Genomic DNA, 57,671 nt, shown 5'->3' with positions numbered 1-57,671 from the left:
TTATTAAACTTTAAATCTGCAAATTATGTAAATAACTTTATTCACTTTACATTGTCGCTGAGAATAATGAGAAGAAGTATCAATTTATATTTCGTATAAATTAAAATTATGTTAAATTTAATAATGAGTGCATCTTTCAGTTTCACTAGGAGTGGTTTTTGTGACCGAACAACAACAGTTAACTGAAATACAAATAATAGCTACTTCTTGTATCGACAGATGGGGTGAAGATTCTAAAACCCAAAACTTTAGTGGGAAGTTAGGAAGGTTTGTAAATCAATTAGGGCCTAATAAAGAATTAGGAAGAGTCTTTTTGGACATCGTAAAATACTATAATTATTATTCAAGAGAGCGTTTAGATCAATTAATGGGTGAATTTTACAATGTTATTGTAAACGAGTTAAAACTAGATGAGAATTTTACGATTTACTCGAGAATTGAAGATGACTCTAAAATTGACAGCTCAAATTTTTTTTTAGAAGAATTTAAGATACTAAACAACATTTCTAACCATTTTAGTTATGACATTGAAAAGCTTGATATTGAAGATTTTGATAATATCCAAAATGTAATTTTTATAGATGATATTATTGGTTCAGGTAAAACGGTAGAGACTTTCTTCAAAAAAAACAAAAAAAAACTTTTAAAAGTAAATTGCTATATTTTTTGTATTGAATTGCTTGAGGAAGGAAAAAGTCATCTAGAAAAATTTTTCAAGGAAAATGACTTTGAGTGTGAAATGATTTGTCATAATTTGCACAAAAAGGCTTTTAGCGAAAACCATATTTTTCAGGAAAACTTTAAAGAAAATGAAATGTTGTTACGAGACTTTGAAAGAGATTTATGGAGGAAAAAATCCAAAAATATACTCGGATTTGAAAATAGCCAAGCGATTGTTTCCTTTTTTAGGAATACTCCTAATAACACCTTGAGTTCATTTTGGTTTGAAAATAAAAAGTGGAGAGGTTTATTCCCGAGAGACGACAGAAAACCCGCTTTCAAAAAAGTAAAAAAGAATGCTGTTAAGTATAATGTTAAGAAGATGGAGAATTCAGTAGATGGGTGAAATTGAGTTTAAAGAACTGCTACTTCTAGTATACTTAAACGAATATCGAGATACATATTTGCTCTCAGAAATTAAAGAGCTCGGTAATTTTTCTACTGATCAAATGAAGAAGACATTAGATGATTTAATCAGTAAGGATATGTTAAGCAGCAATACTGGTAGATTGGCTTTGACTAACAGAGCTGAATTATATTTAAAAGATAAAAACTTGTTAAACGTATCTATAACAGACTTGTTCCAACAAGACACAGTAACATTGAAATTTATTGAAAAACCTTTATCTTTTGATGATATTTATATACCTAAAGATTTTAAATTGTAAATGTTTTATGTTTTCTAGAATTGAATAGCGAGTCGCTATTCGTGATGTAAAGTTACTATGTAGCTGTATCAGTACTAATTTTGAAGAGCGAAAATTAGTACTGAACCAACAAAGAAGAGCGCTTTGTCGGTTCACCATAACAAAATCCCTGAGGTCAAGGATTTCGTGATGGTGATCAGTTAAATTAAATAATCCAGTAGAAAACATACGGAGAAAATAATGAATATTGATACTCTCAAGAAAATGATGGAAAATGAACAATTAAGTGAGGATTACATTAATTTATGTGTTACCTATGCGAGGAGTCTTGAAGATAAGGGTTTACCTATAATTTTTGATTCAATCCATTTGGCAAAACTTATTGGTATTGGAACTAAAGAATTATATTCATATTATGAATTAGCACAGACATTATACAGCACTGCTGTTATTCCTAAAAAAACAGGTGGTAGTAGAAAATTAAACGCACCATCAGAAAATTTAAAGTATATCCAAAAGTGGATTGTTGAAAACGTGTTGTATAGATTAGATACTTCTAAAGTCGCTACAGGTTTTGTACCTCAAAAATCAATTGTTGATAATGCAAAGCCCCATGTAGGCAAGGAATGTGTAATCAATCTAGACCTTAAAGATTTCTTTCCGAGTATTAAATATGTTTGGATTTATAACTTATTTATAAGTTTAGGGTACACTAGACATCTTTCTATGCTCTTTACGGGAATATGTACACTTAATAATGAATTACCTCAAGGGGCACCTTCTAGTCCTTATTTATCTAATCTTATTTGTGAAAAATTAGACTCAAGACTATCAAGCTTAGCAGAAAATATGGGTGCAAGTTACACCAGGTATGCTGATGATTTAACTTTTTCTGGGGACAAAGAAATCACAAAATATATAAAATTAATTAAACGTGTAATTAAAGAAGAAAAATTTGAATTAAATGAAAAAAAGGTAAGAGTACGGTTTAGTTATCATCAGCAGATGGTAACAGGGTTAATTGTTAATGAAAAATTAAGTGTTCCGCAAAAAACAAAAAAGTATTTAAGGCAGCAAATTTATTACGCTAAGAAATACGGTGTAAGTAGTAGTTTACAGAAACAAGGAGTTACTAAATCTAATTACAACGGACACTTATTTGGTTTAGCCTACTTTATTAAAATGGTAGAACCTGACTGTGGAACAAAATTTATCGAGGAATTAAAACAAATAGATTGGGAAACTTAGGATATACAAAACATGAATTATCTATGTAAAGGAGACTCTTAATGAGTCTCCTATTTATATTGAAGTGAGTAATGAATATTATTTTAGCTCACACGGACCCAATAAAATCCGTATTTTATATCTTCTTTTAACTTAAGCGTCAGATAATCCACACCTATTTTAGAGATAGGGATTATCATATTATCCACCTATCATGTTGAATTCGACAGTAATTCGGAAGATTGCTTGACTAAGAACCAATTGATCAAGGGCACTTCCTTTTCTCATTTCTATATTAGGAAGCTCTTAAAAAAAGTCAATAAGTATTGATGAGGATTGAAGCATTTTTTTATGGAGTTTCTACAAAACTATAAGTTACAGCACTTGCATTTGCTCTTTCTGATTACTTTCTGCCAATCACAAACGACTTAATGAATCTCTCACTTTTATTATTATCAAAGTCCAATCTGCCATCCCCTAAGTAAGCCTCTAGCTTGTTTTATTTCATTCCCCCGTCATTTAACCCATTTTCTTAACCAATCATACTTTTTTAGGCTCACTATTTTGTTCCTTTGATATAAGGCAACACCAACAATTTAGCGCATTAATTAGATAAGGATTTATTTTAAATAAGGCTTGGCTTATGATTGGAGTTTACATTTCTTACTGCGTCTTAATAGTTTCATAAACCCTCATTTAACATTCGGACCCCACCCGAATGTTTTTTTTATAAAAAATTATCCATAGGGTGTCCCTTTCACTCCCATCTCCCTATATAAAGGGTGAAACCAAAACGAAATAGGAGTGATTGTAATGAATGGATGGAGAAAGTTGGAGACAGGTATGTTGGATAAGGAGACGTTTCATCACCCGGAGGATCTTCGGTTGTATGTGTTGATTCTGTTGAATGCGACGTATCAAGGCGGGGTTCAGGTTGGTGGTGTGGTGCTTGGAGAGAGGCAGTATGTGCGTTCGCTCCGGAAGCTGCGGGAGGATCTGTGGTTCTATAATGGGAAGAAGATTGATGAGTATTCGCATTCGCGGATTCAGCGTTCGATTAAGCGGTTGGAGAAGGATGGGTGGTTGAAGGCGGAGAAGTATGAGCATGGGTATGTGTTTACGCTGAGACCGACGAAGGATTTCGCCTGTGGGGAGTATTTGAGTTGGATGGGGATGTCTAAGAAGGAAGAGGAACGTGAGGAGTCCGGTGGTGACCAGCCTGATGATGGGGCTGGTTCCGGAGGGTCTTCGTGCGGCGAAAAGGATGTGAAACAGGTACGGAGAGAACCTGCAAACAGACGTAAGAACTTAGAGAAAGAAGAGAAGGAGAACACCACCAACCTTAACGGCACTAAGGAAGAAGAGAGGCTGCAGGCGCTGATCGGGCATTTCATTGGCAGGAGGGAGAGAGGACTGATCTTGACGCCGATGGATTATGTGGCGATGGAGCGGATCAGCTTGAGCGAGTTGTCGACGGAGGAGCTGATTGTGTTCATGGATGAGGAGTTTGACAGACAGCAGAGTATCAATCCGAAGCTAACGATCAACAGTCCGAAGTATTTGGAGAAGGCCCTTGAGGCGTACGTTTCTCCTCGGGAATCCATGCAGCACATCGATGACCTGTTGGATGGACTTGAGGAGATTGTGACGGAGGCATGACGTTCCATGAGTTCAAGGAGCTTATGAAGGTGATCCAGGGAGCGTATCCTCAACGGCTGCTCACTCATGATCGGGCGAAGCTGTGGTTTCAGCACCTGGAGAACTGTGATTATCACGTGGTGAAGAAGCGGGTTGAAGCCCATATCAAGGTGAGTCCGCACATGCCGACGATCTCTGAGCTGTATGAACCGCCGGTGGAGGAAACGACGATACTAGAAACCATGGAGGCATGGGAAAAAGAAGGAGCGAAACGAATTGAGAATGAACGACGAAATGAATGGACACGACCTGCACCACCCTGGGGCTGAGGAGCAGCTGCTTCGGGAGTTGCATGAAGCGGAGAGCATGATCATTGGAGCGGTTCTTCTGGATGCGGATGTGTTGGATACACTGACCTTGGAGGAGAAGCATTTCACTCTGGTGAAGAACCGGTTGATTTTTAAAGCGATGAAGGGGCTTCAGAAGAAGAGGCTCGAGATTAATCTGGTGATGCTGTTGGAGGAGCTCGGTGATGACATTGAGAATGTGGGCGGGGTCCAGTTTCTCCTGGCGCTTGCCAACTACTGCCCGACGACGGTGAATATCGAGCAGTATGAACAGATCGTCCTGAAGTATTACGAACTGAGCCTTATCAAGAACTCGGCCCATCATTTCCTGAACGCTTACACCCCGGAATCCGCACAGGGCCTCTACAAAGCACTCATCGACATGCACACGAACACCATCACCGACGAAGAAACGAAGGATGAGATCATCATGGATCTCTATGAATCTCTTTACATGGAGAGGGACGGACTTCCCGGTGTCTCGACGGGATTCGAGAGCCTGAATGCGCTGACGGGAGGGTGGAAGGAAGGGGAGCTTATCATCCTTGCTGCAAGACCCTCTATGGGGAAGACGGCCTTTGCCATCCAGCTTGCGTGGGAGTGTATGAGGGAGAAAGGGGTGAGCATGGTGTTTTCCTTGGAGATGAGTTCGAGGCAGATCATGCAGCGACTTCTTTCAAGTATCACGGATATTAACATGATGAAATGGCAGAATCCGTATAAGTATTTGACGAAGGACGAGATGCCGAGGATGCATGGGGCGATGAACGCCGTGTACAAAGCGAAGCTCGAACTCTCGCAGAATGGGATGATCACCCTGCCGGAGATCAGACAGCGGATTATGAATCTGAAGCGGGAGTATCCGACGGAACCGTTTCTTGTGGTGATTGATTACCTGCAGCTGATCACGGTGAAAGAGCGGTTTGACCGGCATGATCTGGCGATTGGGCATATTACGAAGCAGCTGAAGGGGATGGCGAAGGAGTGGTTGGGGGATTGATTGGGAGGGAGAGGGTTAGTGGGGGGAGTTGGGTGAGATGTTTGGGCTGATTGGTTTCTGGTAGATGAGAAAAGGAAGCATGAAAATCGTCCCTATGCCCCACTTGTACCCTTGATTATTTTACTGAATTTTCTAAATAAAACATGTGGATTATACGATTTATGGTATAATAGAATGACAATCAAACGAAAGCGATCTGAGCTATGTTATTAAATGCAGCTACAAACAGTCCCGTTGATTATTATTTTCGAGAAGTGGGAAAAGAAGAGGTAAAGGATAATAGGTACCTTCCTGATTATGGTTGGGAATTTAATTGGCTTTATCCTATATCGCATGATTTTAAGGTTTTCGGATTAGTTACTGACCATAATCCAGATATTGTAGGGGGTCTTATTGCCTTGAAAGAAAACCCAGATGAAGACTTCCTTTGTGTAGATGTAGATATTATTGAATCTTCACCACAAAATAAGAAGTTTATAAAAGGGGTACTTAACCAAGAGCGCTCATATATAAATGTTGGAAGAGTTCTCATAGCGTTTGCTTGTTGGTACAGTATTGAAAAAGGGTATGACGGGTATGTTGGTCTCACATCTAAAAGCAGCAAATATCCCTTTTATGAGAGTCTGGGAGCTCGACTGACATTTGGGCAGCATTTCATGTTTGATGACATTGCAGCTGAAAGGCTTGTAAAAATATACTTTCCGGGAGGTGTAGTATGGTGGCAGGAACCAAGTTGAAATCAAGATATTTTAAAAAAATTCCAGGAGGGCATACTATAACCAGGAGTGATAAAATGCATAAAGATATCGAGAAATTTGATCATGATTTTCCTGATGGGGTATTTGCATTCCCAGCACCCGCCGAATCCCCGAAAGTGAAAATAAGGGCATTGGACAAATACTGCAAAGAACACGGTGTTCAACCAAAAGATTTAACAGATGAAGAAATGCGACAGTTCCTTGTTTAATAGCTAAATAGGGACGTATCTCACTTTGCCAAAGGTGGGATACGTCCCTTTTTCCATGTTGTGTTTTACGGATTAGGTAAAGATGAGCTTCACTCCAACATCTCCTTTATTTCTTCTTCTGAAAGAATCGGATTAGTCGTCCAGTATATTTCAATAAATGTTATAATTATCTAAATAATAAAAATTTTTTAGCTGCATGCATAGAGGAAGGTGATTGTGTGGACTACCTCCGTCACCAATGGGAGCCATACTTGTCATACGGGCAGGCATTCGAGTTTAGGAAGAATAAAGTGGTCTATCATCAAGGGCAGGCGGGTCGGGGAATCTATTATTTGAAGAAGGGTGAAATAAAGATAACGCTCTTGTCCGACAAAGGGGATGAGCGTATTATCAACATGGTTCCCCCCGGGATGTTGTTTGGGGAGCACGGGATTCATGGGGAGCCATATTTGACAAGCGGGGTAACGAACTGCCCATCAACGATTTACTATTTTTCCAACGATGCGATTGATGCAATTTGCAAGGATCATCCAGGGGCAGCTGCCATCTATACAGATTCATTAATTTACAAATTCAGGACCCTAGCTGAAATCATCGCTCACCTGGATAGTCCCATTGAGCAGCAGATGGCATTCTATTTACTGAAGCTTATTCAGGAAAACGGAAATGCCTCGATGAACCAGACGGCATTTTCAAAATACATTGGCACGTCCCGAATTACCGTGAACAAAATCATTCAGAAATGGAAACAGAAGGGGTACATCGAGCTTCAAAAACGAAAAATCGTCGTAAAAGAATTTCCTGAAATCAGGACGATTGCCAATCACCCCCAGGAAGATTAACCAACCAGGTTTCTAAGGAAATCTGGTTTTTTTATGTAGTATTTTCGCTTGTCTACCTCAATGATCCCTGCTTCCTGCCATTGTTTTAGTACTTTATAGACGGTGATTCTAGTCAGGCCTGTACAGCAGGCGAGATCTTGCTGTGAGATTGGAATCTCATAATTTTTGAATTCATCACAGATATTGTGGAGTAAAGCAGCAAGCTTTTGCTCTGATGTAAGCGCATTCATATTTATGCGATCTAAGAGGATTTTCATTTTATGGATGACGCTTTTGGAAAAGAGTTTGAAGAGTTCCGGGTGGGCAATCATAAGTTTTCGAAATTCGTCTGCTGAGAAATGATAGACGACTGAATTCTTTACTGCAATCGCGGTTGTGAAATGGGTGTTCTGGTCAAGTGACTGGACTCCTAATAGCTGGTTGGGTATGACGATGTTGAGCATATTTTCTTTGCCAGCGGCTGTTACGGTAACAATCCGGACCAGGCCTTTATGTAAATAATAAAATCCTTCTCCGAGATTTCCCTGCTGGTAAATGCATTCTTTTTTTCTGAAAAATTGACGTGTCCCGTATTTTAAATAACCCTCCCAATGAAAAATTTCTTCGTAAACTGTGGCCATACCATTACCTCCCCAAAAGTGAAGATGATTTCTAAGATAAGCATAGGGGAAACAACATTGAATTTCTATAAAAATTTGGATGATTTTGATTTTTCAAAAACTATTTCAAGAAAAACGTTAAATAGGCTACAGTTAGGATGGAAAATTAATATTAAAATCATTATGAATTTTCAAATAATATTTTCAGGAGGGTGAATATGGGAATTAGGACTGGAGCTCAATATATCGAAGCGGTTAAAGCACGCAAACCTGAAGTTTGGCTTTCAGGTAAAAAGGTTGAGAATTTGTTTGAGGAACCGGTTTTCAAGCAGCCGATACATGAAATCGCCAAGCTGTTTGACATGCAGCATGATCCTGAATTTCAGGATAAGATCACTCATGTATGCGAGGAAACGGGAGAGCGGGTGAATAATTCCTTCCTTGTGCCGAAAAGCTACGATGACTTAGTGAGGCGTCGCAACGTTTTCGAAGCATATGCCAGGGCAACCTTTGGATTGATGGGAAGAACTCCGGATTTCTTGAACGTCGTGGTAACGTCCATGTACTACAATTCTTGGTTCTTTGAAAAATACAACAAAAACTGGGCAGATAATGTCCGCAACTATTATAAATACCTCCGTGATAACGACATATTCCTGACTCATGCCATTATCAACCCGCAAAATGACCGCAGTAAAAATTCACATGAACAGAAGGATACTTATACCCATCTTGGTGCAGTGAAGGAAACTCCGGATGGCCTGGTTGTCAGGGGAGCAAAAATGCTGGCGACGCTCGCACCAGTGACAGATGAGGTGATCATTTACTCATTCCCTGGATTTGCCCCAGGTGATGAAAAGTATGCACTGGCTTTTGCGATTCCGATTGATACCCCGGGGCTGCGTATAATCTGCCGCGAGCCGATGCAGGATGGAACACGTTCGTTCTTTGATCATCCCCTCGCTTCACGGTTCGAAGAGATGGATGCCTTGCTGGTGTTTGATGATGTGGTCGTTCCTTGGGACCGTATTTTCTTATATAACAATGTCGAAGCAGCCAACAAGCTGTATCCAATGACAGGCGCTGGTCAGCAGCCGGCACATCAATCAGGGGTCAGGGGCCTTGTGAAATTGGAATTCGCAACGCAAGTGGCTATGAAGGTGGCGGATACGATTGGCGTCGATGGATACTTGAATGTTCAGGAACAGCTTGGAGAGCTTGCCCAGTCACTTGAGTCGATCAGAGCGCTGTTAAAAGTGGCTGAATACGAGCACACGATGACCGAGCATGGGGAAGCAATGCCTGATTACGTCGCACTAGAAACCATCCGCGGCTTGCTGCCTACCATGTATCCCCGGGCAATCGAAGTCATCCAGATTATCGGAGCAGGCGGTTTGCTCATGTCCCCGACGGGAGCTGATTTTGAAAATGCGGCATTAAGAGATTCAATCGACAATTATTATGTAGGCCGAGAAGGCATCTCTTCTTTAGAGAGGGTAAGCATTTTCAAACTTGCATGGGATCTGTGCGGTGAGGCATTCGGTCAGCGTTTGCTTCAATACGAGCGCTATTATACAGGTGATCCGATTCGTAAGAGGGGGATTTTCTATAACAACTATAAACGCCGGACCACACTAACAATGGTTGATGAAGCGTTGAAGGGCGGTCTTTTGGATAATAAGGAAGCGCTTACAAACTAATGAGCATTCTCAGGAGGTGATGGCTGGATGGAAGCACATGTTTATTCTTCGTTGGAATTGCCTCGATCGGTAGTTGCCATTGGCGCATTTGACGGTGTCCATCGGGGTCATCAAACCGTAATCCGCCAGTCAGTACAGAGAAGCAGGAAGCTGAGGGTTCCAAGTGTCGTCTATACATTCGACCCGCCACCCCGTGTGTTTTTTCAAGGAGCAAGGATGCTGACCCATGTGGAGGAAAAGTTGGATAAAATCGGAAAACTTGGTACCCGGCATGCAGTGGTTGCCCGATTTGATGAAGTGTATGCAGAGAGAAGTGCGTACGAATTTATCGGATGTTTGGCGAAGCTTAACCCGGTGGAGATCATTGTTGGCGGTGATTTCCGCTTTGGCAAAGATAGATTGGGAGATTTAAAACTTCTTGAAAAATATTTTAAAGTACGCGTAACAAAACCTGTATTCTGTCCTCAAGGCAGCGTGATCTCTTCAACCAGGATCCGCCAGCTGATTTCAGATGGGGAGCTCAACCTCTCGAAAGCATTGCTGGGATGGGAGTCTGGAGTTCATGCGAAGAATCATATTTTACAAGAGTAGGAGGCGGAACGAATGAAATTGCTGGGGATATCAGGCACGATCATCGGAGCCAAGACAGGGATTGTGGTCCGTAAAGTGCTTGAAGAAGTGACAAAGAAGTACCCTGATATCGAGGTGGAAATGCTCGATATGATGGATTATAACGTTGAGTTCTGTGATGGACGTCCTGCTGAAAAATATTCTGACGATACCAGGGCTGTGATTGAAAAAGTATCTTCTGCCGATTTTTATGTGATTGGGACACCTATTTTCCAGGGCTCGATTCCAGGGGTATTGAAGAACCTATTTGATTTGATCCACCCGGCTGCCTTTAGGAATAAGGTGATGGGGTTTGTCGCAAATGGTGGAACGTATCAGCATTTTCTCGTAATCGAAAACCAGTTGAAGCCCATTGCTGGTTATTTCCGGGCATTCGTTGCACCTTGCCATGTATACGCAACCTTCGATCATTTCAACCTGGAAAACCAAATCGTAGATGAGGATTTGTTGAGTCGGATTTCAATTCTCGCAGATGAAGTGGTCCATATGCAAATATCATTAAAAGGAAGTCCGGTCGAGATGGCAGACTGATTGTAATGAGAGATATGAGATGAATGGTAGTAAAGCTGGTTATGCCAAGAAGAATCGTTAACTGATTTTACAAGAATCGAAGGGAGACGAAGAAATATGAAAAGTCAATTTGTACCGATTAATCTAATGCAATTTATTGAGGAAAATAGAGATCAGCTCAAGCCGCCGGTCAACAATAAGGTAATCTGGAAGGATGCTGAGCTGATGGTCATGCTTCTAGGAGGACCGAACAAAAGACGCGATTTCCACGTTGATCCGTCAGAAGAGGTTTTCTATCAAATTCAGGGCAGTTGTTATGTAGAGGTTATCAATGCTGAAGGAAAGCGTGAAGTAGTGGAGGTAAAGGAAGGTGAAATGTTTCTTCTTCCAGCGAACGTTCCTCATTCTCCGCACCGAGTGGAGAACACGATCGGGCTTGTTATCGAACGCAACCGTGCACAAGGCGAACTTGAGGACTTTGTTTGGTTCTGTGATGAGTGCGACCATGAAATGCACCGTGCCACGATTCAACTGACTAACATTGAAAAGCAGGTAAAGGAAGCCATCGCAACCTTTAACGGAAACGAGGAACTTCGCAAGTGTGAAAATTGTGGATACATGATGCCTCCGGAAGCGAGTGAATGGAAATGCGAGTAGACTTCCATACCCATATCATTCCTGAGGATTTCAGCGAGCTGACGAAGCGTTTCGGCGGCGACAAATGGCCGAAGCTGGAGCGTACTTGTGCATGCGGTGCAAACATCATGATTGCCGGGAAAGTATTCCGTGAAGTGACAGACCAGGTGTGGAACGCTGAGAAGAGAATGAAGGATATGGAGAGGGAAGGGGTCGATATGCAAGTTCTTTCTCCCATTCCTGTAACGTTCTCATACTGGGCACCAGCTGAAGAAGCAGAAATTTTGGCTCGTGTTCAAAATGATTTTATCGCTGACTTGGTAAACCAGTATCCGACTAAGTTCATTGGACTGGGTGCTGTGCCGATGCAGAATGTTGATGTAGCAATCCGGGAAATGGACCGTTGCAAGCATGAATTAGGCATGAGCGGCATAGAGATTGGCACAAATATAAACGGTATGAACCTTGATGATCCTGGTTTAATTGAATTCTTTGAGATGGCTGAAAAATGGGATGTTCCATTGTTTATCCACCCATGGGAAACACTTGGCAAGGAGCGGATGCCTCGTCACAACCTCATGTATACAGTAGGGATGCCGAGTGAAACGGCTCTGGCTGGAGGAAGTTTGATCCTTGGCGGAATCATGGATAAATTCCCTAAGCTGAAAATCTGCCTGGCTCATGGCGGCGGCTCGCTGCCCTATTTGCTGCCTCGTCTTGACCAAGGGTGGAAAGTCTGGCCGCACCTGCGTCTTCTGGATAAGCCACCCAGCCATTACGCAAAACAGTTTTACTATGATTCCCTTGTAAATGAACCGGTGAACCTGAACTACTTAGTACAGAATTTCGGCCATGAACGAATCATCATGGGCTCTGATTATCCATTCCTGTTAAGAGAGGTCCCGCCGGGTAAGGTCATTGATGAAACAGTTGGATTGTCAAAGGAACAAACGGAAGCAATACTTGGTAAAAATGCGCTCCGATTCTTGAATATACCAGTCAAAGTGGGGAGTTGATTTGATGAAACAGGTACAGCTGACACCTGAAGAACGCTTGAAGGAACTTGGCCTGAACTTGCCGGCTCCGCGCCCTGCAGCAGGGAACTATGTAAGTTGTGTAAGGACCGGCAATCTGATTTTCACATCCGGCCAGGGGACGAATGAATACCGGGGACGACTTGGGGAGGATGTTTCGGTTGAAATCGGCTATGATGCAGCGAAACAATGCATGCTGAACCTTTTGACAGTTCTAAAGCAGGAACTGGGTGAGTTAAGCAAAGTGAAGCGAGTTGTAAAAGTGCTTGGTTTCGTGAACAGCACCCCTGACTTTACGGATCAGCCGAAGGTCTTAAATGGTGCCTCGGATCTGCTCGTGCAGGTGTTTGGGGAGTGCGGGAAGCATGGCCGTTCTGCTGTAGGCATGGCGCAGCTACCCCTTAACAATGCCGTCGAGGTTGAAATGATAGTTGAAGTCGAGGATGAGGAGGGTGTTTTAGGATGAAACTGACTCAGCCACAAAAAGTAAAAGATGCCAAACTCTTTATTGATGGTGAATACCGTGATGCGATGTCTTGTGAAACCTTTGATACGATTGATCCTTCGACCAATAGAAAGCTCGCTTCGGTTGCTAAAGGTAGAGTTGAGGATGCTAAATACGCGATTGATGCAGCACAAAAGACGTTCGAAAGCGGTGTTTGGAGCAAGATGCCGGTTGCTGAAAGGTCAAAGATATTGTGCAGAATGTCTGACCTGGTCATGGAAAAGATTGATGAATTGGCACTGGTTGAAACCCTCGATGTTGGGAAGCCGATTAAGGAGAGCCGGGGGTTTGATATTCCCCGGGCAGCTGCGAATTTACGCTTCTTTGCTGAAATGGCTAACTACATAAACCATGAGCATTATGACCAGGCACGATACATGTCTTATTCAAAATATGCTCCCGCTGGTGTGACAAGCCTGATCATTCCATGGAATCTCCCTTTCATGCAAATGACATGGAAGGCATCGGCGGCAATGGCTGCAGGCAATACAGTTGTAGTAAAGCCAGCTTCTTATACTCCATTAAGCGCAGTGATGCTCGGGGAAATTGCCAATGAGGCAGGGCTGCCGCCAGGGGTGTTGAATATTATCACGGGTCCTGGAGGGACAGTCGGAACAGAATTGACTAGAAATCCATCCGTAAGACGAATTTCATTTGTCGGTGATAGCACGACTGGCCGCACGGTGATGCAGAATGCCGCATCTCAGCTGATTCCGGTTTCTCTGGAGCTAGGCGGAAAGTCCGCGAATATCGTGTTTGAAGATGCTGATTTGGACGAAGCGGTTGCCGGGTCGATTGAAGCCATTTTCAGAAATCAGGGTGAAATTTGTCTGGCAGGATCACGTCTGCTTGTCCAGGAAAGCATTTACGATCGATTTTTGGAGAAGTTCGTGGAAGCAGCACGTGCCATCAAAGTCGGTAATCCACTTGATGAGGATACAGATATGGGTGCTCTTGTTTCAAAGGGACATCTCGAGACGGTTGATGGATATGTGCAAGTCGGTCTACAAGAAGGTGCGAAGCTGGCAACTGGCGGAAAGACTATTACCTCCCTTGGAGAAGGCAATTTCTATGAACCTACTGTTCTGTATGATGTAGACAATAAAATGCGTGTCGCCCAGGAAGAGATCTTCGGCCCTGTACTGACTGTCATTCCTTTTAAAAAGGAAGAAGATGCCGTACAAATTGCCAATGATTCCATGTACGGTCTGGCGGGCGTCGTGTGGACAAATGATCTGCGCCGTGCCCATCGTGTAGCAGCTAATGTAAATACTGGCCAGCTGTGGATCAACTGCTGGTATTACCGCGACTTGCGCACACCGTTTGGCGGATCGAAAGCGAGCGGCATAGGACGAGAAGGCGGCAGGCACAGCTTCGAGTTTTATACCGAAGCAAAGACAATCACCATGAAGCTATAGAAAGAAGCGCATAGCATGATAGGAAATATTAAATGGTAGAAAAGGAGGGTGAATCGATGAATGCGTCGATCGAAAACATTGCTCATACGCTTATAGAGGCGGAAAAAAGCAAAGAAGCGGTATCACCGTTAACTTCGCAATTTACGAATCTTAATGTAACGGACGCCTACCACGTTCAGCTGGAGGTCATAAAGAGAAAGCTTAAAGAAGGCCGCACGGTCATCGGCAAAAAAGTTGGCCTGACGAGTGTGGCGATGCAAAGAATGCTTGGAGTGGATGAACCTGATTATGGTCATTTGCTGGATGATATGAAAATAGAAAATGGCGGAACAGTAAAGATGTCCAACTTCCTCAGTCCTAAAATCGAGGCGGAAATCGGCTTTGTATTAAGCGAAGACTTAGAAGGTCCGAATGTTACTTTTCTGGATGTGTTGATGGCAACGGATTGCGTGGTACCGACCCTTGAGATTATCGACAGCCGGATTGCTGATTGGAAAATCGGTCTTGTTGATACGGTTGCTGATAATGGATCATCGGCGATGGTTGTGGTTGGAGAGCAAATGACAGACATTACCGGAATCGACCTTCGCAGTGTTGGGATGATTTTATCCAAGAATGGTGAAATGATTGCGACAGGCTCAGGTGCTGCTGCTCTTGGCCATCCGGCACATGCGATTGCCTGGCTGGCAAATAAGCTTCATGAATTCGGAATTACCCTTAAGGCTGGAGAACTGATTTTGCCGGGAGCACTTTCTGCGGCGATTACAGTAGCTGAAGGAGATACAGTTACAGCTCAATTCGGTCCGGTCGGATCTGTGTCAGTCACTTTTGAATAGAGGAGTGGAAGAATTGGCAAAAATCAAAGCAGCAATCATTGGTTCTGGAAATATCGGAACAGATCTAATGTATAAACTTGAACGGAGTAAAGTCATCGATCTCCAGGCGATGATTGGGATCGACCCCGAGTCCGATGGCTTGAAGCGTGCGAAGGAACGGGGCTATCTTGCCTTCGATAATGGCATCCAGGCATTAGAGGATAATCCTGAAATCGCAGACATCGTGTTTGATGCCACATCTGCAAAGACCCATGTAAGACATGCTAAGGTACTCGCTGAATTGGGGAAGCTGGCCATTGATCTGACTCCGGCAGCTAGAGGCCCATTCGTCTCACCAGCCGTCAAAAATGAACATTACCTAGATGAAAAGAACGTCAATATGATTACTTGTGGAGGTCAGGCGACGATTCCGATTGTCCATGCGATCAACTCGGTCGCCGATGTAAGTTATGCGGAGATTGTAGCCACGATTTCGTCCAAGAGTGCAGGACCGGGCACGCGTGCAAACATTGACGAATTCACGATTACAACCCGCCGGGGAATGGAAGTAGTTGGCGGTGCCGACAAGGGGAAGGCCTTGATTATTCTCAATCCCGCAGAGCCCCCGATATTGATGCGTGACACCATTTATTGTGAAGTGAAAAATATGGATGAAGGTGCGATTACAAAATCGATTGAGCGTATGGTGGAAACGGTGAAGCAATATGTTCCTGGATATCGCCTCAAACAGGATCCCTTATTTGATGGAAACAAAGTGACGGTTTTCATTGAGGTCGAAGGTGCGGGGGACTATTTCCCGGTATATGCAGGAAACCTTGATATCATGACGGCTGCGGCGACCAGGGTTGCTGAGGATTTCGCGATCCATATACTTGATAAACAGAGTGTCAAATCGAAAGGCTAGGTGAATTTTTTTGAATCGCAAAAGTGATAAGCCTATCAAGATTACGGAAGTTTGCCTGCGTGACGGGAGCCATGTCATGCAGCATCAATATACAAAAGAACAGGTGCGACGTGTCACCCGCGAACTTGATGATGCAGGAATGCATTACATTGAAGTGAGCCATGGCGATGGAATAGGAGGCTCGACGCTGCAGTATGGAAAGTCCCTCGTTGATGAGATGGAACTGATCGAAGCAGCTGTCGATGAATGTAAAAACTCAAAGGTCGCTGTGCTTCTTATACCTGGAATCGGTACAGTACATGAGCTAAAGCAGGCACATCAGCTAGGGGCGGGTCTGGTCCGGGTAGCCACACATGTGACAGAAGCTGACGTTTCCGCCCAGCATATCAGTATGGCGCGGGAGCTGGGAATGGAGACACTTGGATTTCTGATGATGGCCCATATGGCTCCGACTGAAAAATTGGTCGAGCAGGCAAAACTGATGGAAAGCTATGGAGCTCAGGCAGTATATGTGACTGATTCTGCAGGAGCCCTTTTGCCCCATGAAGTAAAAGAGAGAATCGCAGCACTAAGAGATACATTGTCTATTGAAGTAGGTTTCCATGCTCATAATAATCTCTCATTGGCTGTTTCAAATACGCTGGCTGCTATTGAAGAAGGGGCTACGAGAATCGATGGAAGTGTCAGGTGTCTGGGTGCCGGTGCGGGGAACGCTCAAACTGAAGTTTTATTGTCCGTATTGGACCGGATGGGTATGGACGTAGGGATCGATATTTATAAAATGATGGATTTGGCTGAAAATACGGTTGGGCCAATGATTCCAAGGCCTCAGGAAATTAACAGAGGCAGTCTGGTTATGGGATATGCCGGGGTGTATTCCAGCTTCCTGCTGCATGCTGAACGGGCCGGCCAGAGATTTGGTATTGATTCAAGAGATATTTTAATAGAGTTAGGCAAAAGGAAAGTTGTAGGCGGCCAGGAGGATATGATCCTTGATGTTGCTGCCGAATTGGCAAAAGCACGAAAGCTGGAGGTGTAAAGGATGGCGATTACAAAGGGAGTCGACCTGGAAATCGTAGAATACTTATATTCCGCAGAAAAAGAATGTCGTGAAGTGGTAAAAGTAACCGACCGTTATCCGGAATTGAGTTTTGATGATGCTTATTTAATCCAAGAAAAATTGATCGAGAGACGCGAGAAGGAAGGTGCTAGTAAAATCGGGTTAAAACTGGGTTTGACGAGCAAGGCAAAACAGCAAATGATGGGGGTCCATGAAGCAATTTATGGATACTTGACCGATGACATGCTCGCATTGGAGTGGGAACCCCTCGATTTTACCGATTTTATCCACCCGAAAGCAGAGCCAGAGATTGCGTTTTTGATCGAAGAGGATTTGGAAGGGACAAATATTACGGCTGAGGATGTACTGAGAGTGACTAAATTTGTAGCTTCGGCAATTGAAATTATCGACAGCCGCTATTTAAACTTTAAGTTCACTCTGGCTGATGTCATCGCAGATAACTGTTCTTCCTCAAAATTCCTCATCGGCAGCAAGTGGATGTCTCCAAAGGATCTGGACTTGGGGCAGCTCGGAATGGTGATGTCGAAAAACGGAGAGGTTTTCCAAACCGGGTCGAGTGCAGCGGTACTGGGGCATCCGGCAGCTTCGGTTGCATGGGCAGTCAACAAGCTTGGTGAAGTTGGTAAGGGAATTAAAAAGGGAGACGTCATACTGAGTGGGGCCGTTTCCGAAGCGATCAGCTTCGAACCCAATGATACGATTTTGGTCCAATTCGCAGAGCTTGGCAGTGTCACACTTTCTTGCAAATCCAGCACTTAGTTCCTGTGACTAAGTTTCTGCCTATATATTTTAGAATATTCAAAATTTATAGATTAATTTCTTTTTCTATGTTAAGTACTTTACACATTGAGTAGGAGAAAGTGACTATAATCACAGGTAGAGACAGCTTTGGGAAATATTATGGAAGCGTTTTCAAAAAAGGAGATAAAAGGGGTGCAAGAAATGATGGGTTTAAGGAAACTAGGGCTGATATTCGTAACTTTTTTGCTGGTGCTGACGGCTGCTGCCTGCGGCAATGACACCGATGCAAAGCCTGCATCTGGATCTGAATCTGGTGAGAAGTATACATTCAAGCTGGCACACATTACCCCAACAGATCATATGTGGCATAAGGCTGCAGAGAAATTCAAAGAAGAATTGGATAAGCGTTCCGATGGAAGAATGAAACTTGAAATTTATCCAGCGAGCCAGCTTGGTACAGAAGCAGATATGGTACAGCAAATTTCTTCAGGTTCTGTAGACTTCGGATTCATAACTGCTGCCTATATGAGCTCTCGTGCTCCTGCATTTACGGCATGGTTCGCTCCATATGCTTTTAAAGATTTGGAAGCTGCAAATGCTGCGCGTGATTCAGAAGTCGCGAAGAAGATTCTTGGAACACTGGATGACCAGGGACTAAAAGGTTTGGATTACCTTTTTGCAGGGAACCGGGTCATGCTGTTCAAGGATAAGGAAGTCAAGAAGCCTGAAGACTTGAAGGGTCTTTCCTTCCGTGTAACACCAAGCCCGCCGCTTCAGGATTTTTACAAATCAATGGGAGCTTCACCTGAATCATTACCTTTGCCCGAAGTATACGCTGCAATCCAAACTGGTGTCATCGATGGGATGGATATGGACCTGGATGCTTCCATCACCAATAAATACTATGAAGTTGCCAAGTATGGGGCGGTGACGAATCACATGGTATGGCCGGCAGTTGCCATGATGAACAAAGAAGAATATGAAAAAATGTCTGATAGTGATAAAAAGATTATTGATGAATCCATTAAGGCTGCTGCAGAGTATGCAGTAAAAACCCGTTCCGGACAAGAAGAGGAATTCAAAAAGACTCTTAGTGATGCAGGGATGAAAATCTATGAAATTGACCAAACGTTATTCGATCCTTATATCAAGCAATTCGATGAAAAGTATGGACCAACTGATCCACTGATTCAGGAATTCATCGATACATTCCGCAAATAACCTAATGGAGGGAAATGCGTGAAATACATCAGCAATATGGTAGCCAGTTTCGAAAAGAAACTGGCTATTATCCTAATGTTTGCAATGGCTGTCATTGTCGCGGCTGCAGTGGTTTTTAGATATGTGTTCAATGAACCTCTATTCTGGGCAGGGGAAGTATCGGTTTTTCTTCTAATCTACATAACGTTCATAGGAGGGAGCCTTGGTCTTAAATATAAGACACAGGCATCCATGACTCTCATCACGGATTATCTTCCTGCGAAGGTAAAAAAATGGGTGGCGATTTCAGCACATATTTTTATGCTCTTGTTCATGGCCATTCTATTATTCTATTGTTTCTCATGGATTACTTCACCTACCGTCGCCATCCAAAGATCGAGCGCAATATTGGTGCCTATGGTGATTCCATATGCGATTCTGCCGGTCGGTCTGCTATTTGCTTCGATCCATTTACTAAGCAATATGCTTGAGATTATAAAGGATCAACGTATTGAAAGTGAAATGGTCCATAATCTCCAAGCAGCCGCAAAGGAGAGTGAAAAAGAATGATGTTGCTTGTCATATTGGCTTTTGTCGTATTTTTATTGATGGGAATTCCTATCGCCTTGGTGCTGGGGATGACGACAGTTGTCTATTTTTTACTAACAGGTAATACAATGCTGCTAGAATCAACACCACAAAGGCTGTATTCAGGTATGGAGAATTTCGGATTGCTTGCGATCCCTTTGTTCATGCTTACCGGGGAGTTGATGAATAGCGGAGGAATCACGAACAAGCTCGTTGTCTTTGCAAGGGTGCTTGTCGGACATGTTAGGGGAGGACTCGCCTATGTTACAGTCATTGCGAATATGTTCCTAGCTTCGATCCTGGGTTCTGCAAATGCCCAGGCAGCGATGATGAGTAAGGTCATGGTCCCCGAAATGGAGAAAGAAGGGTACACCCGTGAATTCTCTTCTGCATTGACGCTTGCATCCTCAATTGTTGCGCCGATTATTCCACCAAGCATGATTTTTATCATTTATGGAACCTTGTCGGGTACGTCCATTGGCGGGCTATTTATGGCAGGGATCATTCCAGGAACGATTTTCGGAATCGGTTTTATTGGATTGATAGCCTATTTAGGTTATAAACATAATTTTCCTCGTAGTGAAAGAGCAAGTTTGGACCTTATTTGGAATTCCTTTGTAAAAGTATTGCCGGCTATTTTGGTTCCCTTTGTCATCATTGCCGGGATCCTGAGTGGTGCCTTTACTGCAACCGAGTCTGCTGCGGTAGCGAGTGTCATTGCTTTTGTGGTGGGGATGTTTTTTTACAGAGAATTGAAGTGGAAAAGTTTGCCGAAGATATTGATTAACACTGTAATTGGAACAGCTACGGTGACATTCTTGATCGCAATGGCGAACTTGTTTGGCTGGCTGATAGCGTTTGAACAGATTCCGCAAATGATTGCAAATTCAATGTTGTCCATCTCTGATAATCCGTTTGTATTTCTGCTGTTGGTCAATATCTTCTTGTTAATCATCGGCACATTGTTGGATGGCATTGCTGCGCTGATTATCCTGGTGCCGGTATTTATGCCTCTGGTGAGCGGGTTTCAAATCGACCCGATTCATTTCGGTGTGATCATATGTATTAACCTGACGATTGGTCTCCTGACACCACCGGTTGGAACAGGATTATTCATCGTATCCTCAATAGCCGAAGTAAGGTTTGAAAGCTTAATCAAAGCGGTAACGCCAATGCTCCTATTAGGTATTGGAATGCTATTGATCGTTACTTACTGGGAACAGACCACATTGTTCATTCCAAGATTATTAGGATTCTAACAGCTGAGGGTGGTGCCTGTGTCACCACCTGAATTTTTACCAAAGAGGTGATGGTTCGATGCCAATTATTCAAGTACAGGTACTTGAAGGGCGGAGTGATGAGCAGCTAAAGGATTTAGTGGCAGGAATCACTAAAACTGCCGTTGAAACACTCGAAGTTAAACCTGAACAGGTCCGGGTGATTGTGCAGCCAATCCCTCATAAGTATTGGGGTGTCGCGGGGATTACGAAGGAGAGCGATTGAGCCAGGGGGACAGGTACGTTGGTACGATGATTCGAATGGGCCAAGGAACCTGTCCCCTTGGTTTCCGAACTCTTTCATGTTACGTTCAATTTCGGAAAGCTTGTTAATGGTTTGCGCATCCATTCTTTTCACCTCCAAATGAAATGTAGATAATACGAGTTATGGTATAGTAGAATGACAATTAAACGAAAGCATTTGTCTAGAAGGCATACAATAACTAGGAATGATAGGATGCATAAAGATATCGAGAAATTTGATCATACTTTACTGATGGAGTATTTGCATTCCCAGCACCCGCCGAATCCCCTAAAGTGAAAATAAGGGCATTGGACAAATACTGCAAAGAACGCGGTGTTCAGTCAAAAGATTTAACAGACGAAGAAATGCGACAGTTTCTTATTTAATAGCTAAACGGGGACGTACCTCACCTTGCGAAAGGTGGGATACGTCCCTTTGTTTATGTTTTCTCCTATCTTGAAGGATTTGCTTTATGGATAAAGTAGAGATGAGCTTCACTCGATATTTGGAAATGGTTTTTATGAAGCTATTTTCTTGTAGTGCTTTAACTTGTTCAAAAAGGAAGCAGCAGAACCGTCCCTATGCTTCCTCAGCGAAGAACAAGTCAGAGTTTCAGATTGATAGTTTGAAAGTGTATGGGGTGGTGAGGGGACTGTTGGATGGTGATCGGGTGAGGCGTGAGGATGGGTATGCGTTTATTAGTTATAGGGAGATGTGGGAGGGGTGTCAGGAAGCTGGGATTTTGTCGGGGTATGAAGTGCCGTTTGCGGTAATGATGGATATGGTGAGTGTGGTAGAGGATGGGGGATTGATTGGGAGGGAGAGGGTTAGTGGGGGGAGTTGGGTTGGGGTTTCTTTTAATGAGGAGAAACAAATAATCAGTCAATGGACAGTCTGATCCCAGTGACCTTTACTCTTTTCTTTTATGAATGTAGTTAGCTATCTGTTCAGTAGAATAAAAGATAATTAATCCTACAATTAAAATAACAAATGAACTACTGATTAACGGTTTATTATTTGCCATTTCAAAGAGTGCATTTATAAGAAGCGTAACTCCCCAAAATATGAATGTACTCTGAAATGCTGTATTAACACTATTTTTATTCATATTTTCATCTTTTTTAAAAAACATCATCATTTCCTCCCATTGTCCACGATTATTATTCATTTTAGATCGCATTTCATCTACTTATATGTATTAGGCCATGGATTTGTCTAACAAAAGAAAACTCGAAGAAATGGCGTGTGGATCATGGTGAGAGGGGACGAAGAGTAGGTATAAGATAATCATCATAACGTTGTATAGAGAAATGACGAATACCTTTCACCTCGATTCTCAAGGGTGAACATCCGTTTATCACTATCAGTGATTCTTGTGTTCAGATAATGAAAGTCTGTTTCAGAACGTTGGTTGCCTACTTTTAACATAGCAATGACATCTTCTGTTTGTGATGTTTCAATTCTATTGACCGTTTCCTTTATCTCTTTCAAATCATTCCCGAATTCCTTCAGTTTATGGTCGAAATTTTTCATGTTATGGTCAAACTCCTTCATGTTCCGTTGAATATCGGATAACATATTCACGATTTGCTTGTCCATTTTTCTCACCTCCTTCCCACTATTATAGTGGAAATGAATCGATGATACTACCCAGATATTAGGTGAACTGGTATGCTGAGGGGGCAGATACATTATTCCAGATATCTTTGTTTATGTTTCCCCCATTTTGAGGATTTGCTTTACGGATAAGGTAGAAATGAGCTTTACTCTATGTTTGGGAGTGGGGCTTTTTTTGTACTATTTTCTTGAGTGGAACTCTCCTGCCTTATCTTGTTCAAAAGGAAGCATGAGAACCGTCCCCATGCTTCTTCATTTTTCTAAAAGCAAATAAATCTCATTTAAATCTTCTTCTGTCTTTATATAATAGGCTTCATTTTTCTCTAGTCGAAATAAGAATTGAGCTTCTAGTAAGTATTCCTTTGCTTGTTCATAATCACCACTCATTTGGTGTATCTTCCCTAGCATATGTTTCGTTTTTCCAAGGATAAAGCTTAACTGTTTGCTTTCTAGTAATCCAATGATTTGATAGGCGAGAGTTGTAGCTTCATTTAATTGCCTATTTTTGACGTGACAATAAGCTATATTATATGCCACTCTTGGGGCTAGCGTAGGGTCTTCTAATTGAGGTAATTCTTCAATGGCTGTGTAAGCTTTAGTAAAGAAATCGAATGCTTTAGAGACACCATCTTTACTTAATGTCACAAGACCAAGAGAATTGCAGACGCCGATGTCGAATTCTGTTCTTAGTTTTATATCAAGAATACTTTTCAATTGTTCTTCTGCTTTTATTAAATTCTTATCTTGCACATGGAGAAGAATGGCTTTGTTCCAGGTGATGAATTTCTTGTTCGTAAGATATTGTGCATGATCAGAGTTTTGATCTAGTAGATTATCAAATTGTTCAATCGTCAAGGATAGGGCTTGGTAATCTTGATAATAGATATGCTTTCTGCAAAGGTTCTTATATTTTTCTATTTCTTTCAGGTCACCGAGTGGCAGCTCACTCATTAAAAATGCAACAGGTACTTTCAGTTTGTGGCTAATTTCAACTAATAGATCCAGTCTTGGATTTTGAGATCCTTTTTCAATTCTAAATAAGGTAGACTCGTCACAAATGCCTTCTGCCAAATCTTTTCGTGTCATGCCGGCCCTCTTGCGATAATATTCAATATTTTTATCAACGATGTTCATGTTCCCCTCCAAAAATTGCATAAATGCATATTTTCTTGTTCTCCCTCTGACGTCATAATCGATTATAGGAATAATATACCACAATTAGTTGGAGGCGAATTATGACAGAAGCCGCAGTAAAATCTCAATTAAATCCAGAGAGCCAAGAAAAAAAGGATAGCTTTAAACATCTTCTTGCCATTAAAGATTATCGTTATCTCATTGCCGGTCAATTTGTATCAGCATTGGGAGATGGCGTGTATGCTCTATCACTGATCTGGGCTATGAAAGTATTAACAGGTTCCTCCTTACTCATCTCTCTTGTCCTGGCAGCGGAAGTGATCCCCACCATTTTATTTGGAATTTTCTCGGGCGTACTTGTTGATAGAGGAAATCAAAAGAGATACATGCTAGTAGCAGATATATGCCGGGGAATCGCTGTGCTTGGGTTGGTCATTCTCTTCTGGTTCGATATGCTGAGTCCGTGGATGCTGATCGCTGCCGCTGCATTTACTTCATCGTTTGATTCGTTTTTTATTCCAGCAAAGTCTGTCGCGATCAGAACGATTGTTCCAGATCATTTGATTACGAGAGCACAGAGTCTTTCATCAACGATTCAAACAGTGGTAGGATTAGGTGCCCCTGCCATAGCGGGGATTCTATTGCTGTACAGTTTGCCTACAGCATTCCTATTTAATGCACTAACCTTTTTTATCTCCTTTTTCTTTATCTTACTCATTAAGGAAAAAGGGCTGTCGAAAAGACCTGCGGATAAATTGAATATGAAGACGTTTTCTCTTGATTTAAAAACAGGATTAAAAACCATCATATCTGTACCAATCTTAAGGGGAATGATCATTTATTTGGTGCTAATCAACTTTATGCTGGCACCTGTAGCGGTTCTGTTTCCATTATTCGTAAAAGATGCTTCTGAGTTAGCGATGGTTGAAATTGCTTTCTTTATTGGAATATTAGGTGGGTCGCTATCAATAAATTTATTTAACCGATTCCGAAAAATCGTGCCGATGATTGTTGGTTTAGTCATGATATTAGGGTCATTTGGCATGTTAGCCTTTACGGATAACTTTACATTAGTATTGGCTGTCATCCTCATTGCTGGCATCGGAAGCCCTCTAGTGAGTATCGCTTTGCAGTCCCTCTTCTTAATCAAGGTACCACGAGAATTACTGGGCAGGTCTCAAAGTACGATGAGGGTGTTACTTGAATCAAGTAAACCCATATCATTGTTACTCACGGGATCACTGCTCGTACACTTTAGTATCAATCATCTGTTTTTAGGTATCTCCGTATTTGGAGGAATGATTGTATTCATGATGGTGTTGAATCCTGCGATTAGGAAGAGCTCTTAATGGAATATGTGTAGCGGAAAGGTAATGTCCGCCCCATTTAATGAATCGTTAAAAGGGGTGGACTTTTTTTATTGGAAATAGCCGTGGGGTTCTGATTTATTTAGTTGTTTAGTCCATTAAACGTTTGCTTCATAATTATTTCACTTCGGTTATCAGTTCCCGAGCATTCAGGGAAGAGAAGAAAAATCATGGGATAACAAAATCACTATTAAACATCCAAAGAACTTCTGTTACTATTAAATTGCATCGTTCTAATGTCTGTATAGATCCTCTGGACTTGTATTTGGAACTGTATTTTCTTATGCGAATGCGGAATAGGAGAAAATCTCTCTGACAATAGAAGGGGGACGTACCTCACTTTATCCAAAACGGGATAGGTCCTTTGTTTATATTAGGAAATTAATTATATAGTAATCTTGAAATAGTTAGTATGAACCCTGTTGGAGGAAGTTGGGTGAAATGTGTGGGTGGATTAGAGGTTTAGTGCAAATGAAAAGAAAGCAGGAGAACCATTATAGGGATGAGGGGGAAGATGCATGAAATATCGAATAATGACGATCACGGTCTTTTTTTTGATGGCCTGTTTTATCAGCATCTCCCTAACCTCTCTTTCTACTAGCCTTTCTTCTAGTGTAAAAGAACGCTTGTTTACAGATGAAGATGTTGTTAGGAAGGGACCGAATCATTTTACTGGGGAGTATACAGAACTGGAGGAAGAAGCACAGGAGGGAACGGAAGTAGAGCCCCTACTAAAATCTGTGCTCTCTCCATTTATAGGGGATGATACGAGTACAACTAAAAGAAACTATCTTCTTTTTTTTCTATTGGCTTTATGTATATGCATAGCCAGTTATTTCGTATATAGAACGTATCGGAAGAAGCAACAAGTTAAAGACAAATCAATCTCATCTTCTTCTCCTGTTATAGCAAAAAATGAAGAGGAGCTATCTGTAGAGAATCTATCTTTTCTCCAAAAAGAAAATCAAACCAACATGCATCTGGTAAGAAAATATCTACAAAAGTGGGAGAAGACACTTGGCACACACAATCAGAAGCGACCTGCAGAAACGATTAATGAATGGTTTAAGAGAATTAACGGGCCAACGGAAATTATACCTATTTATGAGAAGATAAGATATGGTGATTCGGAATGTTCAGAGAAGGAATTACAACAGGTAGAAAAGGCATTAAAGACACCATAAAAACAAAGAGAACCTGCCTCAACTTGGGCAGGTTCTCTTTGTGTAGTGTAACTCTTATCTTATATAACGGATATGGATCGAATGGGGATGGTGCTCACCGTTATTTGTTACGGCCAAAACAGCTTGTCCTGCTGGTGGATGAGCTCGCTTATTTTGTTTGTGGTAGGGTGAAATCATCTGTACTACTGTCAAGGGGACAGGTTTCGTGGCTCTTCATGCATCATTGAAAGTCCTCTTGCCTGCAAAAAAAGAAGCACGAGAACCGTCCCCGTGCTTCACCCGTGCTTCACGAATTACCTATTCATAAATGATTTCATTTCCGATTTCTTCGGATCAATCGTAAATCTGTAAATCGGCAATTTCTGGTCTACTTCGGAAGGGACATAGTTAAACGTGACATAACTGTCGACTGATTCTGGCTCAAGTGATAGGGATAATAGATTTGTTTGAGGCTGTGCCGTCAGGAAGACATAGCTGCCTTTTGGGAAAGTCACTTTCTCTTTTGTTACGTTTGTTTCCACGTCCACGAGCTGTCTGTCTTCGTATTCTCCACGACTTTCCTTTTTTGTGACGGTATAGGATTCGGCAGGGAGTTTGACATCCTTAGGCAATGTGAAGCCTTTTAATCCTTGGTTTTTTAGTTTTTCTGCTATTTCCTTCTGATCTGGCATGAGCACGTAGGCAGTCGGTCTTTCTCTTGTTAATGTTGGTTCGGCATCTGTCGCGCTGAAATAGTTGACTGGAATGTCTTGCACCGTACCTGAGGCGATGTCGACCATTTTAAGGGTTTGATCGGCAATCTCTTTGTTTTCGCTATCTATGATGATAGGATCATTGTCATTTGGAAGCAGCCCTTTTTTTACTAGTTTCAGTCGTTCGGAGGCTACAAGGTGCTTAATTTGTCTTGCATGGTCGGCGGTTTGTGTAAGGATTTTCTCATGTGTAGCAATTTGTGCATTCACTCGTCGGGCAAAGTCTTCCCGGCCAATGCCGATCCCCCGGCTTTCTACAAGAAAGGAGAAAGATGGTGCAAGTCCAAATGAATTGCGCCCTATCCTCGGTTCGGTGGAGCCTTCGACGATCTCGATTTCACCCTGGTCATCTAAGCCGGCCGTATAATAGGTTTCTCCTGTCATCCCTTTCGACTCAAGCTCTGCGATAACAGGGTCTTGGAATAGGCGCTCAGACGTGGTCCGAATTCTTTCTGGAATGTTCAGGTTTCGTCCGGATTGGATGAGTATATCATGATACTTCAAAGCACCTTCCTCGCCGACTTGACGAAAGGCACTGCTGTACACGGAATATTCATGGGCATCAATGACAACTTCAGGGGAGTATTTGTTGAATTCTTTATGAATCGCCTGTACCTCTGGTGATTCGAGTTTCATATGATCGCGGTTTCCATCCAGCCCATTGGCCAGCTGTCTCTTAAAGGCGTAAGAGCCGTCCGGATTCACTCTTGGAACGACAATGACATTGATGTCATCGAGGACGTCCTCACCCAATTCACCCGTAAGCCGATCCGCGATCGCCAGTATGGCTTCACCGCTGGCAGGCTCGTTCCCATGAATCTGGCTTTGTACCCAAACAATCGGCTTTCTTGATAGGAGACCTGTATTGATGTGTTTATCCTTGGTGAAATAAAGGGCCGGGATGCTTCGTCCTTCCTGTGTTTTTCCTATGGTTTTGACGGTTAGATAAGGACTTTTCCCTTGAAGCTGTTGTATGTAGGAGAGCATTTCTTCCTGAGAAGTAAAAGCTTCTCCCTCCCTGGAAAAGGCAGGTGTATTATCCGTTATCGGCAGTTCCGGATAGAGGTGCCGTACCTGATCAGGCTGACTGTATGTCTTCCCGTAGTAGGGAGTTTCTGCCTGTACAGAAGGTGCAAGTAAAAAAGTGGCGGCGAGGAGAGCAGGGAAAGTACGTTTCGTTAACAGTTTTTTCATAGTGGGTTTCCTCCTTTTCTATTCCATTAAATGATAGAGTAGAACGACGAAATAAGTCAAAAAATTCAGAATAGTAGTTTCGGAGTAGTTCATTTCATTTTCTATTAAAGGGGCAGTGAGCTAGGTTGTACGATCTACTTTTATTCGGTTTGCGAAACATTTTCGATATACGTGTAGAAGAATTTTCCTAAAATGTTAGAGAATCCTTCTGGAAAAAACAGTACTTTTGTTGGGAAGCATGGGGACGGTTCTGTTGCTTCGTTGTGAGGCAGCTCAAATTGGGATGTTGATGACGGAGTATGTAAAGGGGAAAAGTGTAGAGTTTCAGAGTGGGAGTTTGAAGGTGTGTAGGGTGGTTGGGTTGCGACCGATCCAGGCAGGCGTAAGGATGGGGATGCGGTGATATTGGTGAAGCATTAATTCTATCCATTATCTATAACTGGATTCTCGTTTAGTTAATAAGTTACCTATATATTAGAATACTTGGTATTTTTCTTGTGCAGCTTTGGGAATTCGGCTAAATTAGCTTTCAATAGGTTTTATAAAAAGTGGGTTGATTTTAAATTGGGAGTGAACCTATTTCCATAGATTACTTATTAGTGCCTACATTACTTTAAAGTACGTACTATTCTTTTCTTTCATTCTGGTTCATGATTACATATGTCAGGCGATGACGAGGTATTGGTCAGTTTAGTTAGAGGTAGCGAATGCCTTATCCATTCAAATGACAAACTAATTTTCCAGGAGGTTACAGTAATGAAAGATAGATTTCAAGATAAACTTGGTTTTGGAACTGCACCGCTAGGTAATATGTTCCGTGATATTCCGGAAGAAGAAGCTTTAGCAACAGTGAATGCTGCTTGGGAAAGCGGTATTCGTTATTTCGACTCAGCTCCATTTTACGGTGCTGGCTTAGCAGAAATGCGATTAGGGGAAGCTCTGTCCAACAGAAATCGTGATGATTACTTTTTAAGCACGAAAGTAGGCCGTGTCATTTCAGATGAACTAGAAGACACTTCATCACGTGATTTAGGTGAGAAAGGGGGACTTTTCGAATTTGGTCGTCAGAATAAGATCGTCAATGATTATAGTGCAGATGGAACTAGACGCTCTATCGAGCAAAGCTTGAAGCGTTTGAGAACAGATCGTTTAGACTTTGTTTACATCCACGACATTGCACAAGATTTTTATGGTGATAATTGGCTTTCTCAATTCGAAATTGCCCGTAAAGGAGCATTCCGCGTGCTAACACAAATGCGAGAAGAAGGAGTTATTAAAGGATGGGGACTCGGAGTGAACCGTGTAGAACCCATTGAGCTTATGCTTGATTTAGAAGAAGCGAAGCCGGATATATCCTTGTTAGCTGGTCGTTACACATTATTAGACCATGAGCGTGCTTTGCAACGAGTTATGCCTGCAGCTCAAAAACAGGGTATGGACATTGTGGTTGGTGGACCTTACAGTTCAGGAGTTCTTGCTGGAGGTACCCACTTTGAATATCAAAAAGCATCACCTGAAATCATTTCAAAAGTAGAGAAAATCAAAAATATTACGGACCGTTACGACATCAGCATTAAAGCTGCTGCTTTACAATTTTCACTTGCTAACCCGGCCGTTACTTCTGTGATTCCTGGCGCTAGTCGCCCAGAACGTATAGCAGAAGATAAAGCTGCGCTTAACACTGTGATCCCGGCATCGTTCTGGGAAGAAATGCAAGAACAACATCTGGTAGCACCTCATGCACCACTACCCACTACTATCAAAAAAGGAGAGTTATAAACGTGGCACATACAACTGCATCCGTTAAAATTCCAGCTTCACCCGATCAAGTTTGGCAACTAATGGGAGGCTTTGACTCGCTTCCAGACTGGTTACCTTATATTCCTAATAGTGAAGTGAGCGAAGGCGGGCGCATACGTCGGTTGGCTAATCCGGATGGAGAAGCGATTGTAGAGCGATTGGAAGAATTTAATAATAAGGAGCGTTACTATTCTTATTCAATTATTAAAGCACCATTTCCGATTACTGATTATTTGGCTACTCTTCACGTTAAAGAAGATACTGATGGTGAATCATCGTTGGTAGAATGGTCCGGAAGATTTACACCTGTGGATGTTAGTGAAAAGGAAGCAATCGATCTCTTTTACGGCATCTTTAAGGATGGTTTAGAATCATTAAAAAAGCGTTTCTAAATTCTATTAGAAACTTGTAGCTGTAAAAAGAACAAAGCAGTTTTTTGAAGTTGATTATTAACTTCAAAAAACTGCTTATCTTATATGTGATTTGGAAGCATAGGGACGGTTCTGCTGCTTCTTCTTGACGAAAAGGAAGCACGAGAACCGTCCCCTTGCTTCTCCTTGCTTCTACGAGATTCCTGCTTTCATTAGCATGCCGTCGAGTGGGCGGCCCATGATGTTTTCTAGCCAGTTGGAGGTTTGGAGAAGTTTTGGGAGGTCGGTATTGGTTTGGATGTTCATGGCATGAAACATATTGACCATGTCTTCTGTGCACACATTGCCGACTGCTTTAGGGGCGAATGGGCATCCACCCATGCCGGCGATGGACGAGTCAAATCGTCGAATGCCAGCTTGATAGCCTGCAAGTGTATTGGCTAATCCGAGTCCGCGGGTATTATGAAAGTGAAGACCCAGGGATAGATCGTGACCGAATCGATCTTTGAATGCCTGAACTACCGTCTTTACCTGGTTAGGGTTTGCCATGCCCGTTGTATCTGCCAGGGTAAGCTCAGTACAACCGGCTTTTAAGAATTCTTCTGCTGCGAATAGTACTTTACCGAGAGGGACTTCTCCTTCGAATGGACAGCCGAATGCAGTTCCGAGGACACCGGCTGTCTTTTTGCCTGCTTGGACTCCTTCTTTGATGACGTCTGTTAGTTCAGTGACAGCCTGGTCAACGGTTCGTTTCGCATTGCGCAGATTGAATGTGTCGCTTGTAGTGGTGACAACGTGTAAATAATCGATATCCGTTTGAAGAGCCCGATTGAGACCGGATCGGCTGAGCACCAGGCCGCCATATCGAATCCCCTTATCCTTCGGGAGTTGGAGGAGAACTTCTTCTGCGTCAGCCATTTGGGGAACGACTTTGGGGTTCACAAATGAAACGGCTTCAATGTATGTGATTCCTGCTTCAATCAATCGATTAATCAGCTCTACTTTGTCTTGTGTAGAAACCAGTTTACACTCATTTTGCAGACCATCCCGTGGACCAACCTCACAAATTTCAATCATTTCTCTTCCTCCTCTTATTTCAACTGTTTTTAATGTTTTCCAAATGCTTTAACACATGGTCACGACCTTGATAGATATGTTCGTGCATAGCAATTTTCGCCCGCTCTGGTTCTTTGTTGCGGATGGCTTGCAGAATCGTTTTGTGGACTTCTAATGATTGCTTAAGCTGGTAGTCGTTATACCAATAAAATGATCTGTACACAATGGGGACCACTACGACTTTTGATAGATGAAAATGGATATGAGCATTATTCGCTGCTTGTATGATGACCTCGTGGAATCGTTGATTAACGGCTACGATTTCTTTAATACTATCCATATCTGACTGCACGTGTTCATCAATGACTTGTTCATAAACGATGTTCGCTGCTTCCATTTGTTCCATGTCTGCTTCCGTCCTGTAGATGGCAGCTTGACTGGCTGCATAACCCTCCAGGATCGTACGCAGATCATAAATTTGCCGGATGTCTTCTGTTGTGAAGTTCCTTACACTGACTCCCCGTTTTAACGGTACGACCAGACCATCTGCCTCCAGATGTTTAATGGCTTCCCGTATGGGGGTTCTGCTTAAGCTTAATTCCTTTGCGAGAAATTCTTCCCCTAATCTCATACCGGGTTCAAATTTCCCATCGATAATGGCTCCTTTGATGTATTCGTATGCATCCATAACAACACCTCAGTCTAATTGTATACAAACTGAAAAATAAATACAATATTTTTCCTTTGTAAGCGATTTTTTATCGTTTTTTTAATATTATATTGACTTCTTGTATACAAGAGTTTAAATTTGTATACAAGATTAAGAAAATTCAAACAGGAGGGATGAAATTGACTGAGCATACGCTACCCTTAGAAGGCTTACGAGTCATCGAACTTGGAACATTGCTGGCAGGACCTTTCAGTGGAAGGTTGCTTGCGGACTTTGGAGCTGAAGTCATTAAAGTGGAACCACCTGGGAAAGCCGATCCCATGAGGAATTGGGGGAAATCCAAAGATGGGATAGGTCTCTGGTGGCCGATCCAATCCAGGAATAAAAAATCTGTGACCTTAAATCTAAGAGAAGAGAAAGGTCAGAATCTGCTGAAGGAGCTTGTCAAAGAGGCGGACATCGTTATAGAGAATTTCAGACCGGGAACGATGGAAAAATGGAATCTTTCTTATGAAATCTTATCTGAAATTAATCCTAAATTGATCATGGTTCGGACGTCGGGATTTGGACAGACAGGCCCTTACAAGGACCGGGCAGGGTTCGGAAGTGTAGGGGAAGCGATGGGAGGATTGCGGAATGTAACAGGTTTCAAAGACCGTCCGCCATCTAGAATCGGCGTGTCCGTCGGGGATACTCTCACTGCTCTCTTTGCCACCATCGGATGCCTCGTGGCTGTCCATGAAAGAACGAAATCAGGAAAGGGGCAGGTGGTCGATACGGCACTCTATGAATCTGTCTTTTCCATAATGGAAAGCTTGATCCCTGATTATATGCTGGCAGGCTATATCCGGGAGAGGATGGGAAATATTTTGCCGGGGGTCGCTCCGTCTAATATTTATTTCACCTTGGATAAAACATACATCGTCATTGGAGCCAATGCCGATGGTGTGTTTAAACGCTTATCTGAGGCGATGGGTCAGCCTGAATTGAGTGAGGATCCGAGGTTTGCAACTCATCATGCAAGGGGGGAGAACATGAAGCTTCTTGATTCTTTAATCGAAGAATGGACCAAATCCCTCAATGCACAGGATGCCCTTCAGATTCTGGAAGAGAAAGGCGTGCCATCAGGCTTGATCTATACAGCCAAGGAAATAGTGGAAGATCCTCACTATAAAGAAAGAGAAATGATCATCAATGTGGATCACCCGGAGCTTGGTGAATTTCCGATGCCCGGCATAGTACCGAAGCTGAGCCGTACTCCCGGTAAGGTGAAGGAGCCGGGTGCCGAACGGATGGGTAAGCACAATGAAGAAATCTATATTCAGTTATTAGGACTGGAGGAAGAGCAATTAAGAGAGTTGGAGAGTGAGAATATCGTATAGGGGGAAGAAGGGTGGCTAAAACGTTATATGAAAAGGTTTGGAATAAGCATGTCGTGAAGGAAGAACGGGGTTTCCCATGCCTCTTGTACATCGATTTTCATTTATTGAACGAGGTAACTTCTCCCCAAGCTTTCGAAGGATTACGGCTGAAGAACCGATCCGTGCGGAGACCGGATTTAACCCTTGCGACGATGGATCATGCGATACCGACGACAAATCACTCCGTCCCCATTCAAGACGAACTGGCGAAAAGACAGGTAGAGGCTTTAGAGAACAATTGTAACCAATTTGAGGTTGAGCTTTTCGATTTGCAAAGTGAATATCAGGGGATTGTTCATGTTATCGCGCCAGAGCTTGGACTGACCCAGCCAGGTCAAACGATTGTATGCGGGGACAGTCACACGTCCACTCACGGTGCCTTTGGAGCGTTGGCCTTCGGAATTGGAACAAGTGAAGTCGAGCATGTGTTGGCTACTCAGACGTTAAAGCAGTATAAATCCAAGACGCTTGACATAAATGTAAGCGGTTCCCTGCCGAGTGGAACGACCGCCAAAGATCTTATTCTCACGATTATAGGGAAATTCGGTCACGATTTTGCCACAGGGTATGTAATTGAATACCGCGGAGAGGCGATTCGCAGTCTTTCAATGGAAGAAAGGATGACTGTTTGTAATATGTCCATTGAAATGGGAGGGAGAGCAGGACTCATCCAACCGGATCAAAAAACGTTTGATTATCTAAAAGGAAAGAAATTTGCCCCGACTGATGATGAGTGGGAAGAGGCTCTTACGGAATGGAAGGAACTATATACGGATCCGGATGCTGTTTTTGACTTGTCGATTGACATGAATGCTTCAGAGGTCGTACCTCAGGTGACATGGGGGACCAACCCCGGCCAGGTTACCGGTATCAATGGCCACATTCCGACGTTGGAACAGTTACCTGCAGAGCAGCGAAAGTCTTCAGAAAAGGCCATGAAATATATGGGGGTGAGTCCCGGGATGCCGATTAGTTCCATTTCAATCAATAAAGTATTTATCGGTTCGTGTACCAATAGTCGAATAGAAGATCTCCGGAAAGCCGCCCGGATTGTAAAGGGATATAAGGTAGCCCATTCTGTGACCGCCTTAGTAGTCCCGGGGTCTCAACAGGTGAAACGGCAGGCAGAACTGGAGGGACTTGATAGCATCTTTATTCAGGCCGGTTTTCAATGGCGTGAATCAGGCTGCAGTATGTGTCTTGGGATGAACGACGATATTGTTCTCCCAGGTGAACGATGTGCCTCGACGTCTAACCGGAATTTTGAAGGGAGACAGGGGAGACATGCCAGGACTCATTTAGTGAGCCCGGAAATGGCCGCGGCTGCTGCCATCACGGGACATTTTACCGATGTGCGAACGTGGGAATCACAATCAAAAGAGCAGGTGAAACCATGATGAAAGCCTTTACTGAAATGACGGGGAAAGTTGTCCCTCTGGATGCGATCAATGTGGATACAGATGCCATCCTTCCCAAGCAGTTTCTGAAGCGAATAGAACGAACAGGCTTTGGAGAATTTCTTTTTTATGATTGGCGGTATGAAAATGGAAAAGAGGTTCAGGAGTTCGTTCTGAATCAGGACATGTACCGGGATGGGACCATTTTATTAACAGGAAAGAATTTTGGCTGCGGCTCTTCAAGGGAACATGCTCCGTGGGCGCTCACTGATTTCGGAATTCGAGTGATCATCGCGCCGTCTTTTGCAGACATTTTCTATAACAATGCGTTTAAAAACGGGCTGCTGCCGATCGTACTGGAAGAAGGGGAGGTGGGGAATCTATTCCGACATGGGGAGGACATACCGGGTTACAGGTTGACAATTGACCTTGTCCATCAAACCGTTTCAGATGATCGCGGCTTCCACTGTCATTTCTCTGTTGAACCTTACCGTAAGGAATTGCTCTTAAAGGGACTGGATGAAATCGATTCTACTTTGGTCAACCAAGAGATCATTGACTCCTTTGAAAAAAATCACCGCATACATTATCGACTGAAATCTTAGTCTGGAAAAAGTGGTTACGTTAAAAAAGTGATAGGAGGAAAATCATGAAACCGAATCAAATCAAGGAACCGATCCGGAAGGTGTGGATCTGGGTAGGGTTAATCTTGCTTGTTCTTGCGATTGTCCCTTGGTATTTTCCATCTGGTGCCGTTGAACCCATTATTCTTGGATTTCCGTTATGGGCTTTTATTTCGACTGTTTTTTCCATCGTGTTGTGCGGTTACTTGAGCTGGTTATGTGTGAGTCAATGGAACATTGTTGAGGATGAAGAAGAGCAGATGAAAAGGGGAGAGTAGACTATGAATCTAACGTTTGCAGGATTGGATGGCATTATCATCCTGTCGGCATTTGCCATTATCATGCTGGTTATTGGTTATTTTTCTGGGAGAGGGGAAAAGGACTTACATCAAAGTTTGTCCGGATATTATTTAGCCGGGAGAAATTTAGGATTTATTGCTTTGTTCTTTACCCTTTATGCCACTCAGTATAGTGGTAATACCATAGTAGGGTATGCTCCGTCTGCCTATCGAACAGGGTTTTCCTGGCTGCAGTCGATTTCATTCATGACCATCATCATCGGTGTTTATCTATTATTCGCCCCCAGGCTCTATGTCATCGCTAAACGAAAGAACTTTGTCACACCGACAGATTGGATTCAACACCGCTTTAACTCGAAGGCGGTCACTCTTCTTAGCATTTTCCTCATGCTATGGGGACTAGGTAACTATTTGTTAGAACAACTGGTCGCCATCGGTCAGGCTGTATCCGGTATGACAGGTGGAACGATTCCTTATCAGATTGCGGTACTCGTATTTATTTTCGTGATGCTTGCGTATGAGTGGATGGGGGGGATGAAAGCAGTTGCCTTTACAGACGTCATGCAAGGTCTGATCCTGATGGTGGGGATCATTGTGTTCCTGATCGGGGGATTGTACCTCGTTGGAGGGAACTTTGGAGATGTGACTCGCTACATCAATGAGATGGAACCTGTTAAAACCGCGGTTCCTTCAACGGATGTTTCCATTAACTGGTTCAGTATGCTCCTGCTTGTCGGGTTAGGTGCAAGTATTTATCCACATGCCGTTCAGAGGATTTACTCTGCCCAGAGTGAGAAGACGTTGAAGAAGTCCTTTTCACGGATGGCATGGATGCCGCCTATTACGACAGGTTTGGTATTCGTCATCGGTATCATCGGAATCATGCTTTATCCTGGATTAGATACAAGGGGTTCCGAACAAATTGTGGGACTGATGGCGAATGATATTGCTGCGATTAATCCATTCTTCTATTGGGTGATGATCATTTTCTTCGGTGGGATTGTTGCCGCCATTGTTTCCACAGCTGATTCCGTATTATTAAGTTTCTCGTCTATGCTGTCTAATGATGTGTATGGAAAGTTCATCCGTCCTGGTGCCTCAGAACATAAGAAGGTCATGGTCGGAAAAGTGGGGGGAATCATCGCCGTTTTTCTTCTCCTATGGATCGCCTGGAATCCACCAGGGACGTTATATGAAATCTTTGTCTTGAAATTTGAGCTTTTGGTCCAAGTATTCCCTGCGTTTGTTCTTGGCCTCTATTGGAAACGATTGGAGAAACGATCGGTGTTTTGGGGAATGTTGATTGGAGCCGTGCTTGCAGGGGTATTAACCTTCACAGGACATAAAACCGTGTATGGCATTCATGGGGGAGTCATAGGGCTGTCCTTGAACTTCCTGATCTGTGTGGCAGGATCTCTTCTCATTCCCGTTTCGAAAAAGAGCATGGTTGTTGAGGATGAGCCTTTGTCATTCAATGTGAAAGCGTAACGGACCAATGAATGCATCTCATCCACAAATGAAAAGGACCGTCTTTCAGGAACCTTGGAAAATGCTCGCCTGTCTCCTCCTTGCCCAATTATTGGTGGCTTTTATTGGTCGAAGTGTGGGGCCGTTGGGTGTCTTGATCGGGGAAGATCTGGAGTTAAGTAAGTCCCAAATTGGCATGTTGCCTGCCGCCCTCTTTTTGGGGCAGGCACTTGCTTCCATTCCAGTCGGATTCGTCGTCGATCAAACCGGTTCTAAAACCTTACTTCTTCTTATTTCTTTATGCGTAGGCAGCAGCTTCATCCTCATGACATTTTCCCATCACTTTGGGTTCGTCCTCCTCCTTGTCGTCATTGGCGGATTGGGGTATGGGGCGATGCATCCTGTTACCAACAGGGGGATCATTCACTGGTTCCAGCAGACGCAACGTGGATTTGCCATGGGGATTAAGCAGACGGGCATCACGACGGGCTCAGCTCTTGCCGGACTGGTCCTGCTTCCGCTTTCCGCCATGTATGGGTGGAGGCATGTGGTCGCGGCTGCCTGTCTTCTGTTGATCATTGGGGGAGTCGTCTCATTTACCCTTTATCATGATTCCATTAAAGAAACAGCTAAGCAAAAAAACGAGAGCCGCTCCTCCTTTCTCCATTCCATGCAACACATGATGAAGAATAAACCGTTGATGCTCGTCAGCATAAGTGCGATGGGATTGAGTGGCTCCCAACTATGCCTGGTCACTTATATTGTCATCTATTGCTATGAATACTTGCATATCTCCCTCTTTTTGTCAGGTGTACTTCTAGTCCTGTCAGAAGTATGTGGATCCATCGGCAGAATCGTCTGGGGAGTCATCAGTGACCGGTTATTTAAAGGGAAACGTGTCATCATCCTGATGATGATTTCGGGAATAGCCGGGATCTCAAGCATGACTCTGGCATTCCTGCCTCCCTTTACGGCATTTGAGGTGATGATCCCCGTCACGATGGTGTTTGGGTTTGCCATATCCGGTTTTAATGCCATCTGGATGAATGTGGCCAGTGAGGTTGTGGACACTAGGTTCTCCGGGCTATCCAGTGGATTTAGTATCACCCTTGGCTCCTTGGGAGTGATCACATTACCTCCGCTCTTCGGTTTTATCGTCGATTACTTCGGGAGTTTTACAGCTGGATGGATCATGATTGTAGGCGTCATGATCCTTGTGTTTGGATTGTTACTCCTATTATTAAAAGAAATGAAAACAAAGATGGCCTACTAAAGAGGTACGAGTTGCAAATGAAAGGAGAAGGGAATAGTGGAATTTAATCCTGCTGAGTTAGAAGAGAAACAAGTATATAAGCTCCTGAGTGGATCCGTTGTCCCAAGACCCATCGCATGGGTTTCAACTATATCCAAATCGGGTGAACTAAATTTGGCACCATTCAGCTTCTTTTCGGTTGCCTCCAGAAATCCCCCTATGCTCTCGATTTCCGTTGGACCTGGTGTTGGAGAAAGGGAGGGAACCGAAAAGGATACGCTGGTCAATATTCGGGGACAAAATGAATTCGTCATCAACGTCGTTCCCACATTCCTTGGAAACGAAATGCAAAAAAGTGCAGAAAACCTTCCCAGCAGCGTCAATGAGTTTGAAGCGGCAGGAGTCACACCCATTGACAGTGTCATCGTCCAACCAAAACGAGTAAAAGAAGCACCGATCCAAATGGAATGCAAACTCGAACAAATTCTTGCACTTGGAAGTGACCACTTAATCATCGGTAGAATGGTCCGTTACCATATAGAAGATGAATACTATCTAGGAAACTACAAAATCAACTTGGATCGACTTCAACCACTCGGGAGACTTGCGGGAAACTACAGTGAAATGAGCTCGTTCTTTCATTTGCCAAGGTGAGGGGGAAGCATGGGGACGGTTCTACTGCTTCGTGAATTTAAAAAAAACGGTGCCTGACGCCTAGAAGGTCAGGCACCGTTTTTTGTTTTATGGGTAGAAGTGGAGAAGCATGGGGAGAAGCATGGGGACGGTTCTGCTGCTTCGCCTTAACGAAAAGGAAGCAAGAGAACCGTCCCCATGCTCCCAGAGAACCGTCCCCATGCTCCCTATAGACAGTTTTTAATGCACTTGATAGAATGAAAATATTCTAACAAATGGAAAAATTATCTATGAGTCTTGTATGACACGTTGAAGGGAAGAGAGAGATGGTAGAGATTAGAAGGTTGAAAGAATGTACGTTAGAAGAAGCTGTACAAGCATGGAATACCGGGTTCGAGGGTTATTATTTCAACATGACTATGAATACAGACGCGTTTACCTCACGATTAGTCAACGAGGGCTTATCGACGGAGTATTCCATTGTAGCTTTTATGGAAGGTGTGCCTGCAGGGCTCGTGATGAATGGAATACGAGAAGTAAATGGGAAAAAGGTCGCTTGGAACGGTGGGACCGGCGTTGCGACTACATTCAGAAGACATGGTGTTGGAAAAGCGTTAATCGAAAAATCATTGGAAATCTATAAAGAAGAGGGAGTGGAAGTCGCCACACTGGAGGCCGTCCAGGAAAATGGGAAGGCCATTGCTCTATACGAACAATACGGCTATACAATCACCGATCAGCTTGAATATTTAGAGCTTAAAGGAAGTCTTTCTGCTTCTCCCATTACACAATCACCGAATCTATACACCCTACAAACTCATGTGTATCTTCATGAGTTCGATTCATTATCGTTTTATCAAGGCATGAATCCATGGCAGACCCATTGGAAAAATGGAAAAGGAAGTCAGGCACTGATTGCACTTGATGAGAAAAGGAAACCAATTGGATATGCCAACTATCGAAAGGCATTTTCTCCAGAGGGTGAACACAGTCATACAATCGTGTATCAATGTGAAGCGGCTCCGGCACGAAAGGATAGAGACGCCATTATTACGTTCATGCTGGGGGACATTTTCGGTGATTTTTCAGAGAATATTACAAGGCTTGTTCCCAATTCTCCTGTCAGTGCAAAGTCGTATGCAGTGTATAAGGGCTTAGGGTTTCAAACGACAACAAAGCAGGTATTCATGATGAAGGACATTTCGTAGAGCTAGAGGAAGAATAAATCGTATTGCATATTAACAACCAGATGGCGCGTCCAGGATATTTATCGATTGTTGCAGCTCACTCTTTCATTTGATGTATATCAAAAAGAAGGCAAGGGAACGTATCCTTGCCTTCTTTTTTGTGAAGTAGAGACGGATTCGCTCTGATTTAAGAGGAAGCAGAAGAACCGTTCTAGTTAATTCTGGTTAACCACTTGTCTTTTTGTCCAAGCAGTCCTACGTAAAAGATTATTTTTAGAGGTGATGATATGTATTATAACAAGCGAATTCAGTATGATCCGAAAAATATACTACCGCCTAAGGGGTCTAAATCCATGTTATGGTTGTTGTTGAGTGAATTTATTTAGAGACGGACTGCTTCTTTTAACTGGTTCGGTTTTGAAAGTAGAAAAATTAAATTAAGCCTACGTTTGGAATACTAATTCGCATACAAATTAGCGAGAATCTGATAGACAGCAGACCACTGCTACTTATTATGTTAATCACATTGTTGAATTGGCAAATAAAAAAAGGTCAGTTGCTATCCATCTGACCAACAGTTTATTCAATTAAAGCACTCTTTAGCTGAAGAAATAAAGTTCATTTCAAGTATTATGTCCTTGATACACTGTCAACCCAAGGGCGTTATGCTGCCAAAGAATTTCTTTTATTTTATGGACTTTGTTATCCTCTCTTGTGTAGATAATGACAAATACTTCTGTCTTGCTTTTGCTAAAACTTCTTTTGTACTTTGCCTTGATATATATCCACTTAATAAAAAAACCAGTAATAAACCCAACAACAAGCCCTATAAGAGCCCATATTATTGGCCCCCATTCTAAAACAAAACCGTAAATAGAACCAAGAAGCATAAAAATACAACCTAATATTCCAGCAAGGTCTACCAGACTGGTTCCATCTGCATAATGAATGCTATCAAATAAACGTGGTGACTCGGTCATTTTATCTAAAGGAAGGGCGAGGATATTATTTTGAGGTATTTCATTCTCCATTAATTCCGTAAGTGCTATTTCCAATGAAGGAGAATAATCAAAACTTGCAATAATATACAATTTCATTCCTCCTTTATCGGTAAAGGGAAGTCTATTTTTTGAAAATCCTTTTTCAGAAATCTGGAGAGTGTCAGGTCATAAGCCTTATTATTATAAATGCTTAATATATAAGTGTTGTATATAATAAATACATACACAGATGGAAAAAATAGAAACCATTGAGGATCCAATACCTCCTTCGACTTGGAAAAATCCAGTATACATGCATAATGAATACTTTCAAGCAGCCCGGACTTATAACTGAGTATACCTATCCAAAACAAGCTGAAAATCAAGTAAGGCATATTCTTATAATACATAGATGAGACACCGCTTGATAGGGCTGTCCAGATAACGGCATTAGCAGGAGAAGTTTTGTCTAAGTTCCCTATACCCATGGGTGCAAGGTCAAAAATATTCAAATCCTGTGTATTCTCCCTATAAGCTAATAGATATGATTTATTGTACTCAACTGCCCGCCGATAACTGTCATACATTACAAAAACATAAATAGCCATATAAGCTAAAAACCACTTCTTATCAAGCACTTCCTTGGCCAGCTCAAACTCTCCGATCATCGAAAAATATATACTGCTATTTATACCCGCAAGTGTATTCGCTATCATTTCAAACATCATTAAAATAAAACCTAGAACAAAATCTCCTAATAATATATATCCAAACCCGGGAAAAGCAGCAGACCACCATAAAACAACCCAAGGGTTTGTTAATTTTAAAAAGTTGTTACTCCACGACCTAATAATATATAATTTTCTTCTATTTGGAAGTCCCAATAGTGTTCATCCTCTATAATATACTTTTAGAAAATTAATGGTGGTATTAGGTTTACCTTCCGTTGACATACTATACATTCATCTATCTTCACCAGAGAATAAAAAAGAAGCCGAAGATCACTTGGCGTGTCTTCAGCTATTGTCTTTGCTTTCTTGAATGATTTTAGTATTTTATTAAACTGCTGTCCTTTAACCGATCTATTGTTTTACCTATATACTAATAAAAATTCCCATGCGATTTTGCATTTTAGAGCCTATTAAAAAGAGCAGTATGTGCATAGGTCACCTACAGTTCTTCTGTCATTTTCATTGCTAATACTACTACTATTACGAATGTGAAAGGATTAACGAATCGTATTTTTTACTCGAGAAGCCGAACCTGTTATGCTCCTTGGTCCCTTTCTTTTTTTTAGGGGAAGCAGGGATGATGAGAATCCATTGCAAATAACCCACTTGCTTCACTCATTGATTTCTTGAAGATCTACCATTATTAAGGAGAAATGGGAAATGAAGGGGAAAAGATTATACAGTAGATAGTGAGAATGGCTTTTGATCTATTTTCTTGCAGTGGACCAGACAATTTAGTGTTTTCACTATGGGAAGTCTAACAAAAGAAAAAATCGAAGAAATGAAGTGTGGATCATGGTGAGAGGGAACAGAAGAGTAGGTAGAAGGTTAATCGTCATTCTGCGCCAAGAATTGACGATTAACCTTCAGTTCGATTCTCAAGGGTGAACACCCGTTTATCAATATCGGTGATTTTTGTGTTCAGATAATGAAAGTCCGTTTCAGAACGTTGGTTGCCTACTTTTGACATAGCAATGACATCTTCTGTTTGAAATGCTTCGATTCTATTAACCGTTTCCTTTATCTCTTTTACATCACTTCCTAACTCCCTCATATTACCTTCGAGCCCTTGCACATTACTGTCAAGACCCTGCACTTTTTGGTCGAGCCCTTTCATATTTAGGTCAAGCTCTTTCATATTGCGTTGAATGTCGCATAACATGTTCAAGATTTGCTTTTCCATTTTATCACCTCCTCCTTTTTATTATAGTGGAAATGAAACGGTGATACTACCCTGGAGCATGGGGATGGTTCTGCTGCTTCTTCTTTGCAAAAAGGAAGCACGAGAACCGTCCCCACGCTTCCAAACAAATGATATTTATAACTATTTCCAGCTATTTCTACATGCTACGATTTAGGCAGTTGTTAGTTTATGAGAGTAGGTGTATGGATGAAGAATGGGTTGAAGGTTGGGTTTATGGTTGGGGTGATTTCGGGTGTGGCCGCGATTGGTTTGTATTACTTGCTATGCTTTGTGTTAGACGTTACATTTGAAAAGATAACACCCGTGTCGATCCTTTTTATGTCGATTGTGGTGAATATGATCGGGGCATTGGTTTATATGAAATTAAAGAAACAAACTACGAGACCGCGATGGATGTATGCCTTCATTACGATTGGGGTAGCACTCGCCCTATCCTTATTTGATTGGGCTTTTCCTGCAGAGCCCGGGATAGCAGGTGTAGCCAATTCGTTACATGGGTTTGTGGCTACTCTTTCCATTGCATGGATCCCCGTTTGGGTGGATAAGACGGTGAGAAGGACAAAAGTCTGAGGTGTAAGAATACGTATGAAGAGAGGGGGAATGACGAATGCCACCTATCATAAAATTTAACTGGTCAAGGCTGCTTATCATTCCTTCCTTATATATGCTGCTTTTGCCTTTCGGAGATAAGTGGTATGGCTATGTTCTTTTTATATTACTTGCCCTCCTCTTTTGGAGAAGCACGTCAAATGTAAAACACCGAGAACGGAGCATTGTGATTCAGCATATGTGTGTGATGCTCTTAATCATCTTGTTTAATCCGTGGAATATATGGTACGGCCTTTACCCTGCTGTTGTAACAGGGCTTCTTCCCTCTTTTGCACGGATCACGGTCTATACTGGCTCGATGGTTGTCTTTTATATAGCTGCCATATGGTATCATGTTGAATTTGACTTCGGGACCCAGGATTTGTCTTGGATTCCGATCCTCATCCTTCTCGTTGGTCTGCCGTACTTTCTCCGCAACCAACAGATATCGAATCAAGTAAAAATAGAGCTTCTCAGTGCCAATGAAGAAATTGCACGACTCATTAAAATAGAGGAAAGAGAACGGATTGCCAGGGATCTGCACGATACGCTCGGTCATACATTGTCCCTCTTAACGTTGAAAGGTGAACTCGTGGAACAGCTTGTACAGCGAAATCCTGATGAAGCGATCCAAGAGGTACGCGAGCTCCAACACATTTCCCGCAATACGTTAATACAAGTGCGGAAATTGGTCAGTGATATGCAGTCTGTCCGGTTATCAGAAGAAGTGATTCAAGCATCACAGTTCCTTCGATCAGCAGGTATCGTGATACATCTGAATTCGATGGATTTGGAAAAGATCCCTCTCGTGAATGGCAAAATACTTGGTTTATGTCTTCGGGAATGTGTGACCAATATTGTTAAGCACAGTCAAGCTGGAAATTGCTGGATGACCATCTTTGAAAACAGCGGTTCTTTCATCCTGGAGATTGAAGATGATGGAGTAGGCATGGGGAGTGTGAATAGAACCCACGAGGGGAGCGGTTTGATGGGGATGAAAGAGCGGCTCCGTATGATTGAAGGGAAGCTGCATTGGAAATCCAATGCCGGCGGAGGGATGAACATAACCATTTCTGTACCGAAAATCGAAAAACCATTTAGTGAATAGAGGTGGAAGGATGAGAATTGTAATCGCAGAGGATCAAGGTATGGTGAGAGGGGCTATCGGAAAACTATTATCCTTAGAACCTGATATTGAACTGGTGGGTGAAGCTGAAAATGGGGAAGAAGCACTGCACCTAATACGAGAAAAGTCACCCGACATTGCCATCGTGGATATTGAAATGCCTATCGTGAGCGGCCTTGAAGCAGCGGAGACATTGAAAGAGGAGGGGCACCCTTGCCGTATAGTGATTGTGACAACCTTTGCACGAAGCGGTTACTTACAACGGGCGATTCAAGCGGGTGTTTACGGCTATCTCCTGAAAGATTCTCCCGTTTCCCAATTGGCTGTGCATTTACGAACGATCCTAACAGGTCAAAAAGTATTCAGTCCGCAACTCTCACATTCCATGTTCGAAGAAATGAATCCCCTTACGAAAAGGGAACAAGACATCCTTACCCATCTCGAGGAAGGATACTCCGTAAGCGAAATGAGTAAACTCTTATATCTATCTCCTCCCACCATCCGAAATTACATCTCAGAAATCATCCAAAAAGTAGAAGCGAAAAATCGTCTCGATGCCGTCATGATTGCGAAGATGAAGGGGTGGATTGGGTCTGGTTCGGGGAATGGGTAGTTTAAGTGAGGATGAACCGACCTACCTTGGAAAGCATGGGGACGGTTCTGTTGCTCCTCCAAATTGAACTTCACTGCCATTTAGATGTGAAAGAATCGAATTCAAGGAAAGAATGACTATATAAAACTGACCCGAGTATCATTCTATTATTTACTTAAATTGGATCTGAGTCTTGTCTTTACTTCAACACTTGAATTTTTGGAATAAAGAATTAACACACCAACTCCTAATAGTAAGAAACATATACCCAACCATGAAGTTAAGGTTAAGTGCTCTCCAAGTAAAAATACGCCTAACAATGCAGCTGTAAGGGGTTCTGCCAACGAAAGGGTAACGGCTGTTGAAGAAGGAACGTTTATAAGACCCCTGGCAAACAGAAAATAAGCTAACCCAGTTGCTATGATTCCAAGATGGAGGGTTACTGCAAAGCCACTTCCCTCAGTTATCCATGACATATTATAGATAAATAACAATGGAGATAGGAAGAGTGTACTGAGTGTAAATACTACAGCCACTATTGAAAGGGATGAATGCTTCCCAACTAATTTTCCAATAAACTGAGTGTAACTCGCAAATGATAATCCTGCCACTAAAGCCATCCCTATGCCATAAGGGTTTACAGTTACAGATTCTTTGTTCATAAAGATCATTAAGCATCCGACGATTGATAACACAGTTGAAAACCACCATTCTCTTACCGGACTTTTCTTTAAAAAAATCCACTCAATCATCCCGGAAAAAACCGGGGCACTTCCAATAGCTATAACAGTTCCTATGGCTACACCGGTTAACGTTACGGCAGAGAAAAAGAATGGTTGATAACATGCCATGGTTAAAGAAGCAAGAAGTGTTTCCCTGATGGGGAATTTTTTTAAATTCAATCTGCCTAATAGAAGAACAATAATCAATAAGGGAATTCCACCTAACGCTAAGCGCATAACTCCAATTAAAACGGGGTGCGCAGCCTCTGGAGCCAGGGCCTGAGCTGTACCTGTTGTCCCCCATAAAATAGCGGCTAGTAAAACTAAAAAGGGAGCCAATTTCTTTTCCATATGATCCACCTCATTTAAAAGACCTTAAACTCATTATAGATGAATGCTACTCCTGCATCTTTACTGAGTTTAAGGTTCTATTTATCCATTATTAAGCATTTTGTACTTTTGTGGAGTCATACCTTCCCATTTTACAAACCATCTTGTAAAGGAAGAGGCGTTTTCAAAACCTATTTCCTCACTTATAGACGATATGGTCCAAGAAGTGGTTAATAATAATTTTTTTGCTTCTTTCAACCGTAATTCTGCTATATAAACTTTAGGGCTTTTACCTGTTTTTCGTTTAAACCATGTGGAATAATAAATGGGATGGTAATTTTCTATTCCTGCTAATGTATCTAGGTTAATAGATTCTTTATAATGATTGTGAATATATTCAATTGATGCAGGTGTAGAGCTTTTTAATTTATGAGTTACATATCTTGTTAAATCCCTGAGAGCGACTGATTCTTTCCTATTCCCAACCTCTTCTAATAGTAAGAAACGAATCGCATTCCATTGTTCATCTAATTGTAAGTACATACACTCTGTCTCCCAAAGTAAAAAATCAGTGGGAATGTCTAAAATGAGAAATTCATTCCTTACAGTGGAACGGAAGTCATGATAGTATGCAGGAGGGAGATATAAGCAATACGCAGGAGTAAGATTTATTTCTTGTCCAAGAGTATTTATTTCTAATGAACCTTGCAAAGGAAAAAGAAATTGGCCAAAATTATGTTGATGAGAATTGCTCTTATTTGAGGAAGATCTTTTTTCACAAATCACCTGTTTCCGACTATCCATGCTTTTCCCCCTTCTTAATTCTTAGCTTATTTTTAGTATAAGTAAAATTCCCAGCCCGGTATAGCTTTAGCATACTGGGGGTCAGGCATCTTTTATTGATGATTTTTTTGAAATGTATCATTTGGTCTCACTGTTTCATTGTTTACCTATTAACATGTTAAGAATTCGATATTCTTTGTTGTTCCCCTACTTCTCCCGTTTGCTTTATTCCTTGCTTAGGCACTAGTCTTTCCACCTGGAATACCATCCAAGTCCACTGCCCATTACCAACTGAACTCACATGAGTGGATTTTTAGGACGGACATTATTTGAGCTCGTTTCTACTTGTCATAAAAGGGGATGGAATAACATTCTAACAAGTTAGTATGTTGTAAATCCTCCCCTTTTATAAAGTTAGGACTTTATTCCTGTTCCATCGGATCCGTTTGTTTATCATAATTATGTAAATTCTGAAATGTTGGGTGGCAATATCCCCATATGGAAGCAGTAGGACCGTCCCTCCGGATATATTTCCGTATATTCCCTCTTCTCCAAATCATTCTGTCTTTTTCACCCCCTCATTCTATGGTAAATTTAAAAGAATAGTAGTTTCACTTTTCAAATAATAATATCCTATTCTGCATTAACCTTGGAGGCACTATGTTTTTCTCACTTCGCAATCGATTATTTATGATTTTCACCTTGCTGCTGACTTTTCCTTTTCTAGTTCTATCGATTCTCATTCCAAACTGGTTTACGTCCATCATGGAAGAACGTACGACAAGTTCGACGATTGAAATGATGGAGCAGTATTCGCTGTATATTGATTCAATCACGTCACAGGCAGAGGATTTAGGAAAACAGGTACTGGTTAACCCTACGACTCAGGAATGGATCAAGTCCGAGGAGAAAGATAGGGAGGTATCCGATGCAGAACGTCTTCTGATGAAGAACCAGTTAAAGGCGGAATTATCTTCGATGATGATCAACAACTCCAAGTCGATGTCCGTATCCGTTTACCTGAGCGATGGAACCGGGACAGCCGGGAATCTTCCCCCTCTAGAGAAAACCATTTGGTTCGATGAATTCTATAAAGACGATCAACGTTGGCTTCGATCTCATAATGATTTGATGGCGGATCAGGTGAACAGTTACCTTCTGCCACTCTTTGATATCAATACCCTTGATTTATCCGGGGTGATCAAGGTGAATTTTCCATCGTCCCTTCTTGAAAATGCCTTAAGCAAGATCAAGCTGGGCGAGAACGGGAGAGTCTATCTCCTGGACAGCCTTGGAAGAAATGTGCTGACGGGCAGCGTCGATACACCGGAGAATGTAGTAAAGGAAAGCTTAAAGACTATTAAGAAGGAGAGGAACAGCTCGGGATTAATCGAGGTCCCTTTCGAAAAAGAAGAGTATATGATTTTCTATCAGAAGGCAAGGGTTGGGGAATGGGTGCTGGTCAGCGAAATCACCAAGTCCGAACTGTTCTCTCAGGTTAATGAGCTTCAGAGGAATCTCCTTTTGACGAGTGGATGGATCTTCTTATTGACCATCATGGCGTCTTATCTCTTTTCTTCTACCATCGTAAAGCCTTTGGGGAAATTGACCGGTGCCATGAAGCTTGTTGAAAAGGGAGAATTTAAGAAAGCGAAGCAATTGATTCCTTCCATTAAGACAGCGAATGATGAGATTGGTTATGTGGTGGATGTGTTCGGCCAGACGGCCAATCGCCTCGATACCCTGATTGAAACAGAATATGAAGCCAACATACGCAGGAGGGATGCGGAATACAAGGCACTGCTCCTGCAAATCAATCCACATTTTTTAAATAATACGTTGGAAACCATCGGTGGTCTCGCAGCTCAAGGGAAGAACAAAGAGGTGATCGATGTCACGATTCATTTAGGGAGGATCATGCGATATTCCCTCAATACGGAATCTGATATGGTGACCCTCGGGGAAGAAATGACCTATATACGGAGGTTTATGGAAATTCTGAAGCTGCGATATGAAGCTGCGCTCTCCGTTTCCATTCAGGAGGATCCTGCAGCCTCTAAGCTCCCGATCATTAAGTTCGTTATCCAGCCACTCGTGGAGAATTCAGTTAAATATAGTTTCATAGAGAAAACGGAGGCTGTTCTTCGTATTTCGACGAAGAAAGTGAATGACTGGGTGGAGATTGTAATTGAGGATAATGGAATCGGGATCCCTGAGTCTATTGTGGAAGAATTGAAGCGTGACCTCGGTCCTCATGAATCCAGTCATGTACTGGAAAGCAAAGGGCGAAGCATCGGACTTAGAAATGTCCTGGGGCGTTTAAAGCTGTATTACGGAGAAAATTTCACCTATCACATTTCATCCAAAGAGTATCAAGGTACAACCATTGTCTTACGCATAAAAAGTGGAGGGGGGGATCTTCATGCTGAAGGTGATTCTGGTCGATGATGAAATTCAAATCCGAAGAGGGTTGAAGTGGAAAGTGGACTGGGAAGAAGAAGGCTTTGTTATTGCCGGTGAAGCCTCCAATGGCAAGGAAGCGTTACAGGTTATCGAAGAGGTGATGCCTGATGTTGTCCTGACGGATGTCAGGATGCCGGTCTTGGATGGGATGCAGCTTGTGAAAGCGTTATCGGGTAAGTATCCTGATATTAAGGTGATCGTCTTGTCGGGATACGCGGATTTCGAGTATGTACGTTCCTCTTTGGTCGAAGGAGTGAAGGATTATCTGCTTAAGCCCGTCGATCCCGAGGAATTAACGGCTGCCCTCAGGAAGAGCAGGGGCGAGGTTGAAGCGGAGAAGCAGAGAAGAATGGAAACGATCAGAATGAACCAGTTCCACGCTGAGGAAATGAGAGAGCAGTACCTGCTTCATTTGGTGAAGGATGAATGGGCAGGGAAGAATATTTCCGGGGAGAGACTGAGTCAGCTGAAGCTTGATGTGCTGGGAGATGAGGACACGGTCGTCCAGTTCATCACCGTAGAGATTCGAAGTCGTGACCCCGAACAGGTTAGGGAGTTGTTTCTGCCCTTCAAGATGTTGTGCCGGGAATTATCCTATGAGCATGAAGGAATCATGTCCTTCTACGACACGAGCTATCAGAATATGATTCATTTCTTATGTCTACAACACTCGGAGGGGAATTCAATCCATACCTTTGTTCAGGAATTGCAACGGAATGTCAGCACCTATCTGAATGTTGAAACGGTCATTGGGGTGGGAAAAGTAGTCATGGGTTTATCTCAATTAAAGAACGGATTCATATCCTCCCTTCTCTCCTGGAGTCAAAGTTCCGCTGATGCCACGTCCCAATTCATTGACGGGACAACGAGTAAACAGACGGTGGAATTCACAGACGATGTGGAATGGAAGTTGTCAAACAGCATGGAGCAGGGCGATTATGAGACATTCAAGAAACATCTACTGAATACCCTTGCTGAATGCGACCGGCAATCAGTGATGTCTTATTCCTTTGTATCTAGCCGGCTGCTCTTTATGCTTGGATCCATCGCAAGGAAATATGATTTGTATACCGATGATTTGAAGAAGAAGATGTGGAATTGTCAATTGGGTATATGGGAACTGACTTCCCGGGAGAGGGTCAAAGGAGAACTGCTGGACCTGGCAAGAATGATTGCGGATAAGGTGAGTGAAACCCGGCATTCCTCTAATGGAATTGCCATCGTGGAAAATGTGAGGCGGTATTTGGACAAGCATTACACCAATGACATTTCACTCACCTCCCTTGCTGATCAATTCCATATCAACTCTGCCTATTTATCGGAGATGTTCAAAGAACTGGTAGGACAGAATTTCAGTGATTATCTCGTGAACCTTCGAATGGACAAAGCCCGTTCCCTGTTGATGGATGAACAGTTAAAGATCATCGAGATTGCCCATCTTGTCGGCTATTCCAATTCCGGCTATTTCAGCACTGTATTCAAGAAGCGATTTGGACAAAAGCCGCTTGATTACCGGAAATCCATGACAGTGGATAAGGGGGAGGCACGATGAAGTATAAATTAACCGCCATCTATGTACTGGCTGCGTTACTCATGTTGACAGTTGGGATCTACAGCATCTTCACTTTTACCTCATTCCAGGAAACCAGCAGAGATAAGGACGAAGAAATGCTGGATGACCGAGCCAAGATCCACCTGACATTCTGGAGAAACAAAGGGACAGAGCTTGAGAATCAGGCGTATGAAGAGCTGGTGGCTGACTTTAATAAGGAGCATCCCACGATTGATGTGGAAATGGTCCCTATCCCTTATGGGGATTATGAGTTGAAGCTTAGAACGGAGATGGCAGCAGGTGACCCGCCTGATATTTTGACGATCGATACGCCGACTCTTGCCCTTTATGCAAGTGCGGGTGGTCTGCTGTCGTTGAATGAGTATATGAGACAAGATGGTCATATTGAGGATCTCGCAACCCCTACGTTGAAAGGGATCACATATGAGGATGAAATCTATTTATCACCCATTGCAGAATCAAGTGTGGCTCTCTTTTATAACATCCATTTGTTTGAAAAAGCAGGGGTTCCCCTCCCTTCCAAAAATCCACATGACCCGCTGACTTGGGATGAGGTTCTCGAGGCTGCTAAGAAAATCTCTGCTTTAGCACCTGACATCACGGGAATAGACCCGGCCCAGGGATTTCCGGATGGAGAGTCGCCATCCTACTTCAAGATGCCTATCCTTTGGCAATTTGGAGGAGATGTACTGGATCCGGGCAATCAGACAGCGAGTGGATATTTGAACTCCCCGGCATCACTGAAAGCCCTCCAGTTTTATCAGGATTTATATCAGAAATACGAGGTGGCAAATGTCGAACTCCCCGAGGAAGCATTGGAGACCGATAGGCTCGGTATGACGGTCCTCGGTTCCTGGATGGTGGAGAGTCTCAGTAGGATGAACCCTGATTTCCGGCTGGGTGAGGATTTCGGGATTACCGCCCTGCCGAAAGGGAGCGAACAGGCGGTTCCAAACGGAGGTTGGTCCCTTGGGATTTCGTCTGAAACTGACTATCCCGATGAAGCATGGGAGTTTATCCGATATGTCACCAGCTTTGAAGGGGCAAAGAAATATGTGGAGATCACCGGGGATGTTCCGGCTCGTTATTCTGTTGCTGAAGCCTTTCCCGAGTTCAATGAGTATCCGAAGAATATTTTCGTGGAACAGGCACAAAAGTATTCAAGAAATCGACCGATCACCCCGGCTTATCCTGTCGTGAGCGAGGCAGTCAAAACGCTATTTGAAGACGTGGGAATCGGAGGGAAGGACGTCAATGCTTCTGCAGAAGAAGCAGTGAACAAGATAAATGAAGAACTGAATGATTTGGACTAGAGACCTTTGGCAGCTGCCAGAGGTTTTTTTTGTGCAGTAAACTTCCAAAAAATTTAAACTGTTTCATCCGAAAATAGTAAACGTTTTCATTCTTGTATTCCAGTAAAGTGAACTCAACAGACATCCTCACCTAAATGGGCCGGGTCAAATGTTTCTGAACAAAGTGATTTATCAAAAGGGGGTCAAACGTTTGCAAGAACTTGCGAAGGCAGATACACCAGTCATAACGGAAACAAAGAAAAATTCGAAACTCAAAACCAAGCTCCATTATATGAAGAAAAACTATATTCTCTATTTGTTTCTTGCACCTGCCATCATTCTTACGATCATTTTCAAGTATGTTCCCATGTATGGGGCATCCATTGCATTTAAGGATTTCAGTCCCATCAGGGGGATCAATGGAAGTGAATGGGTGGGGTTCAAGCACTTTACGGACTTTTTATCGTCTCCGAATTTCATGGATATTCTGGTCAATACTCTGAAATTAAGTTCCTTCGAGCTTCTGATCGGTTTTCCGGTCCCGATCATCCTTGCTCTGATGCTGAATCAGCTCCGGAAAACAGGAGTGAAGAAGAATATTCAACTCATCCTTTATGCACCACATTTTATCTCAGTCGTCGTCATCTCAGGGATGATCTTTCTCTTCCTATCACCTACGGGACCGATTAATGCGATGCTGTCGGTTTTTACGGATAAGCCGATTTCATTCATGTCTGATCCTGAAGCCTTCAGAAGCATCTATATCTGGTCAGGAGTTTGGCAGGGCGCGGGGTGGGCCTCGATCATCTATGTGGCGGCACTCGCCAATGTGGATCCCCAGCTTCACGATGCAGCAACCGTAGATGGGGCGTCCCTGCTTCAACGCATCTGGCATATCGATCTTCCGACACTGAAGCCTGTCATGGCGGTCCTGTTCATCCTGGCTGCAGGAGGCATCATGGCGATTGGATTTGAGAAAGCCTATCTGTTACAGACATCTATGAACCTTCCAACCTCGGAAATCATTTCGACCTATGTATACAAGCGGGGGCTGCAGGCAGGTGACTATTCATTCGCCACGGCAGTAGGGTTGTTCAATGCCGTCATCAATGTCATCTTATTGGTTTTTGTCAACCGTGTGGTCAAGAAATTAAACGAAGGCGAAGGTCTTTTATAGAAAGGGGGAAATGAGATGTACCAATACACCAGGAGTGATAAACTCATTCTTTTTATTAACAAAATCCTGCTTGGGGGAATCGTGATTATTGTTCTGTTCCCTCTGATATACGTTCTACTATCATCGGTTCTTGAACCGAATGTTCTGGTGAAAAAAGGATTCCTCATCAGCGGTTCAGATTGGACGCTTGAAGGATATAAACGAATCTTCGAGGACGGTACCATCGTCAAAGGATTCATCAACTCGATTCTCTATTCTGCAGGGTTCACCATCATCACCGTGAGTGTCTGCATCTTTGCCGGCTATTCCCTCTCGGCTGAAGGACTTGTCGGACGAAAGTTCATCATGGTGTTCTTTCTCATCACGATGTTCTTCAACGGAGGGTTGATCCCGACGTATATGGTGGTGAAGGACTTAGGGATGCTGAACACGATTTGGGCGATCATCCTTCCCAATGCCATCAACGTCTGGTTCATTATCCTTGCAAGAACGTATTTCAAATCGATTCCGAATGAGTTGAAGGAAGCAGCAAGGATCGACGGGGCATCGGAGTTCAAGATCTTCTTGAACATCGTGTTTCCGTTATCAAAGCCGATCATCTTTGTCATCGCGCTCTATGCGTTCATCGCACAATGGAATTCATATTTCGATGCGATGATCTATCTTGAGGACCGGAATTTGTACCCGTTACAGCTCGTCCTGCGATCGATCCTTATCCAGAATGAGGTACAACCGGGAATGATCGCTGATCAGCAGGCGGCAGCGGAACTCCAAAGAATTTCAGAGATGATCAAGTATTCATCCATCGTATTAGCAAGCTTGCCGCTGATCATTATGTATCCATTCTTCCAGAAATACTTTGAAAAAGGTGTTATGGTGGGATCTTTAAAATAATCTATATTTTATCAATGGGGGTTTAACAATGGGGAAAAAGACGAAGACAATGTCGGTATTTCTGATGTCAGGGATGCTGCTTGCAGCCGGGTGCAGCAACAACAGTGAAAGTGCTTCTTCTGAAAATTATGAACTGGAAAATGTGAAGTTTCCGTTAGAGGAGCAGGTGACGCTTAAGATGATGACATCCAGCTCACCACTTGCTCCGGATGATCCAAATGAAAAGCTGATCTTCAAAAGGCTCCAGGAAGAAACGGGAGTGAAGATCGACTGGACCAATTATACGGCGGGGGAAACCTTCAATGAAAAACGGAATCTGGCTGTCGCGAGCGGCGAACTTCCAGACGCGATCATGAATGCGGGATACAGTGACTATGAGCTATTGAAGCTTGCGAAGGATGGAGCGATCGTTCCTGTTGAGGATCTGATTGATGAGCATATGCCCAACCTGAAAAAGGTCTTGGAAGATGCACCTGAATATCGATCGATGATGACGGCACCGGATGGACATATTTATTCCTTCCCTTGGATTGAAGAGCTTGGTTCAGAAAAGGAAAGTATCCACTCTGTTGATGACTTCCCTTGGATCAATGTCGAATGGCTGAATAAACTGGGGCTTGAGATGCCAAAAACAACCGATGAACTTAAAGAAGTCCTGAAAGCATTCAAGACGCAGGATCCAAACGGGAACGGTGAGGCTGATGAAATTCCGATGTCCTTCATCATCAACCATGGAGGTGAAGATGTGTCCTTCTTGTTCGGTTCATTCGGACTCGGTGAAAACTGGGATCACACGGTCGTTACAAATGACGGTGAAGTGAAGCTGACGGCAGCCGACGAAGGGTATAAGGATGCCATCAATTATTTAAATGAATTATATAAAGAAGATTTGATTGACGTAGAAGCCTTTGAACAGGATTGGAACACCTACCTGTCGAAAGGGAAAGAAGGACGTTACGGCATGTACTTCACATGGGATAAAGCCAATATCACGGGTATGAACGATCGATACGACCTCATGCCTGCCCTTGAAGGCCCCGATGGAACGAAGAATGTGGCGAGAACGAACGGTATGGGATTTGACCGGAATAAAATGGTCATCACAAGTGCTAACGAGAACCTTGAATTAACGGCGAAGTGGATCGATCAATTCTATAACCCGCTTCAATCGGTTCAAAACAACTGGGGAACATATGGGGATGACAAACAGCAGAATATCTTCGAATTGGATAGTGACAGTCATTCATTAAAACACCTTCCATTAGAAGGAACCGCTCCTGTTGAACTCAGGGAAAAGACATCCGTCGGCGGTCCACTGGCAATCCTGGACGAATACTATGGAGCCGTGACAACGAAACCGGATGATGCTGCCTGGAGACTGGGGCTCATGAAGGATGTCATGGTACCGGATATGAAGGCGGATAACATCTATCCAAAAGTATTCTTCTCTCTTGAGGAGTTAGATAAGCTTTCGAAGATCGAGACCGATTTGCTTGCTTATGTGAAGCGTAAAAAGGCGGAATGGATCACCAACGGGAAAGCCGATGAAGAATGGGCGGATTACTTGAAAGAACTCGATCGCCTCGGGTTACAGGAGTGGTTGAAAATAAAGCAGGATGGATATGACCGTAACCAATCATAATTACATTCAGGCTGTACCTTGCCCAGGCAATCGTGCAGCCTTTCGAATGCAAAGGAGAATTCTTATGACAAAACATTATCAAGAAAAAATGAGCCTCTATTCAGAAACCTATCGTCCGCAATTTCATTTTTCCCCGAAGGAAAAGTGGCTGAATGATCCGAATGGGATGGTCTATTTTGAAGGGGAATATCATCTCTTCTTTCAATATCATCCACAAGGAACCACGTGGGGACCGATGCACTGGGGGCATGCGGTTAGTCGGGATTTGATCCATTGGGAGGAGCTGCCGATCGCTCTTTATCCTGACGAGCACGGTGCTATTTTCTCTGGAAGCGCGGTGGTGGATTGGAAGAATACCTCGGGTTTCTTTGAAAAGGGGAATGGGGGGCTGGCCGCCATTTATACAAGCGCCGACTCATATCCGGATTCCGATCGTCCAAGACAGAGGCAAAGTCTAGCCTATAGTCTTGATCATGGGAGGACGTGGGAGAAATACGAGGGGAATCCTGTCCTGTCAGATGAAGACATTACCGATTACCGGGATCCCAAAGTATTTTGGCATGAGGAATCTGAACGTTGGGTCATGGTGCTGGCGACAGGTCAGACGATTACCATTTATACGTCCCCTAACTTGATCGATTGGGAGTTTGCCAGTGAATTCGGCCAAGACGAAGGCTCCCATTCCGGAGTATGGGAATGCCCGGATCTGTTTCCACTCATGGTTGACGGTAATCCCGATCATGTGAAATGGGTGATGCTGGTGAGCATTGGTGACAATCCCGATTTCAAGGAAGGTTCAAGGACCCAGTACTTTGTTGGGGACTTTGACGGCAGGACGTTTATCAACCATCATGGTGCG

Annotated in this window: 59 protein-coding genes and 1 pseudogene (1 of these 60 only partly in view); 47 read left to right on the top strand and 13 right to left on the bottom strand. The window is 42.9% G+C overall.

The genetic code is table 11. The features are described from left to right. Positions 1 to 160: 160 nt before the first annotated feature. The 3 genes from BAA9072_RS02100 to BAA9072_RS02090 all read left to right on the top strand — a co-directional run bounded on the left by BAA9072_RS02100 (position 161) and on the right by BAA9072_RS02090 (position 2,615). Positions 161 to 1,066 (top strand): phosphoribosyltransferase-like protein, encoded by a 906-nt coding sequence (locus BAA9072_RS02100; RefSeq protein ID WP_201713017.1) that lies wholly within the window; start codon positions 161 to 163, stop codon positions 1,064 to 1,066. Further along, positions 1,059 to 1,388: a hypothetical protein gene (locus BAA9072_RS02095; RefSeq protein WP_201713016.1), complete on the top strand. Its 330-nt coding sequence runs from the start codon at positions 1,059 to 1,061 to the stop codon at positions 1,386 to 1,388. Before BAA9072_RS02100 ends, BAA9072_RS02095 begins: the two co-directional genes overlap by 8 nt. A 219-nt stretch (positions 1,389 to 1,607) precedes the next feature. Beyond that, positions 1,608 to 2,615 (top strand): retron St85 family RNA-directed DNA polymerase, encoded by a 1,008-nt coding sequence (locus tag BAA9072_RS02090; RefSeq protein WP_201713015.1) that lies wholly within the window; start codon positions 1,608 to 1,610, stop codon positions 2,613 to 2,615. Between the two features lie 382 nt (positions 2,616 to 2,997). On the opposite strand, the pseudogene BAA9072_RS02085 reads toward BAA9072_RS02090, so the two are convergent. After that, positions 2,998 to 3,078: pseudogene (locus BAA9072_RS02085) on the bottom strand (IS66 family transposase); the annotation flags it as partial. A 329-nt stretch (positions 3,079 to 3,407) separates the two neighbouring features. On the opposite strand from BAA9072_RS02085, the gene BAA9072_RS02080 reads away from it, so the two are divergent. The 6 genes from BAA9072_RS02080 (at position 3,408) to BAA9072_RS02055 (ending at position 7,388) form a co-directional block, all read left to right on the top strand. Beyond that, a complete protein-coding gene (locus BAA9072_RS02080) occupies positions 3,408 to 4,253 on the top strand; it encodes a hypothetical protein (RefSeq protein WP_201713014.1) in 846 nt (281 codons plus the stop codon). After that, positions 4,250 to 4,561 (top strand): replicative helicase loader/inhibitor, encoded by a 312-nt coding sequence (locus tag BAA9072_RS02075; RefSeq protein ID WP_201713013.1) that lies wholly within the window; start codon positions 4,250 to 4,252, stop codon positions 4,559 to 4,561. Before BAA9072_RS02080 ends, BAA9072_RS02075 begins: the two co-directional genes overlap by 4 nt. Then, a complete protein-coding gene (locus tag BAA9072_RS02070) occupies positions 4,515 to 5,579 on the top strand; it encodes a replicative DNA helicase (RefSeq protein WP_230980736.1) in 1,065 nt (354 codons plus the stop codon). Before BAA9072_RS02075 ends, BAA9072_RS02070 begins: the two co-directional genes overlap by 47 nt. 203 nt (positions 5,580 to 5,782) lie before the next feature. Further along, on the top strand, positions 5,783 to 6,316 hold the full coding sequence (locus tag BAA9072_RS02065; RefSeq protein ID WP_201713011.1) for a hypothetical protein: 534 nt from the start codon (positions 5,783 to 5,785) through the stop codon (positions 6,314 to 6,316). Positions 6,317 to 6,372: 56 nt separating this feature from the next. Then, positions 6,373 to 6,546 carry a hypothetical protein gene (locus tag BAA9072_RS02060; RefSeq protein ID WP_230980722.1) on the top strand — a complete coding sequence of 58 codons (174 nt, stop codon included), beginning with the start codon at positions 6,373 to 6,375 and terminating at the stop codon, positions 6,544 to 6,546. A 218-nt stretch (positions 6,547 to 6,764) separates the two neighbouring features. Next, complete coding sequence (locus BAA9072_RS02055; protein WP_201713009.1) at positions 6,765 to 7,388, top strand: Crp/Fnr family transcriptional regulator; 624 nt, start codon at positions 6,765 to 6,767, stop codon at positions 7,386 to 7,388. Here the strand turns inward: BAA9072_RS02055 and BAA9072_RS02050 are convergent. Then, positions 7,385 to 8,008, bottom strand: a complete 624-nt coding sequence (locus BAA9072_RS02050; RefSeq protein ID WP_201713008.1) for a Crp/Fnr family transcriptional regulator — start codon at positions 8,006 to 8,008, stop codon at positions 7,385 to 7,387. The two genes, BAA9072_RS02055 and BAA9072_RS02050, sit on opposite strands and share 4 nt — an antisense overlap. 197 nt (positions 8,009 to 8,205) lie before the next feature. On the opposite strand from BAA9072_RS02050, the gene BAA9072_RS02045 reads away from it, so the two are divergent. The 16 genes from BAA9072_RS02045 to BAA9072_RS01970 all read left to right on the top strand — a co-directional run bounded on the left by BAA9072_RS02045 (position 8,206) and on the right by BAA9072_RS01970 (position 22,189). Continuing rightward, positions 8,206 to 9,687 carry a 4-hydroxyphenylacetate 3-hydroxylase family protein gene (locus BAA9072_RS02045; RefSeq protein WP_201713007.1) on the top strand — a complete coding sequence of 494 codons (1,482 nt, stop codon included), beginning with the start codon at positions 8,206 to 8,208 and terminating at the stop codon, positions 9,685 to 9,687. Between the two features lie 27 nt (positions 9,688 to 9,714). Continuing rightward, positions 9,715 to 10,278 carry an FAD synthetase gene (locus BAA9072_RS02040; protein ID WP_201713006.1) on the top strand — a complete coding sequence of 188 codons (564 nt, stop codon included), beginning with the start codon at positions 9,715 to 9,717 and terminating at the stop codon, positions 10,276 to 10,278. A 12-nt stretch (positions 10,279 to 10,290) separates the two neighbouring features. Further along, positions 10,291 to 10,848, top strand: coding sequence for an NADPH-dependent FMN reductase (locus tag BAA9072_RS02035; RefSeq protein ID WP_201713005.1), 558 nt, complete (start codon positions 10,291 to 10,293; stop codon positions 10,846 to 10,848). Between the two features lie 96 nt (positions 10,849 to 10,944). Further along, on the top strand, positions 10,945 to 11,484 hold the full coding sequence (locus BAA9072_RS02030; RefSeq protein WP_201713004.1) for a 3-hydroxyanthranilate 3,4-dioxygenase: 540 nt from the start codon (positions 10,945 to 10,947) through the stop codon (positions 11,482 to 11,484). Next, positions 11,469 to 12,479: an amidohydrolase family protein gene (locus BAA9072_RS02025; protein ID WP_201713003.1), complete on the top strand. Its 1,011-nt coding sequence runs from the start codon at positions 11,469 to 11,471 to the stop codon at positions 12,477 to 12,479. The genes BAA9072_RS02030 and BAA9072_RS02025 overlap by 16 nt, the downstream gene beginning before the upstream one ends. 4 nt (positions 12,480 to 12,483) lie before the next feature. Continuing rightward, positions 12,484 to 12,963: a RidA family protein gene (locus BAA9072_RS02020; protein ID WP_201713002.1), complete on the top strand. Its 480-nt coding sequence runs from the start codon at positions 12,484 to 12,486 to the stop codon at positions 12,961 to 12,963. Beyond that, positions 12,960 to 14,420, top strand: coding sequence for an aldehyde dehydrogenase (locus BAA9072_RS02015; RefSeq protein WP_201713001.1), 1,461 nt, complete (start codon positions 12,960 to 12,962; stop codon positions 14,418 to 14,420). Before BAA9072_RS02020 ends, BAA9072_RS02015 begins: the two co-directional genes overlap by 4 nt. 56 nt (positions 14,421 to 14,476) lie before the next feature. Beyond that, on the top strand, positions 14,477 to 15,256 hold the full coding sequence (locus tag BAA9072_RS02010) for a 2-keto-4-pentenoate hydratase (RefSeq protein ID WP_201713000.1): 780 nt from the start codon (positions 14,477 to 14,479) through the stop codon (positions 15,254 to 15,256). 13 nt (positions 15,257 to 15,269) lie between these two features. Then, the gene (locus BAA9072_RS02005; RefSeq protein WP_201712999.1) at positions 15,270 to 16,160 is read left to right on the top strand and encodes an acetaldehyde dehydrogenase (acetylating); all 891 of its coding nucleotides are present in this window, start codon (positions 15,270 to 15,272) and stop codon (positions 16,158 to 16,160) included. A 10-nt stretch (positions 16,161 to 16,170) separates the two neighbouring features. Next, positions 16,171 to 17,199 carry a 4-hydroxy-2-oxovalerate aldolase gene (gene dmpG, locus BAA9072_RS02000; protein ID WP_201712998.1) on the top strand — a complete coding sequence of 343 codons (1,029 nt, stop codon included), beginning with the start codon at positions 16,171 to 16,173 and terminating at the stop codon, positions 17,197 to 17,199. Positions 17,200 to 17,202: 3 nt separating this feature from the next. Further along, a complete protein-coding gene (locus tag BAA9072_RS01995) occupies positions 17,203 to 18,000 on the top strand; it encodes a 2-keto-4-pentenoate hydratase (RefSeq protein WP_201712997.1) in 798 nt (265 codons plus the stop codon). A gap of 183 nt (positions 18,001 to 18,183) precedes the next feature. Then, positions 18,184 to 19,203 carry a TRAP transporter substrate-binding protein gene (locus tag BAA9072_RS01990; protein WP_201713198.1) on the top strand — a complete coding sequence of 340 codons (1,020 nt, stop codon included), beginning with the start codon at positions 18,184 to 18,186 and terminating at the stop codon, positions 19,201 to 19,203. A gap of 18 nt (positions 19,204 to 19,221) precedes the next feature. Continuing rightward, complete coding sequence (locus BAA9072_RS01985) at positions 19,222 to 19,752, top strand: TRAP transporter small permease (protein WP_201712996.1); 531 nt, start codon at positions 19,222 to 19,224, stop codon at positions 19,750 to 19,752. Beyond that, the gene (locus BAA9072_RS01980) at positions 19,749 to 21,029 is read left to right on the top strand and encodes a TRAP transporter large permease (protein WP_201712995.1); all 1,281 of its coding nucleotides are present in this window, start codon (positions 19,749 to 19,751) and stop codon (positions 21,027 to 21,029) included. The genes BAA9072_RS01985 and BAA9072_RS01980 overlap by 4 nt, the downstream gene beginning before the upstream one ends. Positions 21,030 to 21,087: 58 nt before the next feature. Continuing rightward, positions 21,088 to 21,273 carry a tautomerase family protein gene (locus BAA9072_RS01975; RefSeq protein ID WP_201712994.1) on the top strand — a complete coding sequence of 62 codons (186 nt, stop codon included), beginning with the start codon at positions 21,088 to 21,090 and terminating at the stop codon, positions 21,271 to 21,273. Positions 21,274 to 21,763: 490 nt separating this feature from the next. Continuing rightward, on the top strand, positions 21,764 to 22,189 hold the full coding sequence (locus BAA9072_RS01970) for a hypothetical protein (protein ID WP_201712993.1): 426 nt from the start codon (positions 21,764 to 21,766) through the stop codon (positions 22,187 to 22,189). Positions 22,190 to 22,201: 12 nt separating this feature from the next. Here BAA9072_RS01970 and BAA9072_RS01965 read toward each other — a convergent pair whose 3' ends face one another. The 3 genes from BAA9072_RS01965 to BAA9072_RS01955 form a co-directional block, all read right to left on the bottom strand. Continuing rightward, the gene (locus BAA9072_RS01965) at positions 22,202 to 22,459 is read right to left on the bottom strand and encodes a hypothetical protein (RefSeq protein WP_230980721.1); all 258 of its coding nucleotides are present in this window, start codon (positions 22,457 to 22,459) and stop codon (positions 22,202 to 22,204) included. Between the two features lie 122 nt (positions 22,460 to 22,581). Then, entirely contained in the window at positions 22,582 to 22,890 is a 309-nt protein-coding gene (locus BAA9072_RS01960; protein WP_201712992.1) for a hypothetical protein, read from the bottom strand. A 270-nt stretch (positions 22,891 to 23,160) separates the two neighbouring features. Then, positions 23,161 to 24,042, bottom strand: a complete 882-nt coding sequence (locus tag BAA9072_RS01955; protein ID WP_201712991.1) for a helix-turn-helix domain-containing protein — start codon at positions 24,040 to 24,042, stop codon at positions 23,161 to 23,163. Positions 24,043 to 24,143: 101 nt separating this feature from the next. Between BAA9072_RS01955 and BAA9072_RS01950 the strand changes: the two genes are divergently transcribed. Together BAA9072_RS01950 and BAA9072_RS01945 are read left to right on the top strand one after the other, a co-directional pair. Next, positions 24,144 to 25,391 (top strand): MFS transporter, encoded by a 1,248-nt coding sequence (locus tag BAA9072_RS01950; RefSeq protein ID WP_201712990.1) that lies wholly within the window; start codon positions 24,144 to 24,146, stop codon positions 25,389 to 25,391. A 536-nt stretch (positions 25,392 to 25,927) separates the two neighbouring features. After that, positions 25,928 to 26,593, top strand: a complete 666-nt coding sequence (locus BAA9072_RS01945; protein ID WP_201712989.1) for a hypothetical protein — start codon at positions 25,928 to 25,930, stop codon at positions 26,591 to 26,593. Between the two features lie 293 nt (positions 26,594 to 26,886). Here the strand turns inward: BAA9072_RS01945 and BAA9072_RS01940 are convergent, their stop codons facing one another. Then, positions 26,887 to 28,539, bottom strand: coding sequence for a M14 family metallopeptidase (locus BAA9072_RS01940; protein WP_201712988.1), 1,653 nt, complete (start codon positions 28,537 to 28,539; stop codon positions 26,887 to 26,889). Positions 28,540 to 29,295: 756 nt separating this feature from the next. Here BAA9072_RS01940 and BAA9072_RS01935 point away from each other — a divergent pair. Then, complete coding sequence (locus tag BAA9072_RS01935) at positions 29,296 to 30,318, top strand: aldo/keto reductase (RefSeq protein WP_201712987.1); 1,023 nt, start codon at positions 29,296 to 29,298, stop codon at positions 30,316 to 30,318. A 2-nt stretch (positions 30,319 to 30,320) separates the two neighbouring features. Continuing rightward, the gene (locus tag BAA9072_RS01930; RefSeq protein ID WP_201712986.1) at positions 30,321 to 30,731 is read left to right on the top strand and encodes an SRPBCC family protein; all 411 of its coding nucleotides are present in this window, start codon (positions 30,321 to 30,323) and stop codon (positions 30,729 to 30,731) included. Between the two features lie 171 nt (positions 30,732 to 30,902). Here the strand turns inward: BAA9072_RS01930 and BAA9072_RS01925 are convergent, their stop codons facing one another. Together BAA9072_RS01925 and BAA9072_RS01920 are read right to left on the bottom strand one after the other, a co-directional pair. Further along, a complete protein-coding gene (locus BAA9072_RS01925) occupies positions 30,903 to 31,787 on the bottom strand; it encodes a hydroxymethylglutaryl-CoA lyase (RefSeq protein ID WP_201712985.1) in 885 nt (294 codons plus the stop codon). 19 nt (positions 31,788 to 31,806) lie between these two features. Next, on the bottom strand, positions 31,807 to 32,454 hold the full coding sequence (locus BAA9072_RS01920) for a GntR family transcriptional regulator (protein WP_201712984.1): 648 nt from the start codon (positions 32,452 to 32,454) through the stop codon (positions 31,807 to 31,809). Between the two features lie 161 nt (positions 32,455 to 32,615). Between BAA9072_RS01920 and BAA9072_RS01915 the strand changes: the two genes are divergently transcribed. From BAA9072_RS01915 to BAA9072_RS01880, 8 genes are all read left to right on the top strand, one after another. Then, positions 32,616 to 33,818 (top strand): CaiB/BaiF CoA transferase family protein, encoded by a 1,203-nt coding sequence (locus BAA9072_RS01915; RefSeq protein ID WP_201712983.1) that lies wholly within the window; start codon positions 32,616 to 32,618, stop codon positions 33,816 to 33,818. Positions 33,819 to 33,829: 11 nt separating this feature from the next. Beyond that, positions 33,830 to 35,254 carry a 3-isopropylmalate dehydratase large subunit gene (leuC, locus tag BAA9072_RS01910; RefSeq protein WP_201712982.1) on the top strand — a complete coding sequence of 475 codons (1,425 nt, stop codon included), beginning with the start codon at positions 33,830 to 33,832 and terminating at the stop codon, positions 35,252 to 35,254. Next, positions 35,254 to 35,859, top strand: coding sequence for a 3-isopropylmalate dehydratase small subunit (leuD, locus tag BAA9072_RS01905; RefSeq protein ID WP_201713196.1), 606 nt, complete (start codon positions 35,254 to 35,256; stop codon positions 35,857 to 35,859). The genes leuC and leuD overlap by 1 nt, the downstream gene beginning before the upstream one ends. Before the next feature lie 44 nt (positions 35,860 to 35,903). Continuing rightward, entirely contained in the window at positions 35,904 to 36,155 is a 252-nt protein-coding gene (locus BAA9072_RS01900) for a hypothetical protein (protein WP_201712981.1), read from the top strand. Between the two features lie 3 nt (positions 36,156 to 36,158). After that, positions 36,159 to 37,664 carry a sodium:solute symporter family protein gene (locus BAA9072_RS01895; protein ID WP_201712980.1) on the top strand — a complete coding sequence of 502 codons (1,506 nt, stop codon included), beginning with the start codon at positions 36,159 to 36,161 and terminating at the stop codon, positions 37,662 to 37,664. Between the two features lie 7 nt (positions 37,665 to 37,671). After that, positions 37,672 to 38,916 carry an MFS transporter gene (locus BAA9072_RS01890; RefSeq protein ID WP_201712979.1) on the top strand — a complete coding sequence of 415 codons (1,245 nt, stop codon included), beginning with the start codon at positions 37,672 to 37,674 and terminating at the stop codon, positions 38,914 to 38,916. Positions 38,917 to 38,952: 36 nt separating this feature from the next. Beyond that, complete coding sequence (locus tag BAA9072_RS01885) at positions 38,953 to 39,549, top strand: flavin reductase family protein (RefSeq protein WP_201712978.1); 597 nt, start codon at positions 38,953 to 38,955, stop codon at positions 39,547 to 39,549. 305 nt (positions 39,550 to 39,854) lie between these two features. Further along, positions 39,855 to 40,736, top strand: a complete 882-nt coding sequence (locus BAA9072_RS01880; RefSeq protein ID WP_201712977.1) for a GNAT family N-acetyltransferase — start codon at positions 39,855 to 39,857, stop codon at positions 40,734 to 40,736. A gap of 602 nt (positions 40,737 to 41,338) precedes the next feature. Here the strand turns inward: BAA9072_RS01880 and BAA9072_RS01875 are convergent. The 3 genes from BAA9072_RS01875 to BAA9072_RS01865 form a co-directional block, all read right to left on the bottom strand. Next, positions 41,339 to 41,806: a hypothetical protein gene (locus BAA9072_RS01875; RefSeq protein ID WP_201712976.1), complete on the bottom strand. Its 468-nt coding sequence runs from the start codon at positions 41,804 to 41,806 to the stop codon at positions 41,339 to 41,341. 2 nt (positions 41,807 to 41,808) lie between these two features. Then, a complete protein-coding gene (locus tag BAA9072_RS01870) occupies positions 41,809 to 42,579 on the bottom strand; it encodes a hypothetical protein (RefSeq protein WP_201712975.1) in 771 nt (256 codons plus the stop codon). A gap of 706 nt (positions 42,580 to 43,285) precedes the next feature. Continuing rightward, positions 43,286 to 43,609 carry a hypothetical protein gene (locus BAA9072_RS01865; RefSeq protein WP_201712974.1) on the bottom strand — a complete coding sequence of 108 codons (324 nt, stop codon included), beginning with the start codon at positions 43,607 to 43,609 and terminating at the stop codon, positions 43,286 to 43,288. 207 nt (positions 43,610 to 43,816) lie between these two features. Here BAA9072_RS01865 and BAA9072_RS01860 point away from each other — a divergent pair, with 207 nt between their 5' ends. Genes BAA9072_RS01860 through BAA9072_RS01850 form a run of 3 tightly spaced genes read left to right on the top strand, consistent with a single transcriptional unit; the run spans position 43,817 to position 45,957 of the window. After that, positions 43,817 to 44,200, top strand: coding sequence for a hypothetical protein (locus tag BAA9072_RS01860; RefSeq protein WP_201712973.1), 384 nt, complete (start codon positions 43,817 to 43,819; stop codon positions 44,198 to 44,200). 37 nt (positions 44,201 to 44,237) lie between these two features. Next, positions 44,238 to 45,326, top strand: coding sequence for a sensor histidine kinase (locus tag BAA9072_RS01855; protein ID WP_201712972.1), 1,089 nt, complete (start codon positions 44,238 to 44,240; stop codon positions 45,324 to 45,326). Positions 45,327 to 45,336: 10 nt separating this feature from the next. Next, positions 45,337 to 45,957 carry a response regulator transcription factor gene (locus BAA9072_RS01850; protein ID WP_201712971.1) on the top strand — a complete coding sequence of 207 codons (621 nt, stop codon included), beginning with the start codon at positions 45,337 to 45,339 and terminating at the stop codon, positions 45,955 to 45,957. A gap of 146 nt (positions 45,958 to 46,103) precedes the next feature. On the opposite strand, the gene BAA9072_RS01845 is transcribed toward BAA9072_RS01850, so the two are convergent. Then, positions 46,104 to 47,009 (bottom strand): EamA family transporter, encoded by a 906-nt coding sequence (locus BAA9072_RS01845; protein WP_201712970.1) that lies wholly within the window; start codon positions 47,007 to 47,009, stop codon positions 46,104 to 46,106. 81 nt (positions 47,010 to 47,090) lie between these two features. Continuing rightward, positions 47,091 to 47,792 (bottom strand): helix-turn-helix domain-containing protein, encoded by a 702-nt coding sequence (locus tag BAA9072_RS01840; protein ID WP_201712969.1) that lies wholly within the window; start codon positions 47,790 to 47,792, stop codon positions 47,091 to 47,093. A 639-nt stretch (positions 47,793 to 48,431) separates the two neighbouring features. On the opposite strand from BAA9072_RS01840, the gene BAA9072_RS01835 reads away from it, so the two are divergent. The 7 genes from BAA9072_RS01835 to BAA9072_RS01805 form a co-directional block, all read left to right on the top strand. Beyond that, entirely contained in the window at positions 48,432 to 50,219 is a 1,788-nt protein-coding gene (locus BAA9072_RS01835; protein ID WP_201712968.1) for a sensor histidine kinase, read from the top strand. Further along, positions 50,194 to 51,786, top strand: a complete 1,593-nt coding sequence (locus tag BAA9072_RS01830) for a response regulator transcription factor (RefSeq protein WP_230980720.1) — start codon at positions 50,194 to 50,196, stop codon at positions 51,784 to 51,786. Before BAA9072_RS01835 ends, BAA9072_RS01830 begins: the two co-directional genes overlap by 26 nt. Beyond that, positions 51,783 to 53,120 (top strand): ABC transporter substrate-binding protein, encoded by a 1,338-nt coding sequence (locus BAA9072_RS01825; protein WP_201712967.1) that lies wholly within the window; start codon positions 51,783 to 51,785, stop codon positions 53,118 to 53,120. The genes BAA9072_RS01830 and BAA9072_RS01825 overlap by 4 nt, the downstream gene beginning before the upstream one ends. Positions 53,121 to 53,310: 190 nt before the next feature. Next, entirely contained in the window at positions 53,311 to 54,276 is a 966-nt protein-coding gene (locus BAA9072_RS01820; RefSeq protein ID WP_408015194.1) for an ABC transporter permease, read from the top strand. A 15-nt stretch (positions 54,277 to 54,291) separates the two neighbouring features. Continuing rightward, the gene (locus BAA9072_RS01815; RefSeq protein WP_201712965.1) at positions 54,292 to 55,170 is read left to right on the top strand and encodes a carbohydrate ABC transporter permease; all 879 of its coding nucleotides are present in this window, start codon (positions 54,292 to 54,294) and stop codon (positions 55,168 to 55,170) included. 28 nt (positions 55,171 to 55,198) lie between these two features. Continuing rightward, on the top strand, positions 55,199 to 56,812 hold the full coding sequence (locus tag BAA9072_RS01810; RefSeq protein WP_201712964.1) for an ABC transporter substrate-binding protein: 1,614 nt from the start codon (positions 55,199 to 55,201) through the stop codon (positions 56,810 to 56,812). Between the two features lie 64 nt (positions 56,813 to 56,876). Continuing rightward, positions 56,877 to 57,671 carry the 5' portion of a glycoside hydrolase family 32 protein gene (locus tag BAA9072_RS01805; RefSeq protein ID WP_230980719.1) on the top strand. It continues 711 nt past the right edge of the window, so the window shows 795 of its 1,506 coding nt (coding positions 1–795); it begins with the start codon at positions 56,877 to 56,879; the stop codon falls past the right edge of the window.

This window comes from Rossellomorea arthrocnemi (assembly GCF_904424705.1).
GTDB classification, from domain to species: domain Bacteria; phylum Bacillota; class Bacilli; order Bacillales; family Bacillaceae_B; genus Rossellomorea; species Rossellomorea arthrocnemi.
This window is presented reverse-complemented; position numbering and strand designations above follow the sequence as displayed.

Bases quoted from the DNA above. Each gene is read 5' to 3' on its own strand.
- BAA9072_RS02095 (WP_201713016.1), top strand. From the start codon at position 1,059: ATGGGTGAAATTGAGTTTAAAGAACTGCTACTTCTAGTATACTTAAAC.
- BAA9072_RS02090 (WP_201713015.1), top strand. From the start codon at position 1,608: ATGAATATTGATACTCTCAAGAAAATGATGGAAAATGAACAATTAAGT.
- BAA9072_RS02080 (WP_201713014.1), top strand. From the start codon at position 3,408: ATGAATGGATGGAGAAAGTTGGAGACAGGTATGTTGGATAAGGAGACG.
- BAA9072_RS02075 (WP_201713013.1), top strand. From the start codon at position 4,250: ATGACGTTCCATGAGTTCAAGGAGCTTATGAAGGTGATCCAGGGAGCG.
- BAA9072_RS02070 (WP_230980736.1), top strand. From the start codon at position 4,515: ATGAACGACGAAATGAATGGACACGACCTGCACCACCCTGGGGCTGAG.
- BAA9072_RS02065 (WP_201713011.1), top strand. From the start codon at position 5,783: ATGTTATTAAATGCAGCTACAAACAGTCCCGTTGATTATTATTTTCGA.
- BAA9072_RS02060 (WP_230980722.1), top strand. From the start codon at position 6,373: ATGCATAAAGATATCGAGAAATTTGATCATGATTTTCCTGATGGGGTA.
- BAA9072_RS02050 (WP_201713008.1), bottom strand. From the start codon at position 8,008: ATGGCCACAGTTTACGAAGAAATTTTTCATTGGGAGGGTTATTTAAAA.
- BAA9072_RS02045 (WP_201713007.1), top strand. From the start codon at position 8,206: ATGGGAATTAGGACTGGAGCTCAATATATCGAAGCGGTTAAAGCACGC.
- BAA9072_RS02040 (WP_201713006.1), top strand. From the start codon at position 9,715: ATGGAAGCACATGTTTATTCTTCGTTGGAATTGCCTCGATCGGTAGTT.
- BAA9072_RS02035 (WP_201713005.1), top strand. From the start codon at position 10,291: ATGAAATTGCTGGGGATATCAGGCACGATCATCGGAGCCAAGACAGGG.
- BAA9072_RS02030 (WP_201713004.1), top strand. From the start codon at position 10,945: ATGAAAAGTCAATTTGTACCGATTAATCTAATGCAATTTATTGAGGAA.
- BAA9072_RS02025 (WP_201713003.1), top strand. From the start codon at position 11,469: ATGGAAATGCGAGTAGACTTCCATACCCATATCATTCCTGAGGATTTC.
- BAA9072_RS02020 (WP_201713002.1), top strand. From the start codon at position 12,484: ATGAAACAGGTACAGCTGACACCTGAAGAACGCTTGAAGGAACTTGGC.
- BAA9072_RS02015 (WP_201713001.1), top strand. From the start codon at position 12,960: ATGAAACTGACTCAGCCACAAAAAGTAAAAGATGCCAAACTCTTTATT.
- BAA9072_RS02010 (WP_201713000.1), top strand. From the start codon at position 14,477: ATGAATGCGTCGATCGAAAACATTGCTCATACGCTTATAGAGGCGGAA.
- BAA9072_RS01995 (WP_201712997.1), top strand. From the start codon at position 17,203: ATGGCGATTACAAAGGGAGTCGACCTGGAAATCGTAGAATACTTATAT.
- BAA9072_RS01990 (WP_201713198.1), top strand. From the start codon at position 18,184: ATGATGGGTTTAAGGAAACTAGGGCTGATATTCGTAACTTTTTTGCTG.
- BAA9072_RS01980 (WP_201712995.1), top strand. From the start codon at position 19,749: ATGATGTTGCTTGTCATATTGGCTTTTGTCGTATTTTTATTGATGGGA.
- BAA9072_RS01975 (WP_201712994.1), top strand. From the start codon at position 21,088: ATGCCAATTATTCAAGTACAGGTACTTGAAGGGCGGAGTGATGAGCAG.
- BAA9072_RS01970 (WP_201712993.1), top strand. From the start codon at position 21,764: ATGGATAAAGTAGAGATGAGCTTCACTCGATATTTGGAAATGGTTTTT.
- BAA9072_RS01965 (WP_230980721.1), bottom strand. From the start codon at position 22,459: ATGAATAATAATCGTGGACAATGGGAGGAAATGATGATGTTTTTTAAA.
- BAA9072_RS01960 (WP_201712992.1), bottom strand. From the start codon at position 22,890: ATGGACAAGCAAATCGTGAATATGTTATCCGATATTCAACGGAACATG.
- BAA9072_RS01955 (WP_201712991.1), bottom strand. From the start codon at position 24,042: ATGAACATCGTTGATAAAAATATTGAATATTATCGCAAGAGGGCCGGC.
- BAA9072_RS01950 (WP_201712990.1), top strand. From the start codon at position 24,144: ATGACAGAAGCCGCAGTAAAATCTCAATTAAATCCAGAGAGCCAAGAA.
- BAA9072_RS01945 (WP_201712989.1), top strand. From the start codon at position 25,928: ATGAAATATCGAATAATGACGATCACGGTCTTTTTTTTGATGGCCTGT.
- BAA9072_RS01940 (WP_201712988.1), bottom strand. From the start codon at position 28,539: ATGAAAAAACTGTTAACGAAACGTACTTTCCCTGCTCTCCTCGCCGCC.
- BAA9072_RS01935 (WP_201712987.1), top strand. From the start codon at position 29,296: ATGAAAGATAGATTTCAAGATAAACTTGGTTTTGGAACTGCACCGCTA.
- BAA9072_RS01925 (WP_201712985.1), bottom strand. From the start codon at position 31,787: ATGATTGAAATTTGTGAGGTTGGTCCACGGGATGGTCTGCAAAATGAG.
- BAA9072_RS01920 (WP_201712984.1), bottom strand. From the start codon at position 32,454: ATGGATGCATACGAATACATCAAAGGAGCCATTATCGATGGGAAATTT.
- leuD (WP_201713196.1), top strand. From the start codon at position 35,254: ATGAAAGCCTTTACTGAAATGACGGGGAAAGTTGTCCCTCTGGATGCG.
- BAA9072_RS01900 (WP_201712981.1), top strand. From the start codon at position 35,904: ATGAAACCGAATCAAATCAAGGAACCGATCCGGAAGGTGTGGATCTGG.
- BAA9072_RS01895 (WP_201712980.1), top strand. From the start codon at position 36,159: ATGAATCTAACGTTTGCAGGATTGGATGGCATTATCATCCTGTCGGCA.
- BAA9072_RS01890 (WP_201712979.1), top strand. From the start codon at position 37,672: ATGAATGCATCTCATCCACAAATGAAAAGGACCGTCTTTCAGGAACCT.
- BAA9072_RS01880 (WP_201712977.1), top strand. From the start codon at position 39,855: ATGGTAGAGATTAGAAGGTTGAAAGAATGTACGTTAGAAGAAGCTGTA.
- BAA9072_RS01865 (WP_201712974.1), bottom strand. From the start codon at position 43,609: ATGGAAAAGCAAATCTTGAACATGTTATGCGACATTCAACGCAATATG.
- BAA9072_RS01860 (WP_201712973.1), top strand. From the start codon at position 43,817: ATGAAGAATGGGTTGAAGGTTGGGTTTATGGTTGGGGTGATTTCGGGT.
- BAA9072_RS01855 (WP_201712972.1), top strand. From the start codon at position 44,238: ATGCCACCTATCATAAAATTTAACTGGTCAAGGCTGCTTATCATTCCT.
- BAA9072_RS01850 (WP_201712971.1), top strand. From the start codon at position 45,337: ATGAGAATTGTAATCGCAGAGGATCAAGGTATGGTGAGAGGGGCTATC.
- BAA9072_RS01845 (WP_201712970.1), bottom strand. From the start codon at position 47,009: ATGGAAAAGAAATTGGCTCCCTTTTTAGTTTTACTAGCCGCTATTTTA.
- BAA9072_RS01840 (WP_201712969.1), bottom strand. From the start codon at position 47,792: ATGGATAGTCGGAAACAGGTGATTTGTGAAAAAAGATCTTCCTCAAAT.
- BAA9072_RS01835 (WP_201712968.1), top strand. From the start codon at position 48,432: ATGTTTTTCTCACTTCGCAATCGATTATTTATGATTTTCACCTTGCTG.
- BAA9072_RS01830 (WP_230980720.1), top strand. From the start codon at position 50,194: ATGCTGAAGGTGATTCTGGTCGATGATGAAATTCAAATCCGAAGAGGG.
- BAA9072_RS01825 (WP_201712967.1), top strand. From the start codon at position 51,783: ATGAAGTATAAATTAACCGCCATCTATGTACTGGCTGCGTTACTCATG.
- BAA9072_RS01815 (WP_201712965.1), top strand. From the start codon at position 54,292: ATGTACCAATACACCAGGAGTGATAAACTCATTCTTTTTATTAACAAA.
- BAA9072_RS01810 (WP_201712964.1), top strand. From the start codon at position 55,199: ATGGGGAAAAAGACGAAGACAATGTCGGTATTTCTGATGTCAGGGATG.